This window comes from Snodgrassella sp. W6238H11 (assembly GCF_016100525.1).
In the GTDB taxonomy this organism is placed as follows: domain Bacteria; phylum Pseudomonadota; class Gammaproteobacteria; order Burkholderiales; family Neisseriaceae; genus Snodgrassella; species Snodgrassella alvi.
Genome location: NZ_JACFSH010000001.1, coordinates 692,057 through 749,727 on the forward strand (window position 1 = coordinate 692,057; position 57,671 = coordinate 749,727).

Here is a 57,671-nt window from a genome sequence, read left to right on the forward strand (position 1 = left end):
CCCATTGTGGCCAATATTTCCCGTCTCGCTCATGCCTATATGGACAGTGCAACACTTATGCAACTGGCACAAGCTGCAGGTGCTCATATTGTCATACATTAACTGGACAATAAGTCCAAAACCAATAATTTTATAAAAACATATATTATTTATAAATTTAGACAAATTTAATCATTTATAACGTTAAATTTGTCTAAAACAAGTATAATATTGCGCAAAATATAAAAGTTTTAGTATAAAATAAATTAATATAATCATATAACTAACATTCTTTTCAAAATTAGCGCTTGCTTAACATCTATACCTGTTTTATCGTAAACACTCATTTAGCTAACCCAAACCTGCTATTCCGACTACCGGATGCAGAGCCAACAGATCATCACAATAAGTATATTCGCGTACCCTAAACCGCCGTTTACACTTATTAATCTTACCGGATGAAGATGCATTGGCAATGTATCAGTCGGACTACTAGAACATAAGAGGTTGATATGCAACTTTCAGGTGCACAAATACTCGTGCAGAGTCTCAAAGCCGAGAATGTAGAATATGTTTTCGGATATCCCGGCGGAGCAGTTCTCGAAATCTACGACGCCATCTTTCAATTAAAAAAATTCCGCCACATACTTGTCCGTCATGAGCAGGCTGCAGTTCATGCTGCTGATGCATACTCACGCGCCAGCAACGGAGAAAAAATCGGAGTCGCCCTGGTAACATCAGGTCCGGGTGCTACCAATGCCATAACCGGCATAGCCACCGCCAATTCCGATTCTGTCCCGCTCGTGGTCATATCCGGTCAGGTTGGCTCACCTGCTATCGGTACTGATGCCTTTCAGGAAGTCGATACTGTCGGCATTAGCCGCCCGTGTGTAAAACATAATTTTCTGGTTACCCACGTAAGTGAGCTGGCAGAAACAGTTAAAAAAGCCTTTCAGATTGCGCGTACCGGCCGACCCGGTGTGGTAGTGATTGATGTGCCTAAAGATGTGACCCAGGCAATGGCGAAATTCAGCTACCCGCAGGAAGACATCAATATCCGCTCCTACCAGCCCGTTACGCAGGGACATACAGGTCAGATAAAAAAAGCTGCACAAGTGATGGCTGCAGCTAAACGACCAATTGTACTGTACGGCGGAGGCGTAATCCTGGGTAATGCCAGCAACATCCTTACCGATTTTATTCAGTCTACCGGTACACCCTGTGTCTCTACCCTGATGGGATTAGGCGCATTTCCTGCCACCAACCGTCAATTTCTTGGCATGGTAGGTATGCATGGCAGCTACGAAGCTAATATTGCTTTACAAAATGCCGATGTAGTACTTGCTGTCGGTGCCCGTTTTGATGATCGTGTTATTTCTGTACCCGATAAATTCACTGACGATGGCAAAAAAATCATCCATATTGATATCGACCCGTCCAGCATTGCCAAACGCGTAAAAGTAGACGTACCCATTGTTGGTGATGTTAAAAACGTTCTGGCTGATTTACTAGCCCTGTGGCAGAAGCAGAATCTGAACTTTAACAGTAATGCACTGGACAGATGGTGGAAAAACATCGAAAACTGGCGCAGCCGTGACAGCATCTGGTTTGAAAGTTCAGATGAAATTATCAAACCTCAGCAAGTAATCCAGACACTGGCAAAACTAACCGACAACAATGCCCTCATCACATCGGATGTTGGCCAGCACCAGATGTTTACAGCACAGTACTATCCATTCGTACGCCCGCGCCAGTGGCTAAACTCCGGCGGGCTGGGCACAATGGGCGTCGGATTACCTTATGCTATGGGTGCCAAACTGGCTAAACCGGAAGAAGACGTATTCTGTATTACCGGTGAAGGTTCTATACAAATGAATATCCAGGAACTTTCCACCTGTTATCAGTATCGCCTGCCGATTAAAGTGATCAATCTTAATAACGGCTTCCTTGGCATGGTTCGTCAGTGGCAGGAACTCTATTATGACAACCGCTATTCTGAAACCTATATGGAATCATTGCCTGACTTTGTCAAACTGGCTGAAGCTTATGGGCATGTTGGCATCAGAGTGAAAAAAGCAGCCGACATCGAAGGTGCACTGAAAGAAGCCATTGCACTCAAAGACAGACTGGTATTCATGGATTTCATTACCGACCGTACTCAGAATGTCTATCCCATGGTAGGCAATGGTAAAGGTTTGGATGAAATGGTTTTACCGCCACATATGAGAGAAGAATAGCCGGAGCACATCATGAGACACATTTTATCTATTCTGATGGAAAATCAGGCCGGAGCCATGAGCCGTATTGTTGGTCTGTTTTCAGCCCGTGCTTACAATATCGATTCCCTGTCCGTATCTCCAACAGAAGACAAAACCCTGTCACGAATGACAATTGTCACCAGCGGCGATAACAAAGTAATGGAACAGATAACCAAGCAGCTTAATAAACTGATAGAAGTTATCAAAGTTATCGATCTGAACGACAGCAACTACGTTGAACGTGAATTAATGCTGGTTAAGCTGCGCGCTACCGGCAAGGATCGCGATGAAATACTGCGTCTGACCGATATCTTCCGCGGACACATCATTGATGTAACCGACAAAACCTATACAGTGGAAATCACCGGCACCAGCAGCAAACTAGATGCCTTTCTGGATACCGTGGGCAAAACCCTTATTCTGGAAACCGTACGTACCGGTGCAGCAGGCATAGGTCGCGGCGAACGCATGTTACGTATTTAAGCCGGACATTTTTAAAGCATTATCCGACCTAAAAACATATTAAAACCCTGATTTTAAAATCAACACATTAAATTGAAGGAATAGCAATGCAAGTTTATTACGATAAAGACGCAGATCTCTCATTAATCAAAGGCAAAACCGTAGCCATCATCGGTTATGGCTCACAAGGTCATGCTCACGCTGCCAACCTGAAAGATTCAGGTGTAAACGTAATCGTCGGGCTGCGCAAAAGCGGTAATTCCTGGCATAAAGCAGTAAATGCCGGTCATGACGTACGGGAAGTTGCAGAAGCCACAAAAGCAGCCGACGTAGTGATGATTCTGACACCTGACGAATTTCAGCCGGCAGTTTATCAGAATGAAATCGCGCCTAATCTGAAAGACAATGCCACAGTAGCTTTTGCTCATGGTTTTAATATTCATTACAACCAGATTATTCCGGCCAAAAATCTTGACGTAGTGATGATTGCACCCAAAGGCCCTGGTCACACAGTACGCAGTGAATTCCTGAAAGGCGGTGGTGTGCCCAGCCTGATTGCAGTACATCAGGATGCAACCGGTCGTGCCCGCGACATCGCTTTATCCTATGCTGCCGCCAATGGCGGTACCAAAGGCGGCGTGATTCAGACAACCTTCAAAGAAGAAACTGAAACCGACCTTTTCGGCGAACAGGCCGTATTGTGCGGCGGGCTGGTTGAATTAATCAAAACCGGTTTTGAAACACTGGTAGAAGCAGGCTATGCTCCGGAAATGGCTTATTTTGAATGTTTGCACGAAATGAAACTGATCGTAGATTTAATCTACGAAGGCGGTATTGCAAACATGAACTACTCCATTTCCAATAATGCCGAATACGGCGAATACTTCACCGGCCCTCAAGTCGTAAATGAACATTCACGTCAGGCTATGCGCGAGGCATTAAAACGCATTCAGAATGGTGACTATGCCAAATCATTTATCGTAGAAGGTGCAACCAACTATCCATCAATGACTGCCCGCCGTCGTCAGAATGCTGATCATCCTATCGAAATCATTGGCAACCAGTTACGCAGCATGATGCCATGGATTGCCAAAAACAAACTGGTTGATCAGGATAAAAACTAATATAGCTGCTTAAGTCTGTTTGTAACAAAGCAAAAAGCTTGTGTATGCATTTTCATATACAAGCTTTTTTTAAACCCCGAATTCAAGAAAGAATATGACTACTCCACCCGCTCCGCAGTCTGAATCTGCAAACAAAATTACTCAGAACTCCCCTACCAAAGTAGCGATTGCCAGCCTCGTAGGTACAGCCGTAGAGTTTTACGACTTCTACATATACGGGCTTGCTGCTGCACTCGTATTAAGCGACCTGTTTTTTCCAACCAAGGATCGGGCAATTGCCATCATGTCCTCATTTCTTACTTTTGGAATAGCCTTTGTTGCCCGCCCTATTGGTGCCGGATTATTCGGACATTTTGGCGATAAAGTTGGCCGTAAAACCACCCTGATAGCATCATTACTGATAATGGGTATCAGTACAACCCTGATCGGTGTTCTGCCGACATATCAGCAGGCAGGTATTATTGCACCGGTTTGTTTATGCGTCCTGCGCTTTTGTCAGGGTCTTGGCTTAGGTGGTGAATGGGGCGGAGCCGCTTTACTGGCTACCGAAAATGCGCCCAGAGGTAAACGTGCTCTTTTTGCTATGTTTCCGCAAATTGGGCCTCCTATCGGATTCATTACTGCCAGCCTGATTTTCATTGTTTTATCCAAAAATCTTGATAATGCACAAATGATGTCGTGGGGCTGGCGTATCCCATTTTTACTGAGCATTGTTCTGGTTGGTCTGGGTATGTATGTTCGCATGTCCATTATTGAAAGTAATGCTTTTCGTACCATGGTTGCCAGACAGAGTGCTGTAAAAATCCCTCTGACTGACACTGTACGCAAACATTACAATCAGCTTATTTTAGGCTCTTTGGCCGCCACGTCGTGCTTTACTCTATTCTTTTTAACAACCGTATTTTCTTTGCAATATGCTACTACAAAGCATGAGTGGCAAAGTACAGCATTATTTAATAAAATTGAGTATTTATCCATTCTCATGGGTGCTATTGTATTTATGGCTGTCGGTTCCCCGATATCTGCATGGCTTTCAGACAGAATCGGCCGTCGCCCGGTATTTCTGATAGGTGGGATAGCCACAATCATAATCGGTTTCTTTTTTGGCGACTTAATCAATTCTTCCAGTGCCATTACAGCTGCCATTTTCTTATCCTCTGCTCTGTTTATAATGGGTATCTTGTGGACACCTTTAGCAGCATTCTTACCAGAAATATTCCCTACCAACGTAAGATATACCGGTGCAGCTATCTCCTTCAGCTTTGGCGGTATTCTGGGCGGATCACTTACCCCGTTTGCTGCAGCATGGATAGTTAAAACATATGGCTTACAGGGTACAGTATATATAGGCTGGTTTCTGATTGCCGCCTGTTTACTCAGCATGATTGCAGTACTATTGCTACCAGAAACACATAAACAGGAAATTGAAAATTAAAACAGATAAAAAACCGATTTAACCAATCGGTTTTTTATCTTAGCGATTAATTCACATTAGTGTTAGCTTAATCTGTTTCCATAATAAATCTTTCTGCTAAAATACACATAAAAATACTATGTAGCAGATATCTAAAATGAGCATTATCAACAATAAAAAAGCATTTCACGATTACTTTATCGAAGAACAGATAGAAGCCGGAATTGTTCTTGAAGGCTGGGAAGTAAAGGCTATTCGTGCCGGACGAGTACAAATCAAAGAAAGCTATATCCAATGGAAAAAAGGTGCTTTTTATCTGGTTGGCAGTCACATTACTGCTTTACCCACCGCATCCAATCATGTAAAACCCGATCCCGTACGGCAGCGAAAACTATTACTGAAACAATCAGAAATCAACAAACTGATAGGCAAAGTAGAACGCAGTGGTTATACCCTTGTGCCTGTTAACATGCATTACAGCCATGGTTATGTAAAAATCGATATGGGATTGGCCAAAGGTAAAAAGCAGCATGACAAGCGCCAAAGCAGCAAAGAAAAAGACTGGAATCGTGAGAAACAACGCCTGCTTAAACAGACACGCTAAATCCTGGCAAATATTAATAATAAAACGGGAAATTAAATTCATTAATTTCCCGTATAAATAAAAAATTAAACTAATTAAAGCATTTCTTTTTATCTGGTAAAATAATACAGCTAATAAACTCCAGAAAATCATATTTCATAGAAACCAAATTAAATTAATCATAATCTATTATTAAATCAGTATTTTATATATCATCCTTTAATATCCATTCTCAATATAATAAATAGTTAAATTTAACTAGACATAAAAAAGTTAAATTATGTTAAACTTGTATTACTGTATCAATACAGGCAAGCATTATTAACAATACAGGGTGTGTAATGATGAAGAAAATCGGTCTGCTATCAATAATTTTATTGCTAAACGGCTGTATGACATTAAACGGAGATTACCGTCTCGTTGCATTGGATGAAAATGGTAACGACCTGGCACCTAAAGTACAAATGCTGGCTCAAGGAACAGGAATTTATCGCTCAAAAATTGTACTATGTAAGGCATTTCCTAAAGCCACAGTCCGGATTTACGACATCAGGACAAATGAAGAACTAAAAGGAAAAAGTCCGCGAAAATGCCGGTAAACATGAATTATTAAATAAATATTTTATTTACCATCAGACTCCATACTTAATTTAAGAAAACTGTTTATTCAAATTTTATGAATGGCCGACCACAAGATTTTAAAATCATGCATGAATGGTATTGTTGTTCAAGAGCCTATGCATTTATTTATTTATATTTTGGATCTGTAGGTGCTTATATTTGTTTTTTGTACCTAATGAATATATTATTTAAATGTCCAAACTTTAGCATAATAACAGTTTTACTTGCAGCAATTAGTACACTTTTTTTATGGAAACTCTTTAAAACTAAAAGAAATAATATTAAACAGGTTTACTTCACATCAAAAGACATTTATATAGAAGATAAAAAAATTGATATATCTTATCTTGAATCTGTTACATTGATTGAACAACCATACCCTGGTTTAAATAAAGCTCTATTTACGTTCTGCATAAAATTTACCAAAAACCCAGTAATTAAAGATGATGTATATTTTTACATGGCATTTGGTAATAGACTATTTGAATGGAATGAAGATTATGACTATCAAAACCGCTTTATTACTATTCTGGAAACTATAGCAAAAGAACGAAGAGAGCTACTAAAAAATTCTGGTAAAGCATCTTATATATCTGAATGACAAGTTATTCATGCTGGTAGAATCTGAATAAGGAAAATAATATCTACCAACATATTTTTATTTAAAAATCAAATCACATAATCACTTTACTCATTGTATCTAATCACATAAAAACCGCTCTTGTGCACTTTAAATCACATTGAATTTTATAATTTCACCAGACAAAAAAGTTAAATTATGTTAAAATAGTATTGCATACATCAATATATGCAAACACCATTACTAACATTCCATACCTAATTTAAAAAACTGTATATTCAAATTTTATGAATGACCGATCCCAATATTTAAAAATCATGAAAGAATGGCATTGTTGTTCAAGATATCATGCATTTATTCATTTGTATTTTGGAGCTACGGGTGCTTATATTTGCCTTATGTACCTATTAAATATAATATTAAAAGATCAACAGTTAAATATATTATTTGAAGATCAGATTTTAAACACATTAATAGCTTTACTTGCAGCAATAAGTACTTTTTTTTTCTGGAAACTGTTTAAAGCTAAAAGAAAAAAAATTAAACAGGTTTATTTCACACCAAAAGCAATATATATAGAAAACAAAAAAATAGATATATCTTATCTTAAATCAATTACATTTATTAAACTTAAATACCCTACTTATAATAGAGGGTCTACATTTAAGTTCTGCATAAGATTTACTGAAAACCGGGTAATTAAAGAAGATATATATTTTTACATGGAATTCGGTAAGCCATTTCGATGGAAGTATCAGGATTATAATTTTGAAGACTGTTTCATCACTATTCTGGAAGATTTAGCAAAAGAAAGAAGAGAGCTACTAAAAGATTCCGGTAAAGCAATCTAATTTTACTGAAAAATAAGTTATTCATGCTGGTAGAACCTGAATAAGAAAAATAATATCCACCAACATATTTTTAACTTAAAAATCAAGTCATATTAATTTACTTATTGCATCAAACCACATAAAAACCGCTCCTATACACTTTAAATCACATTGAATTTAATAATTTAACCAGATACAAAAGTTAAATTGTGTTAAAATTATATAGCTCTATCAATAAAAGCAAGCACTACTAACATTCCATACCTAATTTAAGAAAACTGAGTACTTAAATTTTATGAATGACCGATCCAGATATTTACAACTCATGCAAGAATGGCATTGTTGTTCAAATAATTATGCATATATTTATTTGTTTTTTACAGCTTTAAGTGCTTATGTTTGTTTTATATATCTATCAAATATATCATTTAAAGATCAAGATTTTTTTATCATATCAATAGCTTTATTTACAGCAGTAGTGACTTTTATTTTCTTGAAACTCTATAAAACTCAAAGAAAAAATATTAAACAAATTAATTTCTCATTAAAAGCAATTTATATAGAAGAAAAAAAAATAGACATCTGTTATCTTAAATCAATTACATTTATTAATCATGTCTACTCTCCATATAAATGGTCTACATGTAAATTCTGCATAAAATTTACTGAAAATCCAATAATTAAAGAAGATATATATTTTTACATGGCATTTGGTAAATCATTTCAACGAAGATATCAGTATTATAACTTTGAAGACCGTTTTATCACTATACTGGAAACTTTAGCAAAAGAAAGAAGAGAGTTACTAAAAGATTCCGGTAAAGCGATCTAGTATTTCTGAATAACAAATTATTCATGCTGGTAGAATCTGAATAAGAAAAATAATATCTACCAACATATTTTACTTAAAAATCAAACCACTTTACCTATTGCATCAAACTTTATAAAAATCTATCCTGTAAATTTTAAATCATGCAGAATCCCTGAAAGAGATTTTATGAATGACCAAGCACAAAATTTAAAAGTCATGCAAGAATGGAGAAGTGAATCTAAAAAATTTACCTCTAATAAACTTTTTGCACATATTAATTATTTCGTTTACTTTATTTATTTTTGTGCTTATTTGATTCCTTTCGTCTTTGGGCTATACTTTTGGTTTTGGTCAACAATACTTCTATGTATAGTAATCCCTGCAGTTATAAAATTCAAAAAAACTAATGAATTAATTAAAAAGGTTCTTTTCACACCAGATACAATCTATGTAGAAAATGAAAAAATAGATATATCTTATCTGGAATCCATTGCATTTGTTCAGCATATAATCAAAGCTAATCCATTAATCTCCAGCGAAAATTATCCTGACAATATAAAAGCCTTTGAATTTGTTATGACATTTAATAAAAACTCAAACATAAAAGAAGATATACACTTTTATATACAATTTAGTGACGGAATTGTAGAAAATATCGCTGATTACGATTATCAAAACAACTTTATCAATATTCTAAAATTTTTTGCAAAAGAAAAAAGAGAATCATTAAAATGTGTGAGTACAGCAATATAACCATTAATATTCTGAGCAGATAACCTAGAATACAATCATATATCAATTTATTAAATATCTTTATCCAAACCTGATGTCTGTTTTTCAGAAACTGTTTTTTCCAGAACAAAGCACTTGCAGAAATAAAACAGGAAAAGTGTTAAAATAACTGGCTTCATACATAAAACCTGTCAAGAGCCTAGCATGAATCAGGATAAAATATTAATTCTCGATTTTGGTTCACAAGTAACCCAGCTTATCGCCCGGCGCGTACGTGAAGCTCATGTTTATTGTGAATTACATTCATTTGACATGCCTGTTGAAGATATCAGGGCATTCGCCCCTAAAGGCATTATCCTGTCCGGTGGTCCCAATTCAGTTTATGAATCAGACTATCAGGCTAACCCGGAAATACTCAATCTCGGTATACCCATTCTTGGCATTTGTTATGGCATGCAATGGCTGGCACATACCATGGGCGGCGAAGTCAGCGGTGGCGATCAGCGCGAATTCGGTTATGCTCAGGTACATACAGAAGACAGCCAGTTTACCAATGGCATTTTTGATAACCAGCCTAACACACTGGATGTGTGGATGAGCCATGGCGATAAAGTAAGCAAACTGCCAGAAGGATTTAAAAGTATCGGTCATACACCAAGCTGTCCGTATGCCATCATTGAAAACTCGCACAAGCACTTTTACGGAGTTCAGTTTCATCCTGAAGTTACCCATACCAAACAGGGGCGTGAACTAATCAACCGCTTTGTACTTGATATCTGTCAGGCCAAACCCAGCTGGACTATGCCTAACTATATCGAAGAAGCCATTATCAAAATTCGCGAACAGGTTGGTTCCGATGAAGTTATTCTAGGCCTTTCCGGTGGAGTAGACTCATCAGTAGCTGCAGCACTGATTCATCGCGCCATTGGCGACCAGCTCACCTGCGTTTTTGTAGATCATGGGCTGTTACGCTATCAGGAAGCGCAAATGGTCATGGATATGTTCGGCAAAAACCTTGGCGTCAATGTAATTCACGTTGATGCCTCTGCCGATTTTCTCGCCAAACTTGCCGGTGAAACCGATCCTGAACGTAAACGTAAAATCATCGGAGCCGAATTTGTCGAAGTCTTTCAGCAAGAAGCCGGCAAACGCCAAAATGCAAAATGGCTGGCACAAGGTACCATCTACCCTGATGTAATCGAAAGCGCCGGTGCTAAAACCAAAAAAGCACATGCTATTAAAAGCCACCATAATGTAGGCGGCCTGCCTGAAACACTTAATCTGCAATTGCTGGAACCACTGCGCGATTTGTTCAAAGATGAAGTACGCGAACTGGGTGTTGCGCTGGGATTACCACGTGATATGGTTTACCGTCACCCCTTCCCCGGTCCGGGTCTGGGTGTGCGAATTCTGGGTGAGGTAAAACGCGAATACGCCGATTTACTGCGCCGTGCTGACCATATATTCATTGAAGAGTTGCGTAATACCTGCGACGAAGACGGTGTATCCTGGTATGATAAAACCAGCCAGGCTTTTGCTGTATTCCTGCCAGTAAAATCCGTAGGTGTAATGGGAGACGGCCGCACCTATGAATACGTAGTAGCCCTGCGAGCAGTAATTACCAGCGATTTCATGACAGCACACTGGGCCCACCTCCCCTACGACCTGCTCGGCCGTGTTTCCAATCGCATCATCAATGAAGTACGCGGCATTAACCGTGTCGTTTATGATGTCAGCGGTAAACCGCCAGCCACTATTGAGTGGGAATAGAAATTTAGTTTTTATTAACTCCTAATATTCTTTCTTAAAACCAGTTATATCGATTAGATTAGCTGGTTTTTCTATTTATTAAAGCTTGGTAATATCCACTACTATTTTTTATCGTAAATTAAACGGTAAAAAACTTAATATGTTCAGAAAATGCCAATATTGTTATTTCTGTGCCTTTGTTGAAGTGAAAAATTTGGATAATACCTTCTTCTTACCGATTCTTCTTTTATCAGTAGTTATATCTATAAGCAGTTCAAGATAGGTCAACGAGCTGTTGCATGGTTAGAGAGTGATATTGATGCTTGGATTGATAGGCATTTGGCTAAGAAGGAGAAAAATAAATAGCGATCTATCAGATATAACTTAAAAATAGCGCTGCAGGTTGTAGCACTATTTTATACGTATAAATAATCTTTCAATTTAAAAATGTTCGTTTGATACAAAGTTCTAATGTAAAATTCGCATCATTAGATACAACGATAAGGACTGTTATGATCCGTTGCCATCTTGCTCGACTCATGGGCGAACACAAAATGTGGATAGCCGATGCGGTTAGGGAAACGGCTTTAGTTGCAACACCATAACTTTACTTTACAGGGAGATTGTCCAGAAGGTTGACCTGAATACATTGGACAGGCTTTGCTTGTTTTTTGACTGTGGCATAAACGATTTGCTACAAAAGGTTCCAACATCGCAGAATCGTACAGAGAAAAATTAATGACACTGATTAACCTAAAAGATCTCGAGGCCCATCTCTGGCATGCAGCCCACATCATCACTGGGCCTATCGATGCATCAGATTATAAAACTTATATTTTCCCAATTTTGTTTTTCAAACGTATTTGCGACGTGTATGACGAAGAGTTTGTCGATGCGATGGAGAGCGTTGGGGATGAAGAACTTGCCAAAGGCAAGATGTTCCACCGTATTCAAATACCTGAAAACTGTCATTGGCGTGACGTTTTTGCCAAGCCTAAAGATGTAGGCCAAGCCTTAAAAGACTCATTTCGCGGCATAGAACTAGCAAATCCCAAATTGCATGGCATTTTTGGCGATGCCAGTTGGACCAATAAAGAACGTCTTTCTGATGAGTTGCTGGCTACGTTACTTAATCACTTCAATAAGGTGAACCTTGGCGTTTTTAGTGTCCGTGACGATGATATGGGACGCGCATACGAGTATCTGATCAAACGCTTTGCTGATAAAGCTAACAAGAAAGCCGGTGAGTTCTATACTCCACGTACTATTGTTCGCTTGATGGTTAACATTCTCGATCCTAAAGCTGGTGAGAGCGTTTACGATCCTGCTTGCGGTACCGGCGGTATGCTGCTCGAAACCATTCACCATGTAAAAGAAAACGGTGGCGACCCACGCCTGCTAAAAATCAAAGGTCAGGAAAAAAACCTAACCACCGAGGCTATTGCGCGTATGAACCTTTTTCTACACGGGCAGGAAGATTTCGATATTGTGCGGGGAGACACTCTGCGTGAGCCTAAGTTTTTGCAAAATGATCGTTTAGAAACTTTTGATTGTGTTATCGCCAATCCACCCTTTAGTTTAAAAGAATGGGGTTATGACCTGTGGTCAAATGACCCCTATGGGCGTAAGCAGTATGGTCTGGCACCTAAAACTAATGGTGACTTTGCTTGGGTGCAGCATATGTTTGCCTCACTCAACGATACAGGCCGTATGGCAGTTGTCTTACCTCATGGCGTACTGTTTCGTGGAGGTGCTGAGGGCGCAATTCGTACCAAATTATTGCAAGAAAACCGCATTGAAGCCATTATTGGCGTTGCTCCAAACCTTTTCTATGGCACGGGGATTCCTGCGTGTATTCTGGTGTTACGTAAATCACGGCCGGCGTCACACAAAAATCATGTACTCATCATTAATGCTGAAGAAATCTATACCAAAGGCCGGGCTCAGAATACCTTGTCCAACGCTCAGTCCGATGAGATCTACCACATCTACCAGAGCCAGAAGCAACAAGGGCCGGCAGCACAAGAAATCGAAGGCATTGCACGTTGGGTACCCTTAAACGAGATAGAAGAAAATGACTTCAATCTTAATATCGCTCGTTATGTGCAAAAGCCACTCGAAGAAGAAACCATTACAGTAGAAGAGGCACTCAAAGATTTCCAACAAAAACTGGCTGCCCTGGAAAAAGCGGAAGAGGAGCTAGAAGCCCTGTTAATCAAAGAAGGGTTTGAGATATGAGTATAATGCATAAGAAAAAACTGGAAGATTTGCTTTGGGGAGCGGCTGAGTTCTTGCGGGGCCAAATCGATGCCTCAGACTATAAGCAATATGTCTTCCCGCTAATGTTTTATAAACGTCTATCGGACGTATATTTGGAAGAATATAACGAAGCGATGGAGGTTCATGAGGTAGACGTTGAATACGCTGCCATGCCCATGTTTCACCGCTTTGATATTCCTGTAGAAGCGAGCTGGGAGAAGATACGCAACACCAGCAAAAACATTGGTGAAGCTATTCAGAACGCGCTTCGCTTAATCGAAGCCAATAATCCGCGCTTGCATGGCGTGTTCGGTGATGCCCAGTGGACCAACAAAGAACGCCTGCCCGATCATCTGCTGGGCGATCTGATTGAGCATTTTAGTAAAATTCCACTAGGTATTAAATCTGTCGCTCAGGATGACCTTGGTGAAGCTTACGAATACCTGATTAAGAAATTTGCTGACGATTCCGGCCATACCGCAGCAGAATTCTATACCAACCGTACTGTAGTCCATTTGATGACACGCATCATGGGCTTAAAGCCCGGAGAAACAGCTTACGATCCTACCTGTGGTACCGGTGGTATGCTTCTTAACGCGGTGATGGATTTACGTTCTCAGGGCAAAGAGTGGCGTTCGGTACATCTTTACGGGCAGGAAGTCAATCTGCTCACCTCGGCCATCGCTCGTATGAATATGTTTCTGCACGATATTGAAGAGTTTGATGTGCTGCGCGGCGATACTTTAGCCGATCCCAAGTTTATTGAAAACGATCGGCTCAAGCAGTTTGATGTGATTTTTGCCAATCCGCCGTACTCCATTAAAAAATGGAACCGCGACAAGTTTGCTGCCGATCCCTACGGCCGTAATCTCTATGGTGTGCCACCGCAAGGCTGTGCCGACTATGCGTTTTATACTCATATCATCAAAAGTCTCAAATCTGATACTGGCCGTGCCGCCATGCTCTGGCCACATGGAGTGCTGTTTCGAGACTCTGAGCAAGCTATTCGTAAACAGGTAATTGAATCAGACATCATTGAAGCAGTGATTGGTTTGGGGCCAAACCTGTTTTATAACTCGCCGATGGAATCTTGTGTCGTTGTGCTTAACCGTAATAAGTCTGTCGACCACAAAAATAGGATATTGTTTATCAACGGTGTTAAGCATGTCACCCGTGAACGCGCCCATAGCCGATTATCCGATGATGATTTAGCAGTATTGTGTGAGGCTTATTTTACACCTGAAAAGCAGAGTGATATCACTGCGTTGGTGGATATCGAAACTATCAAAGAGAATCTCTATAACTTGTCGATTCCGCTATATGTGCAAGCACAGGGTAACGGCGAAGTAGACGATATTGAACATGCCATTGAGGCGTGGAAAGTTAGTCGCGTGCAATTAAAGAAGCAGACCCAAAAATTATTCAAGAGCCTTGCGGAACTTGGTTATAGCGTTGAAGACAAGGTGGAACAGTAAATGACGAAACAACAATTACCAGAAGGTTGGCAGATGGTGAAATTTGGCGATATTGCTAAACATATCTCTAAACGAGTTGAGCCAAGCGAAACCGATCTTAAAATCTATGTTGGGTTGGAACACTTAGATCCAGACAGCTTAAAGATTAAACGTCATGGTGTACCAAGCGATGTCGAAGGACAAAAGCTATTGGTTAAAAAAGGTCAGATCATTTTTTGTAAGAGGCGTGCCTACCAACGTAAAGTGGCCGTGGCTGATTGGGATTGTATTTGTTCTACAGATGCCATGATTTTGGAAGCTAATCCTGATAACGTTATTCCTGAGTTTTTGCCGTTTTTTATGCAGTCTGATGAATTTGTAAATCGTGTAATTGCACATTCAGAAGGATCATTATCTCCAAGAATAAAATGGAAAATATTAGCTGAGCAGGAATTTGAAATCCCTTGCTTAGAGCAACAAAATAAAATCGTGATAGCTTCTCGTAAAGCATCAATTGTTGTTGAGAGCATTGAACAGGCACTGCTTAGTTTGGAAAAGCTAAAAAACCAATCTTTAAATAATTACTGTATTTCATATGCTCCTAAGAAGTTGAAAGATTTTGGTGTTTCTCTGATAGATGGTGATAGGGGAAAAGCTTATCCAAAAACTAAAGATTTCAAAGATGATGGTTACTGCTTATTTCTGAATGCTAAAAATGTTACTCAAGTAGGCTTCATTTTTAAGGAAAAGCAGTTTATTGGTAAAGAACAGGATAAAATGCTTCGAAAAGGAAAATTAATTGAAGGAGATATAGTAATTACCACGAGAGGTACTGTTGGAAATGTTGGATTATACTGTTCGTGTCAATTTAAGCACGTTAGGATAAATTCTGGTATGGCTATCCTAAGGTGTAATGATTCTGAATTAAATAATACTTTTCTATATGACTTTTTAAGAACTAAACTAGCAAGGAGCTTGATAGTTTCTAAGGCCTTTGGCAGTGCACAACCACAACTTACTTTGAAGATATTAGAGAATATTGAAGTACCCTATCTTCCCTCGCATAAACAGATTGAGTTTAGTAATCTTTATAAGAAGTTTGATGATATTAAACAAACATTACTAGCTAAAAAAAGGAATGTTTTCTCATTTTTAAAATCAATTGGAAATGTCTAAATGTTTAACGAACAAACCGTCACGGAAAATGGAATTATCGACCGCTTAAAAGGATTAAGCGGCGTAAAGTGGATTTACTGCCATGGCGAGAATCTGCCTAAGCAAGCTCAGGATATCTTTGTCGATGAGTGGCTAAAAGACGCGTTGTGTTCGTTAAATCCCGATATCGCCAAGCAGCCGGATTATGCTGATGAAGTAATTTATAAATTGCGCGGTGTGGTGTTAGAAGCCCGCCATACTGGTTTAGTAAAGGCCAACGAAAACTTCCATGAATGGCTATTGGCTGAGAAAACTTTGCCTTTTGGCGAGAACGGCGACCATATCACCATTAATCTGATTGATTTTGATAACATAGAGAACAATCACTTTGTAGTGTCGCAACAGGTGCATTATATCGCGGCCACCGAAGTCTATTTTGATATTGTGCTGTATGTGAACGGCATACCGCTAGTAGTGGGCGAAGTCAAAACTGCGACGCGGCCAAGTGTGACCTGGCAAGATGGTGCCGCCGATTTTATAGGTGGCAAAAAGCATTACCGGAAAAATGTAGAATTATTTTTTGTTCCTAATTTGCTGTGTTTTGCTAGTGAAGGAAAAACCTTTGCATATGGTGCAATTAATGCCCGCGTTAAAGATTGGGGGCCTTGGCATAGTACTGAGCTTCGTGATGAGATTCTGCCGGGATTGGCATCGGTACTTAACAGCTGCGAGGGTCTGTTAAATCCGCAGACTTTATTACAATTACTGGAATCCTTCGCGCTATTTTCAACTGTTAAAACCGGTAAAAATACCCCTCCTAAGCGTATTAAGCTTCTGCCGCGTTATCCGCAATTTGAAGCAGCGAAACAGATTGTTGAGCGAGTTCGCAAAGGCTACCCGAAAAAGGGCCTGATTTGGCATTTTCAGGGCTCGGGTAAGTCATTGCTGATGCTCTATGCAGCTAAAATGTTGCGTGCTGACAATGCGTTAAAAAACCCAACCGTATTGGTCGTGGTGGACCGGCGAGACTTGGATAGCCAGATCAACGAAACTTTTGGTGGTGCCGATGTTAAAAACCTAGTCAAAGTGCAAAGCTGCAAAAAGCTAGGTGAGTATATCGAACAAGATAGCCGAGGCATTTTAATTACTACTATCTTTAAGTTCAAAGATGTCGAGATTGACGATAGCAACCCTAATGGCTTGAACAGCCGAGATAACATTATTGTACTTGTAGACGAAGCACACCGCACCCAGGAAGGTGGTTTAGGCGAGAAAATGCGTTGGGCATTACCTAATGCCCACTTCTATGGTTTAACCGGCACACCCATATCAGGCATCGATCGCAATACTTTCAAATTGTTCGGCGCCGACGAAGATCCCGGTCGCTATATGAACCGTTACAGTTATAAGCAATCAATTCGTGATGGCTCCACCAATCCGGTTAAGTTTGAACCGCGCCTTGCTGAACTGCGGGTGGATCGTGATGCTATCAATGACGAGTTCGAGCAACTGGTTAAAGAAAACGACTTAGACGATGAAGAAAAAGCGGCATTATCTAAACGTGCTGGTAAGTTGGCTTTAATGTTGAAAGCCCCCAAGCGCATGGCGGCCATTAGCAGCGATATTGTCAAACACTTTACCAGCCACGTAAAGCCAAAAAAAATGAAAGGTATGGTAGTGGTATATGATCGCGAAGCTTGTGTGCAAATGTACTACTTGCTCGGTGAAAAGCTTGGCTTTAATGCAGTTGAAGTGGTTATGAACGTTGATCAATCCCCTATAAAAGCCAAAGCGGGCGATAAAAAAGACAAGGTCAACAACGATTGGCGTAAGTGGCACGATGAGTTAAAGCTACCCATCAAACAAGAGGATTTCGAGCGCTGGCAGAATATTGATGCGGAAAGCCAAGTACAAAAAGAACTGATCGAATGCTACAAAGATCCAAAACATCCTTTACAGCTCATCATCGTTACTGCCAAATTGTTAACTGGTTTCGATGCCCCTATCTGTTATTGCATGTATTTGGATAAACCTTTACGCGATCACACTCTTTTACAGGCCATGTGTCGGACTAACCGATTGTACGAAACCGATGATACTCGCAAAGATATGGGGTTAATTATCGACTACCTCGGCGTATTTGAAAATCTGCGTACCGCATTGGCTTATAAGCCGGAAGAAATTGATGGTGTCGTAGAGGGTATCGAGGCCTTTAAAAAATTATTACCGGCACAACTGGATAAATGTTTGTCCTTCTTCCCCAATGTGGACCGCACCTTAGAGGGTTTCGATGGCATTATGGCCGCGCAAGAGTGCTTACCGACTAACAAAAAACGCGATGAATTCGCCGCTTGTTTTGGGGTGTTATCTAAGTTATGGTCGGCTATTAGCCCCGATCCTTTTTTAAGCCCGTATCGTCAAAACTATAAGTGGTTAGTGCAAATTTACGAGTCAGTGCGTCCAGTAGGCCAGACGGGGGCGCTTGTTTGGGCTGCTTTAGGCCCCGAAACTATCAAGATGATCCATGAGCATACTGATATTAATCGAATTCGCGATGATATCGACGAGTTAATCATGGATGAACACGCCATTTTTACCCTGACAGAAAAAGAGCAAGAGCAACGTGCTAAAAGATTGGAAATTGATCTTATGGGCCGCTTGCGGGGCAGTCATGAGCCTAAATTTGTGGAGTTAGGCGAGCGACTGGAAAAACTTCGCCAGGACTATGAGGCCGGTGTTATTAAAGCCATTGAGTGGTTAAAGGGCTTGTTGGATGCTGCGAAGGACACAGTGCAAGCAGAGCGCGAAACTGGTGAACACCCAGTGACAGAAGCAGATAACAAGCAAGCTTTAACCAAGCTTTTTCTGGAAACCCGTCCAGAGTCTACGCCTAAGTTAATCGGAGATGTGGTTGAACAAATCGACAAAATCGTCAAAGCCACCCGCTTTGATGGCTGGCAGAACTCCAATAGCGGCCCGCGTGAAATCCAAAAGGCGTTATTGCTGACTCTGGCCCAATTTGGATTGGGTAAAGATAAGGAACTATTCCAAAAGGCTTACGGGTATATAGAGGAGCATTATTGAGTTTTACTTAATTGACTGGCCGTGTTGTATCGATACTTGGGCAGGTCAAGAGTGACTACTACCATGGATAATTATACCTATAGCGTTAGCAATGCCCATTTATGGCGTAGAGCCGACTTTCTGATCTGATTACATCTTGAATAACAAAGATGTTAGATCAAGTATGAGACAATACACATAGTTATTGTGTATTGTTAATCATTTTTTCAACTGCTTTAGGTGTAATTTCCATAATCTTAGCAATTGTTTTTAAATCGACACCCTTATCAAGCAGTGCATTGGCAAGGGCCTTTGCTTGTATTTGAGCCAGTTTCTCAGCTTCCTTAGCTAATTTAGCTTTTTCTTGGGCAGATTTTGTTTTATCTCTCTCCAAAGCTAGTTTTTCTCTAGCAATCTTCTTCTCTTCTTTCCTAATCTGCTCAACCACCTGATAAGTCGGGATATAGGTAAGACTTTTCTCTAAATCATCCATAATGCCCATGCTTCTGAAACTTTCATAGGCTTCTGTGCTGATGATAAGATGATCAACGAGTGCAATATTAAGTATACGGCCTACCTGGATAAGACGATCAGTGATATCTAAATCTGCATTGGAAGGAGCTAAGCGTCCAGTCGGATGATTGTGAATAGCAATAACACGTGACGCATTTTTCATAACGGCTACACGATATACATTCATAGGCTCTATATTAACGGCCTTTACTGAACCTAAAGCAATTAATTCGATATAGAGGATATACCCTGCTTCGTTCATACCGATAATCCAGAAATGCTCTTTTTCTTTGTCTATCTTATTTTCACGAAGAAGTACGCGTTGCATGATGCTGAATACATCATCTGAACCTTCTATATAACGCTTATCGTTTTTGCCAAGTTTAATATCCATACATCGATTATAGTTAAGAGCATTAACCTAAAATATAACATAGTTTACTCATTATTATAAGTAAACAGCATTTGCTAAACCAATGATATATTGTTTGTATTTTTGCATATTAATTGATTAATTTAATGAGTTGTGAAGAAATAAATCTGTTGTCTGGATAGGCTGCTCAACCAAGCCGAGTTTGATTTTCTTGCACTAAATTACTCAGAAAATCAACTACTACTCTTATCCTTCCGGAGTTAGTAAGGTCGGAGTGGATGACTAGCCAAATGGGTTGATTACAATCAATATTGTTGCGAACACAAATCAGATTTTTGGTTAAAGCAATAAAATTCGGTAAGACACCCATTCCGATACCTGCTTCAACTGCACTGATATGTGCAGACATGCTGCTGACTGTCAGACAACAGGTTTTGCTACGGCTGTTTTTTTCTATCCACTTTGCTGCCGGCAAGTTCTGGTGTGTTTCCGGCCAGCCAATGAAATCAGCGTTTTTTAACATTGTTTCTTCTTTGTTTAGCGGTTTGCGCTGCAAATAGCTTTCAGAAGCATACAAACCAAAACCAAGCTCGCCTAAACGGCGGATGGTTACTTTACCCTGCTCCGGGCGAACCAGACGCAAGGCCATATCAGCGTCTCTTCTTTGCAGATTGATAGTTGATACTCCGGTAACCAGTTCTAGAGTTAAATCAGGGTGTGCTGAATAGAGCTTGGGTAAAGCCGGAATAATAAGATGATCAGCCAGCCCCTGAGCCGTAGCCAAACGCACGTGCCCGCTGACACCGGCATTGACACCGGTAGCCATGGCATCAAACGCGTGCCCGGCCTGTTCCAGTATTTCTGCCTGCGAAACCAGTATTCTGCCTTCATCTGTTAGCTTATACCCTTGCTGATCGCGGATAAATAACCGATATCCCAGTACCTCTTCCATACGTTCAAGACGACGGTAAGTTGTAGCAATGCCAAGTTTTAATGTCTTTGCAGCACCACTCAATGTGCCTTCACGTACGATTGCCAGAAATACTTTAGTATCATCCCAGCATAGTTTTTTGTTCATATTTGATTTCCGATTCTGGAAAACCAGTTACCAGATTTAGCCATATATCTGTCTATTTTCGCAGAGTATACTGAATTAACGCTGATTTCACCAAGCTGAAAACTATGTTTAAAAGCAGATTTATAACAACTCAATACCATCTGTTTTCAGCCGGCTGTGAACAATTGCCGACCTTTTTAGGTTTGTATATCAGGCCGAACTCTATCTGTTTGAAAAATTGATTGCAAAAGAGGAAATGATTTAGTGAATAATTTAGAAAATAAGACACAATGGCGTAACTGGATGGCTGTTTGCATGCTTGCAATAGCGTCATTTATTGTGGTGAGTACCGAGCTGGCACCGATTGGTATGTTATCCGCTATAGCCTCATCTATGGGACAAAACAGCGGTACTACCGGTTTGGTTGTTACTCTGTATGCATGGCTAGGAGCTGTTTCTGCTCTTGTTTCAGTTACCACATTCAGCCATCTGCCTCGTAAACCAGTAGTAATTGTATTAATGTTGCTGATGGCTGCATCGAATGGTATTGCGGCTATGAGTGAGCATTTTTCTGTACTTTTAATCGCTCGTCTGGCCGGTGCAGCTGCTCATGGTGCATTCTGGGCGATGGCGGGCACTATGGGGGCGCAACTGGTATCAGACAAATATACCGGCAGAGCCACAGCAATTATTTTCAGCGGTGTTTCGATAGCCAGTATACTCGGTGTTCCCTTTATTAACTGGATTAGCAGCACTATTGGCTGGCGTTTATCATTTTTGTTACTGGGCGTATTAGCCATAATAACCGCAATTATTCTGGCTTTTACCCTGCCGGCTGTATCCGGTACTTCCCGAATGGGGCGAAAACAATTTTCAGCAATTCTTCAGATTAAGCAGTTACGCCAAGTTTATCTGATTGCTACTGCTGCCATCATCGCCCATTTTGCCGCTTTTACCTATATTGAAGTATTTATGGCCGAAGAAATGGCTATTTCTGCCAACTGGATTGCTGTTTGTCTGTTTGTATTCGGCATAGCCGGTGTAGCTGGTAATCTGTTATGTGGTCTGTTTATAGACAGATATCTGAAAAGTATACTTGGTGCAGGCTTAGTGCTGATTTGTGGCAGTCTGATTCTGCTGAGCGCAGTCTTGTCACATAATCCAATCATGCTGATGGTATTGGTGTTTGCGTGGGGTTTGGGTGTAGCCATATTATTTGTTGGTATTCAGGCATGGGTAATCCGGCTGGCAGGAAACGATAACGCTTTACCCGCCTCTGCTATTTATGCAGCTATTTTTAATGGAGCCGTAGGCATTGGGGCGATTATCGGAGCGGGAATTATTGATTTCGGCAATATAAAAATGCTTTATTTAATTGCCTCTTTGATCACTTTATTCAGTTTGTTGCAGTTACTAATCAGCAAAACGATGCATAAGCCGGTGCAGTAAAACCAATATATTTCACTTATACATTTTTATATCTAATACCACCAATTCAGAAGAATTTAAGCTGTAGCCAATTTGTCTGATTTAAAAGAAATATAAACTCAAATCAAAGGCCGCTGAAATAAGCGGCCTTATGCACATATTTCAGAATTAATCCTGAAATTTTTTCTTGATTGAATCTACTGCACCATCTATGGCATTAGCCACATCATGCACAGCTTCTTTCACGCCGCCAACGGCCTTATCAACCATTCCTTCAGACTGGGTTTTAGTATCCCCCACTACTTTACCCACATTCTGTTTTACTTCGCCTTTGGCTTTATCTACAAATCCGTTATCGCTCATAACCATCTCCATTCTGTATGTCTACTGCATGCAACAGTATTCAATTAAACACAAGTAAATTCTTATCCTTCAATAATTTATCTTAGAGAGACAATTAACGGTAAGCAATGGAAAATGCCAATATTTGCAGCTAATTACATATAAAAATAATTAATTGGTAAATCATACAGTTAATTAACTCAATATCAATTTATTTACAATTTTCTTTATCTAAAAATAAAAATTTATCTAATTAAATATAGCTGGAGATAATTATGAATTTTATGATATTAAGTTTAATTTTTGTTATTATTAGTTAAATTGTAAATTAATAAATTTGTTCCTTTTTCGACAAGGTTAAGAATTTCAATATATTTAATTACTACCAGACTATGTTACGAACAGCATACAGATTAATTGCTTAGCTATAAATAAACAGGAATAGTAATGGAAGAAAAAGATATTGATGAAAAAATCAAAATATTAGAAAAAATTACCCGTAATAATAGTAGTAAAAAAAATTATGTTAAGACTCAGTTAATTTTAGGTTCTTTATATTTATCAAAAAAAGATTTTGTTAAGTCTGAACAATGTTATCTTAATATTTCTGAACAAGATGCACCAGAAATTTATGTTCATGCAAAATTTCAGCTAGGTAAACTTTATAGTAAAAATATAAAAAATTATATTAAAGCAAAAGAAAGCTTTCTAGCTGCATCCGAAATGGCTACTTACTCTAATAGTTTTCCGCACCATTATATTTGTGCCCAGATTATTTTGGAATTAATACAAAACAAATCCAGTCTTTTATCTAATCAGAAAGAAATTGAAAAGCTTAATGAAACATTATTAGATAAAATCAAACATATATATTTTTTAACTATTGGTATAAAATATAATTTATTGGTTTTAAATCAATTTCAATATATTGAACAAGAACGTCGTGTCGCTCATTATACAAAGCCGGCTGTATTATTTAATTTACTTAAAGGAGAAAATCCCAGTAAATTCCGGCTTAATATTGTAGATTTTATGAATGACCCCAGTGAAAATCAGGTATTAACCAGCTGGCTGAATATCAGCAATCATCCAGATAATGAAATCAAAAGCTTTTTAGCCAGTTTTTCCTTTAATCATAATTGTCTAAATCAATTTCGATTATACGGTAATGAAGATAATATTATCGGTTCCGGTGTCAGTATTGCTTTTAATAAAGATTTTTTTGGTCTGGATACTGAACGCAGTATCAATAACGAAATAATCTCATCACATAGCATTAAATCAATTAACCCATTCGAAAATAAACAAATTAAATTTGAAAGTAATAATAATCTTCATCCTTTGCCTTTATACCGTTGCCTGTATTTTGATCCGGAAACAGGGTATATGGCGTTAGCCAAACGCAATAAACAATCCTTTTATCTGGAATACAAAAATGAAAAAACACCAGAAGCCATTGATAGTGAGTGGGATGAATATATTAACTCATTAAATGAACCTAAAAAAATTCGTCGTATTCGTAACCATTTAGAAAAAATAAAAGGATTGATTGCAGAACTTTTGGATAATCCCGAGTTAAAAAAAATCTCCAATCTGGATGAACTGCTCAGTCTGGCGGTTTTACCCATTTCCTGCCTGATAAAGCATGCTGCTTTTGAAGATGAAGATGAGTGCCGGATGATTTATATTACTCATATCGCAGATGATAATATTGTTGAACCACAAGATTATCAGTCTACTAACAGTTTGTATATCGAATATACGCATGTAGAAGAATATATTGATAATATTTATCTGGGTCCGCAATGCAAGATACAGCATAAAATATGGTTGCAAAATCATTTTAAAAAGAAACGGCGTGAAAGAGAAATCAAGCTGATTAAATCTGAAATGCCGCTGCGCTGATTCAGCGTTAAAACAGCAGGATTAATTAAAATATCAGCTTTACTGCTATTGCTAAACTGGCAGTTTGGTTATCCCATGTATAATCTGCCTGTATCAGAAATTTAACCGACTAAATACCGACCGGAAATATCCGTTCGGTATTTCTTTGGCGGTGTTAAAAGAGTGCCGGATTATGCAGGAACATAAACAGTTAATTGCCGCAGAATATTCAGCCGGGAGTGATGCACACCAGCTCCGGCAAAATGCTAAACCGAAAAGAACTTTATCCGTAGCGCCGATGCTGGACTGGACAGACAGGCATTACCGCTATATGGCCAGACTGATTAGCAGAAATGCGTGGCTGTATACGGAAATGATTAATGCTAATGCAATCATCCATGGCAACAGTGACAGATTACTGGCCTATCATCCGCAGGAGCATCCTGTTGCTTTACAGCTGGGCGGCAGTGAACCAGCGGTTCTGGCACAGGCTGCTAAAATTGCTGCCGGTTATGAATATGATGAAATTAATCTTAACTGCGGCTGCCCCAGCCCGCGGGTACAGCAAGGCGCTTTTGGTGCCTGTCTGATGCGTGAAGTTGAACTGGTAGCACGATGCTTAAATGCTATGCAGGAAGCGGTGAATATTCCGGTTACGATTAAGCATCGCATCGGTCTGGATAAGGAAACGGCTTATCAGCCTCTGGCTGATTTTGTCGGTACGCTACGTGAAAAAACCGCCTGTCGTATTTTTGTTGTTCATGCACGCAATGCATGGCTGGAAGGGTTATCGCCGAAAGATAACCGTGATATTCCGCCTTTACGTTATGATTATGTTTATCGTCTGAAACAGGAATTTCCTGATCTGGAAATTATTCTTAATGGCGGGGTTACTGATAATGCACAAATTCACCGGCATTTGCAGCATGTTGACGGGGTAATGGTCGGACGTGAGGCTTATCATAATCCGATGCTGATGCGCAGCTGGGATGCTGAATTTTACTCCAGTCACCAGCCGGCTGTTGAATATGAAGATCTAGTTAATCAGTTACTTGACTACGCTCGCCGGCAGCTGGCTAATCCGGATATTTCATTGCGCCATATGGCTCGGCACTATCTGGGGCTGATGCATGGTTTACCCGGTGCGCGCCAGTGGCGGAGGATGCTGTCTGATGCTTCGTTATTAAAAAATAACGATGTCAGCCTGATTGTGGAAGCATGGCAGGCGGTAAAAGATGGTGCCGCAAGCCAGTCTGAGTTGATTTAAGTTACAATTAGGTCGTTTTTATTTGGATAAATCCGCATGCAACAGTATCTTGACTTAATGCAACACGTTTTAGACCGGGGCACAGATAAAGCAGACCGTACCGGTACGGGTACGCGCTCGGTTTTTGGCTATCAGATGCGTTTTAATCTGGCTGATGGCTTTCCTGTGCTGACTACTAAAAAGCTGCATTTACGTTCAATTATTTATGAGTTACTCTGGTTTCTGCGCGGCGATACTAATATCGGCTATTTGCATGAACATAATGTTTCTATCTGGGATGAATGGGCAGATGCTGATGGTAATCTGGGTCCGGTATACGGCTATCAGTGGCGCAGCTGGCCGGCACCGGATGGCCGCCATATCGACCAGATCAGTAATCTGCTGCAACAGATTAAGCACAATCCCGACAGCCGCCGCCTGATTGTTTCTGCATGGAATCCGGCACTGGTAGATGAGATGGCTTTACCGCCCTGCCATGCTCTGTTTCAGTTTTATGTGGTTGAAGGCAAGCTTTCCTGTCAGCTTTATCAGCGCAGTGCTGATATTTTTCTGGGTGTGCCTTTTAATATTGCCAGCTATGCTCTGCTTACGATGATGATTGCTCAGGTATGTGATTTAGAGCCGGGGGAATTTATTCATACGCTGGGTGATGCTCATTTATATAGTAATCATTTTGAACAGGCTAAACTGCAGTTAAGCCGCACACCGAAAAAACTGCCGCAAATGCATCTGAATCCTGATGTAAAAGATCTGTTTTCTTTTCAGTTTGAAGATTTTACGCTTACTGATTATCATCCGGATGCCCACATTAAAGCACCTGTAGCTATATGAATACTCTGAATAAAATTACGCTGATTGCCGCTCTTTCGGATAATAACTGTATTGGCGAAAATAATCGTATTCCTTGGCATGTGCCCGAAGATTTTGAATTTTTTAAAAGTTACACTATGGGCAAGCCGGTTGTTATGGGACGTAAAACGTGGGAGTCGCTGCCCAGAAAACCGCTTCCAGGCCGCGCCAATTATGTTATCAGCCGGCAGGATGCACAGACATTCAGCGGAGCAATTTTGTGTCACAGTGTTGAAGATGCGCTCAGACAATTAGCCGGTTGCCCTGAAATTATTATTATGGGCGGGGCACAAATTTATACTCAGGCGATACCTCTGGCTACCGATTTGCGGTTAACCAGAATTCATGTTGATGTTGCCGGAGATACTTTTTTTCCGGCAATTGACACGGATATCTGGCAGCAAACTGAAAGCAGCAGTCATGTAAGCAGTAAAAATAATATTGCTTATGATTTACAGCATTATGTACGCCGGTCTGGTGTTGAGTAAGTTTTATTGCGCAAGCCAGTTTGTATTCAGTCCGATTGCTCTGAAATCAGAGACTGCAATGCAGACTGGCTGATTGATAATGCTGTAAATTTTCTCAGTCATATTTTCTAAGATTTACGTTTTTGCTAAATTGTCGGGAAAATGTTGGTTTTCTGCGTTTATGCAGGAGCTATATTTGTCTGCTATTTACTGCATATAATTAGCATAGATAATCTTTGACAGTTCCCTGCCAATCCCCCACAATAAGTCTGCACATTGTTAATCAAATTAAACATCAGAAGGATGCAGTCATGAGTAAAGTAACTCTGCAAGGTACCGCTGTTGAAGTCAGTGGTCAGTTTCCAAAAACAGGCAGTACAGCACCAGCTTTTACGCTGACTGATGCCGGTTTAAATGAATTATCGCTTACCGATTTTGCCGGTAAACGTAAAGTACTGAATATTTTCCCTAGTGTAGATACGGGTGTTTGTGCTGCATCTGTACGCCATTTTAATGCAGCTGCGGCCAATCTTTCTAATACTGTTGTATTGTGTATTTCTGCCGATTTGCCATTTGCGCAGGCTCGCTTTTGTGGTGCAGAGGGGCTGGATCAGGTAAAAACTCTGTCAACATTCCGTCATCCTGAATTTAAGGAAAACTACGGGGTTAAACTGAGCAACGGTGCTTTAGCTGGCTTATGTGCCCGTGCGGTTATTGTGCTGGATGAAAATAATCAGGTTTTATACAGTCAGTTAGTGGCTGAAATTACGACAGAGCCGGATTATGAGCAGGCATTAGCCGCTCTTTAAAATGGCTTTTTCATACAAGCGTTCAGATATCTGAACGCTTTTTTTCTTTCGGGCTATGTCGTTGCGCTGGCAGCTTTGCTAAAATCTACTGATAAAGATATTTAACTAGAATAACAGGAAATCACATCAATGAACCCACAAAAACTGACTACCGATATACAACGCCCGAAATTAACTCCTCCCAACGGGGAAAATAAAGTATTGCTTCATTCTTGCTGTGCACCCTGCTCTGGTGAGGTTATGGAGGCAATGCTGGCCTCTGGTATTGATTATACGATTTACTTCTATAATCCTAATATTCACCCGAAAAAAGAATATGAAATCCGTAAGGATGAAAACAAGGCATTTGCGGAAAAATTCAATATTCCTTTTATTGATGCTGATTATGATATGGACAACTGGTTTGAACGCGCTAAAGGGATGGAGTTTGAACCGGAACGCGGCATTCGCTGTACTATGTGTTTTGATATGCGCTTTGAACGCACAGCATTGTACGCATATGAAAACGGTTTTTCGGTTATTACTAGCTCATTAGGGATTTCCCGCTGGAAAAATATGCAGCAAATAAACGATTGCGGCAAACGTGCGGCAGAAAAATATCCTAATCTTGTTTACTGGGATTATAACTGGCGTAAAGGCGGCGGTAGTCAGCGTATGATTGAGATTAGTAAGCGTGAGCAGTTTTATCAGCAGGAATACTGTGGCTGTGCTTATTCTTTACGTGACAGCAATGCCTGGCGGCGTGAGCATGGCAGAGAAAGCATTAAAATTGGTACGAAATTTTATGGTACTGAAGAAAAGGCTTAAGTATTTTTGCTAATCATTGGTTGTATTTTGAGTCACTTCATCAGTATTACTCTCTAAAAGCGGATTCAGACTTGAATCCGTTTTTATATGGGAAAGTGGAAAGTGTTCAGGTTAAATTTTTCAGGAATGGCTTTATTTTCATTCAAGCTGATATTGAAATTTTTTGGTTGAACATTATGTAAAACTCGATAAATTTGTACTCAGTTTATACCAACCATACGTAATATAGCTGCACAAGGAAACTAATGCAGTAACGAGAAGGATAAACATGAATCAATGGATTTTTCTTTCCATCGCTATACTGGCTGAGATATTTGCAACCAGTATGCTTAAGCTGAGTAATGGTTTTACCCGGCTGATGCCCAGTATTTGCTCTGTTCTGGGCTATATTATTTCGTTTTATTCGCTTGCACAAACTCTGAAAACTATGCCTGTAGGCATTGCTTATGCAGTGTGGTCCGGTGTGGGCATTGTTTGTGTGTCAGTCATAGCCTGGATCAAATTCGGACAAAAGCTGGATATGCCGGCAATTATTGGCATCGGTCTGATACTGGCGGGTGTTATTGTGATTAATCTGTTTTCCAAATCGATGACTCATTAGCAAAAAAACCGTGGAAATCCACGGTTTTTTTGCTAATGAAGTATGACTGTATTATTCTGCTGATGCAGATTTCGGTTCATGCTGCAAGCTTACTGCACGAGCAGGCACAATTGTGGAAATCGCATGTTTGTATACCATTTGTGTTACTGAAGTATTACGCAAAAGTACAACATACTGGTCAAATGATTCCACCTGACCCTGTAGTTTAATACCGTTTACCAGATAAATTGAAACTGGCACATACTCTTTTCGCAGTGCATTCAAGAAAGGATCTTGTAACATTTGTCCTTTGGCGCTCATTTGGCTACTCCTGTTTTTTTGATTATGTTATCGCTTAGCTGCACCTGCGTACAGCGATTTAGAAAGCAGTGTCAATGCTATCACATTAATGGGCATTTGTTTTCTTTGAACTGACTTTATTTTTACGCTTTACCTGCTTTTTCGATTGTTTTATCTGTTCACGCTTGGCAATTCGGTTACTTAGTTTGACACGACGCAATGGCTGCGCTGGTTTGCTGTCATTTTCCTGATATGGATTCTCGTTTACATTATATTGAATACGTAAAGGTGTCCCCTGTAAATGAAATGCTTTGCGAAATGTTTGTGTCAGATATCGGGTATAAGCATCACTGATATGCTGTAACGCATTACCATGTATGACTATAACTGGCGGATTCATGCCGCCCTGATGGGCATAACGCATTTTGGGGCGAATTAAGCCGGCGCGCGGAGGCTGCTGTCGTTCCAGCGCACTTTGTAATACGCGGGTAATTTTCGGAGTAGGCAGTTTAATCATTGCAGCATCATAGGCGGCCTGAATTGAGCTGAAGAGCCCGTCAATTCCTTTTTCTTTCAATGCCGAAATATAATGAAATTTGGCAAAATCAAGAAAATACAGTTTACGTGCTATATCACGTTTAACCTGTTGCTTGCGCTCTTCGGTTATTCCGTCCCATTTATTTACTGCAACAACTAAAGCACGCCCAGCTTCCAATGCAAAGCCGGCAATAGTTGCATCCTGATCGGCTATATCTTGTTGTGCATCAAGTACCAGTACAGCTACGTTAGCCGCTTCGATAGCCTGCATTGCTTTAATAACGGAAAACTTCTCGATGGCGTCATCTACTTTGCCACGACGACGTACTCCGGCAGTATCAATAATGGTAAAAGGGTTGCCGTTGCGTTCGAAATCAATGTGAATTGAGTCACGTGTGGTACCGGCCATGTCAAAAGCAATAACCCGCTCCTCACCCAGAATTGCGTTAACCAAAGTTGATTTGCCGACATTCGGCCGACCAATAACTGCAAAAACCGGATGATGACTGTTTACCGGTTCCTCTTCTTCGGGAAAGTCTTCCAGTACGGTTTCTATCAGCCCGTACACGCCGTCACCATGCGCCCCTGATATAACGATAGGCTCTCCCAGACTTAATTCATAAAACTCTGCTGCCAGAATCGGTCTGTTAGCGCCCTCACCTTTATTCACTGCCAGATATACAGGCCTGGAACTCTGGCGCAAATGGTTGGCGATAATCTTATCCTGTGGCGTCAGACCGGTACGTCCGTCTACCAGAAAGATAACTGCATCCGCCTCATCTACGGCTTGCAGAGTATGGCGAGCCATTTCATATAAGATACCGCTATCTACTACTGGCTCAAAACCACCGGTATCAACAACCAGATAAGGTTTACTTCCCACTCTGCCATGCCCGTAATGCCGGTCGCGGGTTAGGCCGGGTAAATCGGCAACCAGTGCATCACGTGTACGAGTCAGGCGGTTAAATAATGTTGATTTGCCTACATTCGGGCGACCAACCAGAACAATCGTTGGTTTCATATTCATTCTTTCAGATAATTTCTATTGCTTTAAAACAGCAATAGCCTGCCAGCGGCAAGCTTTTCAGTACAACTGATAAACCTGAAATTCCTGCCAGTTTTTCCGGCCGGAATTTCAGGTTTTATTAAGCATTGATTAACTCAAACTGCTTATTTTCATTTGGATGACTTCGCGTTGTACTGAATCTTTTGATAATAAATTCAAAGCTTGCTGGTAGGCAGCAACGGCTTCAGTATTTTTCTTTTGCGCCTGTAAAACATCACCTTTGGTTTCAAGCAGAACCGGCTTTAATTCATTGGTTACTTTTACATCCAGCGCCTGTAATGCTTCATTGTATTTACCTTGCTGTAAATATACGGTAGCCAGCCGCTGCGCAACGATTGTTTGCAATAAGTCATCATGCTGTCTGGCTTTAACCCATTGCAAATGGCGGATGGCTTCATCATATTTACCATCATCAAATGCTGAACCGGCCATCATCAGTGTAGCCTGAGTTGCATTCATGGTATCAGGATATTTTTCCTGTAATTGTACAAGTGCTTTTTTACTTTCAGTTAAATTATTGGCACTAGCCTGAGAAATAAATGTATCAAATACTTCTGCTGCTTTTTCATTATTACTGCGTAAATGACTTTGATACAACACATAACCCAGATATGCCAATGACAATATAACCAGTATAGCAAAAATCCAGCGTCCCCAGCGTTGCCAGAAATATTTGAAATTTGCAACTTCCTGTTCATCCTGAATATGTACAACCATTATGCTTTCTTCCATTGTTGGATTAACTGTAAAGCTGCTTCGGCAGCAACAGTCTGTTGTTCATGAGTACTCAAATTCTTAAGCGTTAGTGTATTGTTAAATTGCTCTTCCTGAGCAACGATTACTGCTATTGCAGCACCACTGGCATCAGCTTTTTTCAACTGGGCTTTCAGACTCTGATCACCACAGTGTAAATAAACATTCAAACCTGCTGCACGTAATAATGCGGCATGCTGCAAGGCAATCAGACTGCTTCCTTCTCCCTGATGCATGATATATACATCAGGCGCATTGTTAATATGCAGTTTGCCAAATTCCTGTACAAGCAGTAATAGACGTTCAATACCCAATGCAAAGCCAATAGCCGGCGCTGGTTTACCGCCAAGCTCCTCAATCAGCCCGTTGTAACGACCGCCACCACATACAGTTGCCTGTGCGCCAAGTTTAGTTGTCGTCCATTCAAATACGGTCAGATTATAGTAGTCCAGACCACGAACCAGACGCGGATTTTCTACATATGTGATACCCAGCCCGTCCAGCATATTTTTTAAAGTATTATAGTGTGCAAGTGATTCTGCGCCCAGATAATCTATAAGACGTGGCGCAGCATTCGCCATTGCCTGTAAATCGGGATTTTTGGTATCCAGCACACGTAACGGATTAGTATGCATACGACGCCGGCTATCCTCATCCAGAATGGCTTCATGCTGTTGTAAATAAGCAATTAGTGCAGTACGGTGAGCAGTACGTTCCTGCTGATTACCCAGAGTATTTAATTCAAGTGTAAGGTATTCCCGAATACCCAGCCGTTCCCAGAGATTCGCAGTCATGGCAATCAGCTCGGCATCTGCATCAGGGCCGTTAAATCCTAATGCCTCAACACCAACCTGATGGAACTGACGATACCGCCCTTTTTGTGGGCGCTCCCGTCGGAACATCGGTCCCATATACCATAATTTTTGCGGACTATTATAAAGTAAGTTGTGCTCAACAACTGCACGCAGACAAGAGGCTGTACCTTCCGGCCGCAGGCTCAGGCTCAGCTTGTCGTTGGAATCGGCAAATGTATACATTTCTTTGCCCACAACATCGGTTTCTTCACCTATTGAACGTACAAACAAACCAGTTTGCTCAACAACTGGTGTACGAATCTGGTTGTAACCAAAACTGCGTGTCCATGCGACCACTACATCTTCAAACGCCTGCCAGAGTGCAGATGTCAGTTTAAAATCTTTCTGCTCTACTGGCAGTAAATCATTCATGCCCTTAACGGCCTGGATTTTCTGACCCATATTAATTAATTTGTATATCCCTATTAAACTATATTAGCTGCTGACAGCTATAACAGTATATTTATCTTATAAAGCCGTAATCGGAATCACTTTCGCTGTTTCCCGCTTTTTACCCTGCTCACCATAATTGGTCTGAATATATTCTTCTACTAAGGCCAGAAACTCTTCAGCCATATGTTCGCCTTTTAAGGTAGTTTTGCGCTCGCCATCCACATATACAGGAGCAACAGGTGTTTCACCCGTACCGGGCAAAGATATGCCAATGTCGGCGAGTTTACTTTCACCAGGCCCGTTAACAACACAACCCATAACCGCTACATTGAGATTTTCAACGCCCGGATATTGCAGCCGCCATACAGGCATTTTTTCACGCAAATACTGCTGAATATCCCGCGCCAGTTCCTGAAACACGGTACTGGTTGTACGTCCGCATCCGGGACATGCTGTTACCAGCGGCGTAAAAGAACGCAATCCCATGGTTTGCAGGATTTCCTGAGCAACCACTACTTCCTGTGTCCGTGCACTTCCCGGCTCAGGAGTAAGCGATACTCTAATGGTATCACCTATACCCTGTTGCAATAAAATAGCCAAAGCCGCAGTAGACGCTACGATACCTTTACTCCCCATTCCTGCTTCGGTTAAACCAAGATGCAGCGGATACATACAACGGGAAGCAAGGTTATGATAAACCTCTATTAAATCCTGTACATTAGATACTTTACAAGACAATATAATCCGGTCAGCCGGTAAACCAAGACTTTCTGCCTTTTGCGCAGATTCCAGTGCAGAAACAATCAATGCTTCTTTCATAACTGATTCTGCAGGCTGAGGAGTTGCTAAAGCCAGATTATTGTCCATCATGCGCTTAGCAAGAGCCTGATCCAGCGAGCCCCAGTTTACTCCGATGCGAACAGCTTTATTGTGCTCTGCTGCTGTATGAATCATGAAAGCAAATTTTTCATCGCCCTTCACACCTTTACCCACATTACCCGGGTTAATCCGGTATTTTGAAAGTGCTGTTGCACAATCCGGATAATCTTTAAGCAGGCGATCGCCATTAAAATGAAAATCACCAACTAAGGGGACATTACAGCCCATGTCATTCAGACGCTGGCGAATTTCAGATACTCTGGCCGCCGCCTGAGGTGAGTTAACTGTAATTCGAACCAGTTCGGAACCGGCCTCTGCCAGTGCTTTTACCTGAATGGCTGTTTGTTCCGCATCAGCAGTATCAGTGTTAGTCATAGACTGTACTCTGACGGGTGCTTCAGATCCGATAACTACATGATCAATTTTTACCTGATGGGTTTTCCTTCGTACTCCAGCCAAGGTCATTTCAATTTCCACCTACCGTCATTGCTGCGGTTCTTTTCTTGTTTTGTTCAATAGCGATATCTTTGCCGGCAAACCGGATACTGGCACCAGGGGTATAACCAAGTATTACTTTGTACGGAGCAGCCCCGCTAAACTGATGTGTACTACCGGCATCTACAACCTGACTGATGAGCACCTTGCCATTTTTATCACTTACCTGCAACCAGCTTCTGTTTTCAAGTTTTATTACCAGTGTATCTGAAGCTGATACAGCAGGCTGAGAAACCTGTGTATCTGTAGTATTGCTTGTACCAGCAGACTGACTGGCTGCAGTAACTTCGGTAACAGGCTGGGAACCGGTGTGTTCATTGTCCGTCATCGGTACAACACGAATATTGCTGGCAGCGATATCACTAATAGAAGCTGTTTGCACAGATACTTCCTGACCGGCTGTAGCAGTTTGTCTGGCATTTTCAGAAGTAGATTTAGTCTGCCATGCATATACCACTGCACTAATTAAAATTACTACCAATACAACAATCAGCCAGCGTGGAAAATGACGACGCTGCGGCTTACCTTTAAAATCAAGATCCGCAGAAACGACTTTATTACTGTCTGAAGTTGACAAATGACTGGCAGCAGGAAAAATCTGCTGAAAATATTGCTTCAGTTCTTTTTCATCTACTTCGAGCAAACGAGCATATGAGCTTAAAAAGCCTTTGATGAATACAGCTTCTGGCAAACCTTTATAGCTACCGCTTTCCATTGCCTCAATTTGCCGTGCCGGCAGTTTTAAACGTTCGGCAACTTCACCTACAGACAGTCCTTTCTGTTTTCGTGCCTGTGAAAGTAATGTTCCCAGAGTAACTGCTGCATTTGGGCCGGACTCGGGATTTTTGGTTTGCTCATTCATTAGAATTTTCCTGTAGAAACCTGCTCTAACTCAGCAGAATAAGGGAAATTATTACGCAGTTGTGCTTCATATTCGTAAGCGGCCTGCATATTACCCAAAGATCTAGCAATTCTCCACCCCAATAATAAATCATCAGCAGATAAGTTATTTATCTGACTCTGATACTGCTTAAACAGATAATTGGCATCCGAAGCATTACCTGCCAGCAAATTATTACGTGCCATTTCTTTCTTTGCAGCAATAAAATTCGGATTAGCTGCCAAAGATCGTTCAAAATAGCTGTTGGCCAGCTGATACTGCCCCATTCGACTACTGCAAATACCTTTATTGAACTGGGCAATTTCCGGTGTAGGATAAGTCGGATCAGCCAAAGCCTTATCAAAATAAGCTAATGATGCATTCGGCTTTTTCAAAACATCACACACAAACCAGCCATAGTTATTATTTACTTCCGCACTATCTGAAGCTAATGACAAAGCACGCTGAAAACTCTCTTCTGCTTTTGCCGGTTCTTTTAAATACTGCCATATCTGAGCTCGTATCAACCATGCATCAAGTGAACTACTATTATTTTTTATCGCTTCATCAATCGCTTCAACAGCCTGACGGTAATTTTGATTTTTCAAATACTCTACCGCCAGCTGAGTTTTAATCTGTGCAACCTCTCTGGCTCGCTGTGCCGCTGTCGGTTTTTTGTTCATAGTCTCAGTAGCACAGGCTGATAATACCAGTGCACATAATAGAGCTAACCCCAATTTTTTCATCGAATCATCCCTGTACAAGTTGCCACTTTTGTTGTCGCTGCGTTTTGTCTTTTACTTTTCCCGCAAGCTGACCACATGCTGCATCAATATCATCACCACGGGTTTTTCTGACTGTTACTACAAAACCTGCTTCCTGCAAAATTTCACGAAATACACGGATACGTTCATTTGTTGAACGATCAAACCCCGAATTGGTAAACGGATTAAACGGTATCAGATTAAATTTACACGGCACATCTTTAACCAGAGCGATTAATTCACGCGCATGTTCGGGAGCATCATTAATGCCTTTCAGCATAATATACTCAAAGGTAATAAAATCACGCGGTGCTTTTACCAAGTAACGCTGACATGCAGCCATTAACTGGTTAAGCGGATATTTCTTATTCAATGGAATGAGTTTATCACGCACCTGATCGTTGGAAGCATGCAGTGAAATAGCTAATGCTACAGGCATAACTTCTTTCAGGCGATCCATCTGGGGTACCATACCAGAGGTCGACACAGTTACACGACGACGTGATAAACCATAGCCATGGTCATCCAGCATGATACTTAATGCTGTCACCACATTATCAAAATTGGCTAATGGCTCGCCCATTCCCATCATAACCACATTGGAAATTACTCTTTCATCCTTAGGTGTAACACCAAGGGCTTTGTTAGCCCACCATAACTGCCCGATAATCTCTGCAGTGGTGAGATTGCGGTTAAAACCCTGTCTGCCGGTAGAGCAAAACATGCATTCCAATGCACAGCCTATTTGCGAAGAAATACATAACGTACCCCGGGTATCTTCAGGAATAAAAACCGTTTCCACACCATTACCAGTACCAACATCAAGCAACCATTTGCATGTACCATCAGCTGACTTTTGCTCAATCAGTAAATCCGGTACTTTCACTTCAGCATTATCCAGTAATTTATGACGCAAAGATTTAGCCAGATCAGTCATGTCTGTAAAATCGGCTATCCCGCCTAAGTGCATCCAGCGCATCACTTGTCTGGCACGAAAAGGCTTCTCTCCCATCTGAGCAAAATGGGCAGTTAAACCGGGTAAGTCAAAATTTAGCAAATTGGTTTTCATCAGGGTAATACATTAAGTAAGCAATAAATAGTAATAACTGGTTTTCAGTCATTCTATTATGCTGATAATACAACTTTATTCAACAATCTATACAATTCTTTAATTTTTACCAGACAGATAATGCCATATTTTTTTCAGTGGTGTTTCTGTTTTCTTTTTCTGAACAATAACATTAAATAAACGACGATAGTGGTTTGGAGGACAAGTCAAAACTTCAGTAGCATGCCATCCGTCGGAAGTATTTTTAAATAAAAAACTGCTGTTATCGCGGATATCAAAACCTTCCATCGTTTCAAAATCACTGATATCAGGATTCGTTTTATCTGTTTTTTTACCGCCAAGAGCTAAAATAGAACCGCCCCACTCAATTTCCCAGTCGGCTGAAGTATTGAAATAAAAAATGTGTGTACCGATTTTATCAAGACTATCACAGTGAGGTGAAACTTCAGAACCAGTTTCACCTACATGCCATGCGTAACGAATAGTATATTCATTAAGATTCAAATAACGATTTAAAAATTCTAGATAAGGCTCCGATGTTTGTACCTCACGTACAAATTCCTGCCATACATTTGGCAACTGCTCAATTTTGGTTACGCCAAGTCCGGACTGATCATTTTTATGATAGATAGACTTTTCAAATGCAAGATAGTATCGATTATGAGGCCGCTGCCCGCTTTTCCCGCGCGGTCTGTTCACATGTTTTTCAAATAGATCCAGACTAGGAAAATTGTTATACAATTCATTAAATGCTTCGGGTAATAATATTTCTTTAAACAAATGATTTGGAAATGGTTTGGTTTCATTAAATTTCTGAATCGGAAGCGATTTCAAAACAGATAAATTAAAAAAATCAGACATTTTATTTCTCCTACTTGTATTTATACAAATTAGTCCACCTGTACAGGTGGACTAAGTTCAGTAAATTTATTTACAGTATTAACGAGCGCATAGCTCATCGGCTGCAAAAAAATATGCAATTTCAATAGCTGCATTTTCAAGGCTATCTGAGCCATGAACAGCATTGGCATCAATTGAATCAGCGAAATCAGCACGAATTGTGCCTGCAGCGGCTTCTTTAGGGTTAGTTGCACCCATTAATTCTCGATTCTTGGCGACTGCATTTTCACCTTCCAGCACCTGAATCATCACTGGTCCGCTAATCATAAAACTTACCAGATCTGCAAAAAACGGACGTTCCTTATGAACAGCATAAAAACCTTCAGCCTCAGCTTGAGACAAATGTTTCATTTTAGCAGCAATAATTTTCAGCCCGTTATTTTCAAAACGGCTGTAAATCTGTCCGATAACGTTTTTAGCAACTGCATCAGGTTTAACAATAGATAATGTGCGCTCGATAGTCATATTTGTTTCCATAAATATTGAATATACTAATTTTTTGCCGCAAAATTGCTTCAAAAAACATATCTTGTCATTTTAACAAAATTCAGTCTTATTTAATATCTTTTCCTATACTTGCATTTTCACTATCAAGTGTTAAATGAGGCAAAGTTAAATATTCTTCTGAACGCATTTCTGTAAGACGGCTGGCTGTACGAGTAAACTCGTTGGCGAAATCGCCGTCTGTATAGATATCGTCTATAGCGACCTCGCAACTGGCACATAGCTTAATACGATAATCATATAAAACATCAATTAACCAGGTAAGCCGCCGTGCTTCAGCCATCTGACCAGATCCCATTTTGGGTATGTCTGACAAAATTAATACGCGAAATTTTTTTGCCAGTTCCAGATAATCATTTTGTGAGCGCGGACCACAGCATAATGTATTGAAGTCGAACCAGATTGTTGTATCAGAAATTGCTTTGTACGGTAATTTACGCCCAAGTATTTCAATTTCTCCGCCAGTAATTTCCTGTTCACCATTAATTTTGTGAAATAACTCTGTTAATTTTTGTTCACTACTTGCATCTGCTGGTATATAGAATATATCTGCGGGTTTTAATGTACGCATTCGATAATCTTCACCGCCATCTACATTTAAAATAGTCAGCTCTTTTTCAATTAGTGCAATAGTAGGCAAAAAGCTGGAACGATTCTGACCTTGCGGATAGAGCTCAGACGGAGCGTAATTGGACGTAGCCACCATAACCACACCCTGCTCAAATAAGCCCTCAAGTAATCTTCCCAGAATCATGGCATCAGCAATATCACTGACATGAAATTCATCAAAACACAACACTCTTACTTCACGAGCAATATCCTGTGCGACTGCACTTAATGGATTAGTCTGACTATGATGATCTTTTAATCGTCCCTGTACTTCTGCCATAAAAGCATGGAAATGTACCCTGCGTTTGCGCCGATATGGTAAACATCCAAAAAAAACATCCATTAAAAAACTTTTGCCACGCCCGACTCCGCCATACATATACAAACCTTTCGGTGCACGCGGCGAACGCAGACTGCGCCCGAGAAAGCGGTTTCGTTTACGTTTGAACATCATCAACTCTGTCCAGAGTCTGTCCAGTTGTTTAATTGCACGTAACTGAGCTGCATCATGTATAAATCCGGGTTGCTGTTCTGCAGCCTGATACCAAGTAAGAGGACTTTGATTATTAAATTCGGGAGCAACAAAGACTGATGTGGTCATATAATTGATTTCTTCTAGATGTCAGAATTGTATTTAGCAAAAGTTAAAAGACGTAACCTTAGCACACCTACTTAACATCCGACCACCATAAAATAAAAATACGCCGCAGAAACTGCGGCGTTAACGTCTATCTAAAATAAAACAGAATTATTTATCTTTAGATACGAGAGCTTTGTCAACACGTTCACGTAATTCCTTACCAGGTTTGAAGTGCGGTACATATTTTTCCGGTACTGACACCTTTTCACCTGTTTTAGGATTACGTCCAACACGAGCTGGACGGTGATTTAAATCAAAGCTACCAAATCCACGAATTTCAATTCGCTGACCTTTAGCTAAAGCTCGAGTCATCGTATCAACAAGAATCTTAATACTTTGCTCAACGTCCTTAGCATTTAATACAGTACTATCATTATTAGCAGTATATAATTCCGCCAGGCGAATCATTAATTCCGACTTCGTCATAACCGCTTATTCGCTTTCACCAGATAATTTAGCTTTTAACAAATCACCCAGGCTGGTAGTACCGGCTGAAGCATTGTTGTTAGTAGACAACGAACGCATAGCAGCACTGCTTTCCTGAGCATCCTTAGCTTTAATAGACAGATTGATATTGCGATTTTTACGATCTACCGTAGTAATCACAGCTTCAACATCATCGCCTTCTTTCAGGACATTGCGAATATCCTCAACACGATCATTTGAAACTTCTGATGCGCGCAGATAGCCTTCAACATCATCAGCCAATGCGATAACAGCACCTTTAGCATCCAGTGATTTCACTTTACCGGTTACGATGCTGCCTTTGTCATTTACGCTGACATAGTTGCTGAACGGATCGCCAGCCAGCTGTTTTACACCCAGAGAAATACGTTCTTTTTCAACATCAATGGCCAGAACTACAGCTTCAACTTCTTCACCCTTCTTGAACTGACGTACAGCTTCTTCGCCACCGTCTGTCCATGACAGATCAGAAAGATGAACCAGACCATCGATACCGCCAGGCAAGCCGACAAATACACCAAAGTCAGTAATGGATTTCACAACGCCTTTGATTTTATCGCCTTTTTCATGGTTGGATTCGAATTCCTGCCATGGGTTAGCCTGACATTGTTTCATACCCAGAGAGATGCGGCGACGATCTTCATCAATTTCAAGAATCATCACTTCTACTTCATCACCCATCTGAACTACTTTGCTTGGATGAACATTCTTATTAGTCCAGTCCATTTCAGAAACGTGTACCAGACCTTCGATGCCCTGCTCGATTTCCACAAATGCACCATAATCAGTCAGATTGGTAACTTTACCAAACAGACGGGTACCCTGCGGATAACGACGGGCCAGACCATTCCACGGATCTTCACCCAGCTGTTTCAAGCCCAGAGAAACGCGGCTGCGTTCCTGATCAAATTTCAATACTTTAGCTTCAACTTCCTGACCAACTTCCAGCACTTCGCTTGGATGTTTAACACGGCGCCATGCCAGATCAGTAATATGCAGCAGACCGTCGATACCACCCAGATCAACGAAAGCACCGTAATCGGTAATGTTTTTCACAATACCTTTTACTACTGAACCTTCTTTCAGGTTTTCCAGCAAGGCTTTGCGTTCTTCACCAAGAGTTTCTTCCAGAACAGCACGGCGTGAAACCACAACATTGTTACGGCGTTTATCCAGTTTAATTACCTTGAATTCAATTTCCTTGCCTTCAAAGTGAGAAGTATCTTTAACCGGACGTACATCAACCAGTGAACCAGGCAGGAATGCGCGGATACTGTTAATCATCACAGTCAGTCCGCCTTTAACCTTACCATTAATCACGCCAGACAGAATTTCACCATTTTCCATGGCTTCTTCCAGCTTGATCCAGTCAGCAGCACGTTTGGCTTTTTCACGTGACAGCTTGGTTTCACCAAAACCGTTTTCCACAGATTCAATAGTTACGGTGACAAAATCGCCAACCTTAACTTCAATCTCGCCCGCTGCATTTTTGAACTCGCTCACATCAATCAGAGATTCTGACTTCAGACCGGCATTCACAGTGACGAAATTATTGTCTATGGCAACAACTTCTGCGGTGATGACTTCGCCGGGATTCATCTCTTGCAAGGTGAAACTTTCTTCCAGCAACTGGGCAAAATTTTCCATAGTCATATATTTATGTTCTCAAACAGGTATCGTCAGGGGATACAAAAGTTAGTTAATCAAAACCGGCACACCCTGACTGTGCCAGTCAAACCATATAATTACTGCTGACATCCATTACAAGCCTGTCAGCATAAAAACATGTAAAACAATTATTTAGTACAAAATTCAAACATTTTCAAATATTAAAATGCTAAGAATGCTAGTACAAAAAGCTTAATTATAACCTAATTTTAGATTTTTCGATACCAATCAAGTACTTTTTTCACACTTTCTTCAATATTAAGAGAAGAAGTGTCTAAAATTTTTGCATCACTCACTGGCTTAAGCGGTGCCACAGTACGCTGACGATCCGCCTGATCACGTTTTTCAATATCAGTAAGAATTTGCACAAAATCCGGACCATCAACAGCCAACCCTAACTGCAAAGCCCGCCGCTGCGCCCGTACTTGCGCACTGGCTGTAAGAAATATTTTGAGTTCGGCTTGCGGAAAAACAACAGAAGCCATATCTCTTCCGTCAGCAACCAGTCCTCTTGGAGTTAAAAAATCTCGCTGACGTTGTAACAATGCAGTCCGTACTTCAGGCAGTGCCGCAATAGCTGATGCACCCATGCCAATACTTTCTGTCCGTATAGCTGATGTTACATCCTCACCATTCAGAATGATCGAATCATTCTTGAAAACTACCGGAAGTTCTTGTGCGAGAGCAGCCACATCATGTTCATTATGCCAGTTTATATTCCGTTGCTGCGCATATAATGCAGTTAATCGATAAAGCGCCCCGGAATCCAGATAATCTCTGGACAAAATAGTCGCTACCCGTGCTGCTACCGTTCCTTTTCCAGATGCACTGGGACCATCAATTGCAATTACCTTTAATCGCGGTTCTGATTGTATTGCAACCATATTAGTACCTTTTAACAAGCTCTTTTCAGCCTTATAGATTGTCCTGAATTATATTTATATATCAGAAAATTCGTTCTAAACACAAACTGATATCATTTATATCAAAAACTAATGAGCCATCAGACTGGTTAGCAAACTCTGATGGCTCAATTTTTATCTGTATCAATAAAATATTACACCTTAACCTGCTTTAAAGATCTTTTCTTCTGCATAATTGTTCGCCATTGCAATACTGCAGAGACAGTAAATAATGCAAGCATAAACGGACATTCATACAATTCTTCAAGCATATCATCATAAACCGGATTTAACAAAATAAACTGTGCAATCCAGCGACCACGCTCAATTGCATCAGCCAGCAGAAAGCCGGCTGAAGCCAAAAGGAAATTCCATACAGGAAACGGCTGATGATAATAATATTGGATTCCTGCACGCAGCCGCGGCCACAGCAACATTAAAATCAGACCTAAAATCAGTACAGCAGCAATTCCATGATACACAGCATGAGAATATCCGGAAAAAGTTTGCCTGCCCCAGTTCTGATCACGACCCAGCAATACCAGCCACCATAATGATGCCCAGAGCCAGAATGCTTTTTCTTTTCCTTTTAAACCACTGCATAAAGTTGAAAGTAAAGTAAATAAAAAACAAAATAGCAGAAAAATGGTTTGTGTATTTTCTACATAGGATACCCAGTCAGGATTGATATGTAATTGCTGAACAAAAGGAACAGCCAGTATCATTAATAACCAAACTGTACTGGGTATAGACCAGCGCCAATCAAAATTCATATTTATACTTACTAAATTAATATATTAATATATTTGCTATTATAACCAATATTACTGCTGCTCAGCTAAATTATACTCCTTCATGGTTCCCGATTTTATGTATATTTATCCTGTTTGCGATTGATATGCATATCCCACAGTACAATTAACTGATAAACTTTCAATCAAATACTTCAAATTTACCAATTTATACATGAAGACCTTGCATTTAAAAGCCTGTACCTGTCATCCTGCCAGTATTAATCTGCCCGGCTCCAAAAGTATCAGCAACCGCACCTTACTCCTTGCTGCATTGGCGGATAATGTCAGTGAAATTTATGATTTACTTGATTCAGATGACACCCGCTATATGCTGGAAGCACTGAAAACACTTGGCGTTAGAGTTGAACATCTTCCCGTAAACAGTACTAACTCTGGTTTAAATATCAGAATATATGGTTGTCAGGGTAAATTCCCTAAACAGAAAGCTGATTTATTTCTTGGTAATGCAGGTACTGCATTCAGACCATTAACAGCAGTACTGGCGATAACAGGCGGTGAATATTATTTACATGGTGTAAATCGTATGCATGAACGTCCTATCGGCGATTTGGTTAATGCATTGCGAATGACAGGCGCCGAGATTGAGTATAAAGGACAAAACGGCTTTCCGCCATTACAAATTCATGAAATCCGGCAACAGAATACTGATCATATTAGTGTTAAAGGTAATGTTTCCAGCCAGTTTTTAACTGCATTACTCATTGCTCTACCATTAACAGGTAAAAAGTATACTATCGAAGTTACAGGTGAATTAATTTCTAAACCTTATATCGCAATTACTCTGAATCTGCTCAAACAGTTTGGAGTAGACGTTGAACATGATCATTATCAGACATTCAGACTGAATGCAGGACAACGTTACCATGCTCCGGCTCAAATTTATGTGGAAGGAGATGCATCCAGTGCTTCCTACTTTCTTGCTGCCGGTCTGATTTCAGGAAAACCTATTCGTGTCAATGGTATAGACAATCAAAGTATTCAAGGTGATGTAGCATTTGTGCAAGAGCTTGAAAAAATCGGAGCAACTGTACACTGGGGTAAACAATTTATTGAAATATCCCGTGCACCACATCAGAACATCCTACCTTTTGATATTGATGCTAATAATATCCCTGACGCAGCTATGACACTGGCTATCGTCGCTCTCGCCAGCAAAAGTACCTGTCATATTCGCAATATTGCCAGCTGGCGTGTTAAAGAAACTGATCGAATCAATGCCATGGCTTGTGAATTACGTAAATTAGGTGCCACAGTATTAGAGACTGAAGACAGCATCAGCATTACACCACCGGCAAAATTACATTCAGATATTCATATTAGCACTTATGATGACCACAGAATGGCCATGTGTTTTTCACTTATCAGTTTACTGGGAACACCTGTTTATATTGATGATCCGCAGTGTGTCAATAAAACCTTTCCTGAATATTTTCAGGTTTTTGCCAGCATGTGCACACCTGTTTAAAATCATAACTTTACTTAGTCTGTTTTCTATTTACTCAGGTTTCAGTTCAATATTGATATAATTTATTTTTTTATTTACTCATGTTACAAACAGACCAACTATCAGGCGCACAGCCACAACGCGTCATCAGCCCGCAGACAGCTTCAGCACAGGAAGAGCTACTCGAACGAGCTCTGCGTCCGCGTGCGTTATCAGATTATATAGGTCAGCACAAATCCAAAGAGCAGCTTTCAATATTCATTCAGGCAGCAAAAATACGGCACGAAGCTCTGGATCATACTTTATTGTTTGGTCCTCCGGGACTTGGTAAAACCACTCTGGCACATATTATTGCTCATGAACTTGGCGTCAATTTACGTCAGACATCGGGACCTGTACTCGAACGCGCAGGCGATCTGGCCGCACTGCTTACCAATCTGGAACCGCATGATGTACTTTTCATTGATGAAATTCACCGGCTGAATCCTGTAGTAGAAGAGATATTGTATCCGGCACTTGAAGATTATCAGCTGGATATCATGATTGGTGAAGGACCCGCTGCGCGTTCAGTTAAAATCGATCTTCCGCCATTTACTCTGGTCGGAGCAACTACACGCGCCGGCATGTTAACAAACCCATTGCGAGATCGTTTCGGTATAGTTTCACGTCTGGAATTTTATAATAATGCAGATTTAACTACGATTGTGAGCCGATCGGCTCAGCTTCTGCAACTCAAAATTGATAATACCGGAGCGGCAGAAATAGCCAGACGCAGTCGCGGCACACCGCGTATCGCTAATCGTCTGCTCAGACGCGTACGAGATTATGCAGAAGTAAAACATCAGGGTGAAATAAATGCTGTTACAGCAGATGCGGCTTTAAAAATGCTGGATATTGACCAGTCCGGACTGGATGTTATGGACTGTAAATATCTGGAAGCAATTTTATACAAATTTTCAGGCGGACCTGTCGGCTTGGATAATATTGCCGCAGCAATTGGTGAATCAACTGATACCATCGAAGATGTTATCGAGCCTTATTTAATTCAGCAAGGATTCTTACAGCGCACGCCGCGAGGACGCATGGCCACTGAATTAAGTTATAGTCATTTTGGTTTACCCACACCCGGCAATAAAGCTTAATTATTGCACCAATATTCCGGTTTTATCTTCAAATACCAATAAAATATAAACATACCTCGATCCAAATACAGGAACAAACAAGGAAAAAAACACATGAATACCAAACAGATAGATGCCGGCATATTCAAAGCATATGATATCCGCGGCATCGTAGATGTTTCACTGAATAAAGATACTGCCGAACTGATTGGCCGTGCTATTGCCACAATAGCCCTCAGCAAAGGAGTTGATCAGATTGCAATAGGACGTGACGGCCGTTTATCCGGCCCGATTCTGGCAACAAGTCTGATTCAGGGCATCACTGCCTGCGGTATCAATGTACTCGATATAGGTATGGTTGCCACACCAATGCTGTATTTTGCAGCTGTTGAACATTGCCAAGGTAGCGGCATCATGATTACAGGCAGTCACAATCCGCCTAACTATAATGGTTTTAAAATGATGCTGGCGGGTACTACTCTGGCTGGAGATGATATTCAGGCTTTACGTAAAATTATCGAATCCGACGAGCTTGCCGCTCAATCTGAACATACTGGTAATGTTGTTTCCTTACCTATTGCATCAGAATATATTAATTATATAACTAATCATGTTCAGCTCCGGCGACCAATGAAAATTGTTATTGATGCCGGAAACGGTGTGGCTGGAGCCTATGCCGGCGATTTATATCGCGCTCTGGGCTGTGAAGTACAGGAATTATTTTGCGAAGTAGATGGCAATTTTCCCAATCATCATCCTGACCCGGCTAAACCCGCCAATTTACAGGATTTAATTCAGGTATTGCAAAAAAACGATGCCGAAATCGGACTAGCTTTTGATGGAGATGGTGACCGTCTTGGTGTTGTAACAAAAGATGGACGGATTATCTATCCTGACCGTCAGCTAATGCTTTTTGCTGCTGATGTTCTCGCACGCAATCCGCAAGCAAAAATTATCTATGATGTAAAATCCACCAGATTATTAAAACCCTGGATTGAACAGCATGGTGGCGAAGCTATCATGAGCAAAACTGGTCACAGTTTTATCAAAGCAGCAATCAAAGAACACAATGCATTATTAGCCGGTGAAATGAGTGGTCACGTATTCTTCAAAGAACGCTGGCTAGGCTTTGACGATGGATTATATGCCGGCGCACGTATGCTGGAAATTTTATCCAGACATAAGAATCCTTCTGCTGTTTTGAATGATTTACCTGAAGGAGTTTCTACACCAGAACTGAATATTGCTGTTCCAGCCGGACAAACCGGACATGAAATTATTTCCAGTCTGGCACAAAATGCACATTTTGAAAATGAGATTGAGCGCATCACTATAGACGGACTGCGTGTGGAATTTAAAGATGGATTCGGCCTGATGAGAGCTTCCAATACAACACCAGTGCTGGTATTACGCTTTGAAGCTGATAATCAGCAGGCTTTAGATGATATTATTGCTCAGTTCAAAGCAGTTATTGCTCAAAATCCGGACTTAAACTGGGACTGAATTTTCTTCAGTCCAATAATTTTCTGACTTAGAATATATAAAAGTAAACGGCTACATAAAGTAGCCGTTTTAAATTTAAAGCCGATTATTATATCCGCTCAAACATTATTTTTTAGCCTGACTGCCGGTTTCACGAACAAACATTGTCATGATAAATGCAAGAATCAAACCACCTACAAAAACATAGTCAGCAGTTTGGAAAACTTTCAAATTCAGCTGACCTTCTGCTTTTGTCAGATGATCAATCAGAATATTAAACATATTGGTCATAATTGCACTAATCACAAATACGAAAAAGTTAATCACACCAGTAGCTGTACCTTTAACTTCATCAGGATTCACTTCTTTAATCATCGTATAAGGAATCATTGCCGCACCGGAAGCAATACCGAATAATAAACCCATCACAAAAGGCGGCATAACATCAGGCAAGTAAACAATAAAACCACCAGTAATGCCCATAGCAATAAGGCTACCCATCACAACTGGCTTACGGCGACCAATTACATCAGATAAATAACCTAAAATCGGACAACCAATTACCCAGCCTAGCGGAACCATTGCCAAACGTAAGGCTATATCATCTTTAGCAATCAGTCCGTCCTGTAAAAACTGATTTCCCCATGCAATATTACCAACATTGGTAGGCAGGAACATCATGGCACCGATGAAAGCACAAATGTAAGACTGTGGATTTTTCAATACCACAATATAAGGATGGCTTAAACCACTCCAGTCAATTTTACCTTCACGAGTACGTGGTGTAGATAACACTGAGCCAAAGAAAACTACAACCAGTATACCAGCAGCCACTATCCAGAACATCTGCCATGTCAGCACCTGATTTTTAATAATCGGCGATACAACAGCTTGTCCCATAAATCCGCCAAGCATACCGAAACACTGAGTCATACCGACAGCAGTTGCCAGCCATTTTTTCGGAAAACCGCGTGTGGCCAGAAATACCGCGCTGGTAAAAGCAAGCCCGGAGCCTGCACCTTGCAGGAATCGACCGAATTGAGCAGTAATAACTGTTCCGGAACAGAATAGTACGCAACCAATAGCAACTAAAATAATACCCAACGAGGCAGTAAAACGCGGCCCGATACGATCCAGCATCACACCTGATACCAGCGCAAAGAAAGCATATGAATAAAAATACAGACCGATAATGCCAGCCATTTCAACTTTAGAAATATGCAAAGTGTCTATAATTTCAGCCTGCATAATACTTGGGGCCGAGCGCAATGCATATTGTACAAAATAAAAAATGGCACAAATAAACCAGGCAATTATAAACGTTTTATTTAATGCACTGGATTGATCAGCATTTGGTGGAGAAACTGACATATTGGATTTATGATTCATAGCGTACTCGCTTTCGTTTAATTCCGAATGAAATATCACAAAATCATTCTAACAAAACCCGTGTTACGTACACAATAAAGTTCCCAAATACTTAAAATAAGAAAAAATATAATTAAATTACATTAATTTAAACAAAAAAATAAAACATTAATCAAACTTAAGCATTATTAGAACAATATTATGCTTTCAAAATGTCAAATTAATAAAATATTCTGTTCAATTTTACAAATATAACTATATTTCACTAATTATCGGATTTTTGATTTACACCATATTTACACAGGACACAAAAAACATCATAGCATGAACAAAAGTATTAAATGAAGTTTTATAAACACAATTTTAATTAAGCTCAAGATTAATACATAAACAAATATTTTATGAATTATAAATATTGATAGCGATAGTATTATATGTTTTGGTGATGGATTAATTATTATTTAAATTCAATAAATAATAAAATTATAAGACATTAAATATATTTTTATATTAATCTAGTAAAAAACTTTATTATAAGAATATTTATTCAGTTTATACAAATAAACTTGCAGTTAATGGATTAGAGAAAATTTTGAAAAACCTGCCAGCTACAAAATAATAGATAAATACAAATAATAAAAAATTTTGCTTTTGAAAAACTGAATCATATTAAGCTATTTATCTGGCTTATATATGATTCAGTCTTTCAAAAGCACGAAATAATTCTTAATTTAGTTAGAAATTATTAAATAGATGCATTGATAAATGCTTCCAGTTGTCCTTTATTCAAAGCTCCAACTTTTGTAGCAACACTGGCACCATCTTTAAATATCATTAATGTGGGTATACCACGAACATTAAATTTAGCAGGAGTATCCTGATTCTCATCTACATTAAGTTTCACAATTTTCAGCTTACCTTGATAAGCCGAAGCCAATTCGTCCAGAATAGGCGCAATCATTTTGCACGGCCCACACCAGGGAGCCCAGAAATCCAGTAGTACCGGCACATTCGCCTGCAAAACTTCTTTATCGAAATTGCCATCACCTACATGAACAATTAAATCGCTACTCATTATGGTTTCCTTTTATTATCGGGTTTCTATATAAAATATAGCTAATCAGCTATCAATGCAATAGTAAAATAAAACTAACTGATTACATGATAATCAGATACCATGTACACAAAACACTAATAACTGTTTAAATTAATCTGAAAATTATTTTCAATACATCAAATATTTATCTTACTTAATGCATTAGCCAAATCAGCTTTTAAATCAGAGGCATGCTCCAAACCGACAGATAAGCGAATCAGGCCGGGCTGAATTCCGGCTTCCAGCTTGGCTTCCGGAGGCATACGGCCATGTGTAGTTGTCCATGGATGAGTGACAGTTGATTTAACATCGCCCAGATTTCCGGTTTTACTAAACAGAGTTAACATGTCAATTACCTGCCAGGCAGCTTTTTCACCACCTTTAACCTCAAAAGCTACAACAATTCCGCCACCTTGCTGTTGCTTTTGCACCAGTGATTTCTGCGGGTGATTAGACAGACCAGTATATTGTACTGTTATTACCTGTGGTTGCGTCGAAAGAAACTGAGCTACTTCCAGCGCATTAGCACACTGCTTTTCCATGCGGATATACAAAGTCTCCAAACCACTTAGGAGTATCCATGCATTAAAAGGTGACAACACTTCACCGGTAGTACGGACATGTAAAAAAATTTCGTTTACCAATGCAGCACTGCCGCAGATAACTCCTCCCATTACACGCCCATGACCATCAATCGCTTTAGTAGCAGACTCTACTGATAAATCTGCCCCCAGTCGCAGCGGCTGTTGCAAAGCCGGCGATAAAAAACTGTTATCAACAACCAGTATAGCCTGATTATCATGTGCAATTTCTGCAAGTTTAGTGATATCAGCCAGTTCATTCAGCGGATTAGACGGCGTTTCAACAAAAAGCATTCTGGTATTAGGACGGATAGCGGACCGCCATTCAGTAATATCAGTCTGACTTACCAGTGTCACTTCAATCCCAAAACGTGGCAAAATATTATTCAGTAATCCAATCGTGGTTCCAAACAAACTTTTACTGGCTACCAAATGATCGCCAGCTTTTAACAGAGCAAGAAAAGTAGCATTGATTGCAGCCATTCCTGTAGACGTTGCCAGACCAGCCTCTCCCTGTTCGAGCTGAGCCACCCTTGCCTGAAACGCCGCAACAGTAGGATTATTAGTACGTGTATAAGTATAACCCTGTGTAGAACCGGCAAATAAAGATGCGCCAGTTTCTGCATTTTCAAACATAAAACTACTGGTCAGAAACAGTGCAGAATTGTGTTCATTATAGGGAGTTTGTTCCTTAGCACCCCGGATGGCGATAGTTTCAGGATGCAATTGTAAAGTAGACATGATTGTTTAATTTATCTATAAATATTGAGTAAAGAATTGTGCCGCTTTTTTTATAATTGTGCAAATAACCGGCTTTTATAAATAAAGAATACTATATTCTTTATTTTAAGCCTCATACATCAAGCAAATAGCAACACCTCAGTATATGTTTATCATACATTTTGATAAATTATATATATTGGGAAAAATAATTGAAAGCAAGGATAAAAAATGTATTTTATCATTTCACCAGCAAAAAAATTAAATGAATCAGTAGAGATTCCTACCAAAAAGTATACGCAACCTAAACTTTTGGATCAGGCACAACAACTAATGCCATTACTACAACAACTGGCTCCCCACGAAATTGCTACTCTTATGAGTATCTCCGATAAACTCGCTTTACAAAATGCCGAACGCTACCATAACTGGCAGCCCCCTTTTACACCTGAAAACGCCAAACAGGCTGTATATCTTTTTAATGGTGATGTTTATGATGGCTTGGATGCGCTGCATTTAACTGAATCTGCGTTAGATTATTTGCAACAACATATGTCTATTCTGTCAGGTTTATATGGTGTTCTTAAACCTTTAGATTTAATTCAGCCCTACCGTTTAGAAATGAGTATTAAACTTAAAAATGCTCGCGGCAAAGATTTATATACTTTCTGGGGAGACATCATTACCAACACCATTGAACAGAATATACAGTCAGAAGAATATAAAGTACTTATTAATCTCGCGTCACAAGAATATTTCAAAGCAATAAATACTAAAAAAATATCTGTACCTGTTATTGCACCTGTTTTTAAAGATCAAAAAAACGGTAAATATAAAATTATCAGCTTTTATGCCAAGCGTGCGCGAGGTTTGTTTATGCGCTTTGCAGCAGAAAATCAGCTAACAGATCCGGAACAGTTAAAAGAATTCGATTATGATGGCTATTATTATGATAAAGCTTCATCCAGTGAATCAGAGTGGGTATTCCTGCGAGAAGAAAACAGCCATCACTAAATTTAATCAAAAATAAAATGAACGATTTAACCAGAAATTTGCTGTTTGCTTATACAAAACACTTGGCAAATCCGTATTAATCGTCTATTATGCGCATCTTCAAAGACGGAAGCGTGGCAGAGCGGTTTAATGCAACGGTCTTGAAAACCGTCGAGGGTTGATAGCCCTCCGTGAGTTCGAATCTCACCGCTTCCGCCAGATATTCAATAAAATCAAGCGGTTAAGTTGCATTCTTGGTTTTGCCCCACAAAAAAGCCCACAATAGATTGCCTGTTGTGGGCTTTTTCATTCTTGTCGATGGACGTGCCACATCCTCGCTTTTATTGCTATCAGTAAGGGTACTGACTGGACAGTCCCGAGTAGTTTGCCGCGATCCAACTGATAACTTTAGAGCGCCCCTGAATGTTGGATGGCAATTTTTCGTGGATCATCCACTCGCAAATTTGGCGGGTACGAACCGAAAGATCGACGTTGTTTGCCCCTTTGAGCGAGTTCAGCAGGTCAAGCACCTCATAGCCTTCCTTTCGGCTAAAGCGGTCAGCGTCTTCTACCTTTTTCTTCGGATCGTCGCCCGGTACAGCCGTCCAACTGTAATCGGTGTAGTTCAGGTTATTTTTTTGGATCGCAGGCATCTAGAACTCCTTCTGGTTGTCAAGTTTTTTCTAACTTGGGGCCAAATACCCACTCTTCAAGAGTGGTAATGAAAAAAGCCCGGTGCAATGGCCGGGCGAAGTCCCTTTGGCACTGGGAATTCAGATGCGAACGCGCGTCGAAGCTTTCGCCGCAAGCGTCGGGTTGTAGAAGCTGGTGCGAACGCTGCCGATGATCTTGTCGAACTTCAACGCAAGTTCCCGATGCGCGATGCTGTCTGTCATGCGCTTGTTGACGTCTGAAACCCAACTTTTCATCGTATCGTAACGAAACTTCGAATGGGTTTTGGCATTGAAGCAAACAAGGAAGCCGCGCGAATGAAAGATGACACCGGCAACGTCATTGCTTTCGAGCATCGCCGCACGCACCTTCGCCGGACGGCCTGCTTGCTTCACCTGTTCGCGGCTATATTCCCAATTTCGCTTTCATGGCTGGCGCGCGATGACATGTTTTCGTGCTTACGCAGTCGACAATAAACATGCTGATTTCGCGGTAGGATAAGGATAGTTGCGCCTTCACTTCTCAACCTACCTTGCCAAGTATTGGTCCTAGCGCTCTCTTCCCTGCGACGAGGTTGTCATCTTCGCAGTATTCCATCGCTTTTGCATAATCCAAGATGGTTTCGATGCACCCGTGAAGGTAGTTCTCTCTTTAATCTTCGTCTGCCATATAGATTTAAGCACGGTGATAACATCGGACTTCATAATATTTTTACGATAGGTTCGACAGTAATCGGTTAAGCGTAGGTTTGAAGCTTCGATTTCCATTGCATGCGTACTTGGGTTCGCGCGAATCGTTCACAATCACGACTAGGGCGCATTCGCGGAACGTCTTTACCTTCGATTAATGAATGCGCAAGGCTTCGCAGTCTTGTTTCTCTGTTCGATGGGTCGATATACTGCTTCAAACTTATTTACAAAGTTAGCAGGTCTTGTCGCGAGCTTCGATCAACGAAACTTCAGGTTAACTGCCTAGTCGTTCTCCCTACCGATGCACTATAGACTTGCCATTGTCTTTCTATCATGTCCGTCAGCTACGCGCACCACTTATACCCAGAATCTCCCAACGATGCGCAGAGGCAGTCTTTCTGCACCGTTTACGGCATGCCGTCCTATGCTAATCAACTTTAACAGACTAAATAATTATAAAACGGATATATTACTACGATAATTTTATTCAAATTTCATTTATCTAGCTTAAAGTCGAAGATAAAAAATAAAATACTGCATTGAATTACACATTAAAAAGGAAAGTAGATTGTAAAAAAGCTAAGATAAAGACTGATAAGCCTTAAGCAAAACCTTTAACCTGCTGATCACAGTTATTTCTAAAATATTAGAATATTTTATAAGAATAAGTTTAAATAAATTGCATAATAAAATAAATAATTTTTACCGCTCATTTCACTATGCTCGGTTGGCAATATTTTTGCCAATTATCATAAAGAATTTTTGATATTAATGCATTATTGGGATAAATAGCAGAAAACAGCATTGGTTATCTAGGCTAGAGAATATTAGAAGAAATGACTACTCTATACGAAAGATTATTTACTTATAAAAAGCAAAATCCTTATTATAGTTTTTAAAAGATAAAGTAAATCATTGTGATATGTAAAATAAAAGTTTCACATCCATATCGTGAAACTTTTATTTTACAATTTTAAACTACATATCATAGACATATATTTTTATACTCTGCTATGTGAAACTAATTAACTATTCCCGAAATCATGATGTTTGATTCGCTGATAATTATACCAGTTTGTTTGATTTGCCATCAAATTAGGTTGATTTTCTTGTAGTTCAGTATATTTGGAATTACCATCTTTCAGCTCGGGATTATCTTCAGCACTACTGGATCCTGAAGATAAACTTGTCTGAACATGTTGCTGAAACTCCATTTTCCGGGCTTTTTTATCCAGCATTGATATATGAATTTCTGTATCATAAATGCTTTTCAGTTCGAGCAATTTTTGATAAGTAGCAATCAACTCTTTATTATCAGGAGTTCGCATGATTTGCCCTTCAAGAAATTCACGGCATTTATTAAACTCTTCAGTTCTCATGGCTCATATATTAAAAAAATCTCAATATCTAAATTTTACACCATTTACAGAAATTAGCATTGAGAAATTGAATTAATATTTAAGTTATTCAGATATTATTAATCTAAATATCTGATATTACATTCGTTAAAAAATTTATCTTTATTCTCACAAATACGGGAATAGAGAAATTTAAAATTCTGAATCAAAATTTCAAGTACTTTTTTCTCAAAATATTAGAGATATAAGCAAAGCAATTGCACAAAAATTAATCACGCTTAAATTGGATTGATTCACCTTGTTTTTTTATAGTTATCCACAGATATACTCACAAAATTTGTGAAATTCTGAAGTACTTTGAAATGATAGTAAAGGCTGAATAATAAAAATAATCAATCATATATATATGTTTTTAAAACATTTTTAATTTATTAAGTAAATTGAAAAAGTAAAACAACATAATTGAAATTAAAGTTCAGTAGTTCCAGACGTTTTGAATTAAAAATATCCTGTTAAACACTCACAATTTCTACTCATATAGATTTTGTTTCAATAATATTGATAATGCACCATAAAATTATACAAAGTAGGAAATTTAGACTTGAATTCTTCAATAAACATAAATAAAAAATATAAGTATATTTAGGTTGATTTTTTTAGAAATCAATAAATTAAATTTAATCAAAATATTTATTCATACTGGTACTTGACATTAATTTTCTGATACCAATATATCTGTTAATGAAAATATAACTAAAGGAAATTTTGATGAGATTCGATAAGCTTACTGCAAAGTTTCAACAGGCATTACAAGATGCACAAAGTCTTGCTTTAGGACAGGATGCTGGTTATCTGGAAGCCGTATTTATATTGAAGGCTTTACTGAATGATAATGATAGTGGCTGTGCTGCTTTACTTACTCAGGCTGGTGCAAATGTTGCACAGGTTAAACAGCAGGTTGACTCTACTATTAATGGTTTACCCAGAGTATCCGGTCAGGGGGGTGAAATCCTACCCAGTACTGAATTGCAGCACATTCTCAATCTGATGGATAAAGCTGCTATTAAACGTAATGATGCTTATATTGCCAGCGAGTTGTTTTTGCTTGGTGCTGTTCAGGAAAACGGACAATGCGGACGTATTCTTAAACAGGCTGGTGTTACAGAAGATAAATTGAATTCGGCGATAGATGCCGTTCGCGGAGGCGCAAGTGTGGATAATCCTAACGCAGAAGATCAACGTGAAGCATTGAAAAAATATACAACCGACCTGACTGAAAAAGCACGTTCGGGTAAGCTGGATCCCGTAATCGGGCGAGATGATGAAATCCGGCGCACTATTCTGGTGCTTGAACGGCGTACTAAAAACAACCCTGTACTTATCGGTGAACCGGGTGTAGGTAAGACTGCTATTGTTGAAGGTTTAGCTCAACGAATTGTGAATAATGAAGTTCCGGATTCTTTGCGCAATAAGCGTTTGCTTTTGCTGGATCTGGCTAGTTTGATTGCCGGTGCAAAATTCCGGGGTGAATTTGAAGAACGTCTGAAAGCAGTACTTAATGATCTGGCTAAAGACGAAGGCAATACCATTATTTTTATTGATGAAATACATACACTGGTAGGAGCTGGTAAAGCCGATGGTGCTATGGATGCAGGTAATATGCTCAAGCCGGCTCTTGCGCGGGGTGAATTGCATTGCATCGGTGCGACAACATTGGATGAGTATCGTCAATATATTGAAAAAGACCCTGCTCTGGAACGCCGTTTCCAGAAAGTACTGGTAAAAGAACCGACAGTTGAAGATACCATTGCCATTTTACGTGGCTTACAGGAACGCTACGAAATCTATCATGGCGTAGAAATCACTGATCCGGCAATTGTAGCTGCTGCTGAATTATCTAATCGTTATATTACCGACCGTTTCTTACCAGATAAAGCCATTGACCTGATTGATGAGGCTGCATCATTAATTAAAGTTGAAAGCCAGTCTATGCCTGAAAGCATGGACAAGCTTAAACGCCGTGAAATACAGCTGGAAATTGAACGCGCATCTCTGGTGAAAGAAGATGATGAAGCCAGCAAAAAGCGTCTGGCACTGCTGGATGAAGAGCTGGATAATGTTAAACGTGAGTTTGCTGATCTGGATGAAATCTGGAAAGCGGAACGAGCTAAAGCTCAAGGCAGCGTTACAATTAAAGAGCAGAT

55 protein-coding genes and 1 tRNA gene (2 of these 56 running past the window's edge) are annotated in these 57,671 nt (G+C 40.1%); 32 read left to right on the forward strand and 24 right to left on the reverse strand.

Going from position 1 to position 57,671, the window contains the following annotated elements; all coding sequences use genetic code 11:
- From H3V00_RS03085 to H3V00_RS03170, 18 genes are all read left to right on the forward strand, one after another.
- On the forward strand, positions 1–102 hold the end of the coding sequence (locus H3V00_RS03085; RefSeq protein ID WP_084547321.1) for a chorismate mutase. It extends 756 nt beyond the left edge of the window; the window shows 102 of its 858 coding nt (coding positions 757–858); its start codon lies off the left edge, out of view; its stop codon occupies positions 100–102.
- Positions 103–491: 389 nt separating this feature from the next.
- Positions 492–2,216 carry a biosynthetic-type acetolactate synthase large subunit gene (gene ilvB, locus H3V00_RS03090; RefSeq protein ID WP_198206441.1) on the forward strand — a complete coding sequence of 575 codons (1,725 nt, stop codon included), beginning with the start codon at positions 492–494 and terminating at the stop codon, positions 2,214–2,216.
- A 12-nt stretch (positions 2,217–2,228) separates the two neighbouring features.
- The gene (ilvN, locus tag H3V00_RS03095) at positions 2,229–2,720 is read left to right on the forward strand and encodes an acetolactate synthase small subunit (protein ID WP_025331818.1); all 492 of its coding nucleotides are present in this window, start codon (positions 2,229–2,231) and stop codon (positions 2,718–2,720) included.
- Between the two features lie 86 nt (positions 2,721–2,806).
- Complete coding sequence (ilvC, locus tag H3V00_RS03100) at positions 2,807–3,823, forward strand: ketol-acid reductoisomerase (RefSeq protein ID WP_025330776.1); 1,017 nt, start codon at positions 2,807–2,809, stop codon at positions 3,821–3,823.
- Between the two features lie 94 nt (positions 3,824–3,917).
- A complete protein-coding gene (locus tag H3V00_RS03105) occupies positions 3,918–5,258 on the forward strand; it encodes an MFS transporter (RefSeq protein WP_198206439.1) in 1,341 nt (446 codons plus the stop codon).
- A gap of 136 nt (positions 5,259–5,394) precedes the next feature.
- Complete coding sequence (gene smpB / locus H3V00_RS03110; RefSeq protein WP_025330778.1) at positions 5,395–5,841, forward strand: SsrA-binding protein SmpB; 447 nt, start codon at positions 5,395–5,397, stop codon at positions 5,839–5,841.
- 320 nt (positions 5,842–6,161) lie between these two features.
- Positions 6,162–6,419, forward strand: coding sequence for a hypothetical protein (locus H3V00_RS03115; RefSeq protein ID WP_084586369.1), 258 nt, complete (start codon positions 6,162–6,164; stop codon positions 6,417–6,419).
- A gap of 107 nt (positions 6,420–6,526) precedes the next feature.
- Complete coding sequence (locus tag H3V00_RS03120) at positions 6,527–7,042, forward strand: hypothetical protein (RefSeq protein ID WP_198206437.1); 516 nt, start codon at positions 6,527–6,529, stop codon at positions 7,040–7,042.
- 296 nt (positions 7,043–7,338) lie between these two features.
- Positions 7,339–7,872, forward strand: a complete 534-nt coding sequence (locus H3V00_RS03125; protein WP_084584741.1) for a hypothetical protein — start codon at positions 7,339–7,341, stop codon at positions 7,870–7,872.
- A 304-nt stretch (positions 7,873–8,176) separates the two neighbouring features.
- On the forward strand, positions 8,177–8,683 hold the full coding sequence (locus H3V00_RS03130) for a hypothetical protein (RefSeq protein ID WP_198206436.1): 507 nt from the start codon (positions 8,177–8,179) through the stop codon (positions 8,681–8,683).
- A gap of 165 nt (positions 8,684–8,848) precedes the next feature.
- A complete protein-coding gene (locus tag H3V00_RS03135) occupies positions 8,849–9,415 on the forward strand; it encodes a hypothetical protein (protein ID WP_198190067.1) in 567 nt (188 codons plus the stop codon).
- 183 nt (positions 9,416–9,598) lie between these two features.
- Entirely contained in the window at positions 9,599–11,164 is a 1,566-nt protein-coding gene (guaA, locus tag H3V00_RS03140) for a glutamine-hydrolyzing GMP synthase (protein WP_198206435.1), read from the forward strand.
- Positions 11,165–11,404: 240 nt separating this feature from the next.
- Positions 11,405–11,509: a helix-turn-helix transcriptional regulator gene (locus H3V00_RS11630; protein WP_370530644.1), complete on the forward strand. Its 105-nt coding sequence runs from the start codon at positions 11,405–11,407 to the stop codon at positions 11,507–11,509.
- A 274-nt stretch (positions 11,510–11,783) separates the two neighbouring features.
- Positions 11,784–11,882: a hypothetical protein gene (locus tag H3V00_RS11635; RefSeq protein WP_370530645.1), complete on the forward strand. Its 99-nt coding sequence runs from the start codon at positions 11,784–11,786 to the stop codon at positions 11,880–11,882.
- A complete protein-coding gene (locus H3V00_RS03155; protein WP_110414252.1) occupies positions 11,882–13,381 on the forward strand; it encodes a class I SAM-dependent DNA methyltransferase in 1,500 nt (499 codons plus the stop codon). The genes H3V00_RS11635 and H3V00_RS03155 overlap by 1 nt, the downstream gene beginning before the upstream one ends.
- Entirely contained in the window at positions 13,378–14,877 is a 1,500-nt protein-coding gene (locus H3V00_RS03160) for a class I SAM-dependent DNA methyltransferase (RefSeq protein ID WP_232335888.1), read from the forward strand. Before H3V00_RS03155 ends, H3V00_RS03160 begins: the two co-directional genes overlap by 4 nt.
- The gene (locus tag H3V00_RS03165; RefSeq protein ID WP_198206434.1) at positions 14,878–16,032 is read left to right on the forward strand and encodes a restriction endonuclease subunit S; all 1,155 of its coding nucleotides are present in this window, start codon (positions 14,878–14,880) and stop codon (positions 16,030–16,032) included.
- Entirely contained in the window at positions 16,033–19,095 is a 3,063-nt protein-coding gene (locus H3V00_RS03170) for a type I restriction endonuclease subunit R (RefSeq protein WP_198206433.1), read from the forward strand.
- Positions 19,096–19,276: 181 nt separating this feature from the next.
- Here H3V00_RS03170 and H3V00_RS03175 read toward each other — a convergent pair whose 3' ends face one another.
- Together H3V00_RS03175 and H3V00_RS03180 are read right to left on the reverse strand one after the other, a co-directional pair.
- Complete coding sequence (locus H3V00_RS03175) at positions 19,277–19,981, reverse strand: JAB domain-containing protein (protein WP_198206432.1); 705 nt, start codon at positions 19,979–19,981, stop codon at positions 19,277–19,279.
- Positions 19,982–20,147: 166 nt separating this feature from the next.
- Positions 20,148–21,038, reverse strand: a complete 891-nt coding sequence (locus H3V00_RS03180; protein WP_198206430.1) for a LysR family transcriptional regulator — start codon at positions 21,036–21,038, stop codon at positions 20,148–20,150.
- Positions 21,039–21,281: 243 nt separating this feature from the next.
- On the opposite strand from H3V00_RS03180, the gene H3V00_RS03185 reads away from it, so the two are divergent.
- Positions 21,282–22,466, forward strand: a complete 1,185-nt coding sequence (locus H3V00_RS03185; protein ID WP_198206428.1) for an MFS transporter — start codon at positions 21,282–21,284, stop codon at positions 22,464–22,466.
- A 147-nt stretch (positions 22,467–22,613) separates the two neighbouring features.
- Here H3V00_RS03185 and H3V00_RS03190 read toward each other — a convergent pair whose 3' ends face one another.
- On the reverse strand, positions 22,614–22,808 hold the full coding sequence (locus H3V00_RS03190) for a CsbD family protein (protein WP_025330793.1): 195 nt from the start codon (positions 22,806–22,808) through the stop codon (positions 22,614–22,616).
- Between the two features lie 426 nt (positions 22,809–23,234).
- Between H3V00_RS03190 and H3V00_RS03195 the strand changes: the two genes are divergently transcribed.
- The 7 genes from H3V00_RS03195 (at position 23,235) to H3V00_RS03225 (ending at position 29,471) form a co-directional block, all read left to right on the forward strand.
- Positions 23,235–24,692 carry a lipopolysaccharide assembly protein LapB gene (locus H3V00_RS03195; protein ID WP_198206426.1) on the forward strand — a complete coding sequence of 486 codons (1,458 nt, stop codon included), beginning with the start codon at positions 23,235–23,237 and terminating at the stop codon, positions 24,690–24,692.
- Positions 24,693–24,864: 172 nt separating this feature from the next.
- Complete coding sequence (gene dusA, locus H3V00_RS03200) at positions 24,865–25,938, forward strand: tRNA dihydrouridine(20/20a) synthase DusA (protein WP_198206423.1); 1,074 nt, start codon at positions 24,865–24,867, stop codon at positions 25,936–25,938.
- Positions 25,939–25,974: 36 nt separating this feature from the next.
- A complete protein-coding gene (locus H3V00_RS03205; protein WP_198206421.1) occupies positions 25,975–26,769 on the forward strand; it encodes a thymidylate synthase in 795 nt (264 codons plus the stop codon).
- A gap of 5 nt (positions 26,770–26,774) precedes the next feature.
- Positions 26,775–27,275: a dihydrofolate reductase gene (locus H3V00_RS03210; protein WP_198206739.1), complete on the forward strand. Its 501-nt coding sequence runs from the start codon at positions 26,775–26,777 to the stop codon at positions 27,273–27,275.
- A 290-nt stretch (positions 27,276–27,565) separates the two neighbouring features.
- Complete coding sequence (gene tpx, locus H3V00_RS03215) at positions 27,566–28,063, forward strand: thiol peroxidase (protein ID WP_198206420.1); 498 nt, start codon at positions 27,566–27,568, stop codon at positions 28,061–28,063.
- A gap of 129 nt (positions 28,064–28,192) precedes the next feature.
- Positions 28,193–28,870 (forward strand): epoxyqueuosine reductase QueH, encoded by a 678-nt coding sequence (locus H3V00_RS03220; RefSeq protein WP_025330799.1) that lies wholly within the window; start codon positions 28,193–28,195, stop codon positions 28,868–28,870.
- 268 nt (positions 28,871–29,138) lie between these two features.
- The gene (locus tag H3V00_RS03225; RefSeq protein ID WP_037476230.1) at positions 29,139–29,471 is read left to right on the forward strand and encodes an SMR family transporter; all 333 of its coding nucleotides are present in this window, start codon (positions 29,139–29,141) and stop codon (positions 29,469–29,471) included.
- Between the two features lie 51 nt (positions 29,472–29,522).
- Here the strand turns inward: H3V00_RS03225 and hfq are convergent, their stop codons facing one another.
- The 15 genes from hfq to H3V00_RS03300 all read right to left on the reverse strand — a co-directional run bounded on the left by hfq (position 29,523) and on the right by H3V00_RS03300 (position 43,901).
- Positions 29,523–29,771, reverse strand: coding sequence for an RNA chaperone Hfq (gene hfq / locus H3V00_RS03230; protein WP_037395054.1), 249 nt, complete (start codon positions 29,769–29,771; stop codon positions 29,523–29,525).
- 85 nt (positions 29,772–29,856) lie between these two features.
- Positions 29,857–31,308 (reverse strand): ribosome biogenesis GTPase Der, encoded by a 1,452-nt coding sequence (gene der / locus H3V00_RS03235; protein WP_198206419.1) that lies wholly within the window; start codon positions 31,306–31,308, stop codon positions 29,857–29,859.
- 135 nt (positions 31,309–31,443) lie between these two features.
- Complete coding sequence (locus H3V00_RS03240; RefSeq protein WP_041879496.1) at positions 31,444–32,070, reverse strand: tetratricopeptide repeat protein; 627 nt, start codon at positions 32,068–32,070, stop codon at positions 31,444–31,446.
- Positions 32,070–33,362, reverse strand: coding sequence for a histidine--tRNA ligase (hisS, locus tag H3V00_RS03245; RefSeq protein ID WP_198206418.1), 1,293 nt, complete (start codon positions 33,360–33,362; stop codon positions 32,070–32,072). The genes H3V00_RS03240 and hisS overlap by 1 nt, the downstream gene beginning before the upstream one ends.
- A gap of 66 nt (positions 33,363–33,428) precedes the next feature.
- Positions 33,429–34,697, reverse strand: a complete 1,269-nt coding sequence (gene ispG, locus H3V00_RS03250) for a flavodoxin-dependent (E)-4-hydroxy-3-methylbut-2-enyl-diphosphate synthase (protein ID WP_198206417.1) — start codon at positions 34,695–34,697, stop codon at positions 33,429–33,431.
- A 1-nt stretch (position 34,698) separates the two neighbouring features.
- On the reverse strand, positions 34,699–35,589 hold the full coding sequence (locus H3V00_RS03255; protein ID WP_198206416.1) for a RodZ domain-containing protein: 891 nt from the start codon (positions 35,587–35,589) through the stop codon (positions 34,699–34,701).
- Positions 35,589–36,353, reverse strand: coding sequence for a type IV pilus biogenesis/stability protein PilW (gene pilW / locus H3V00_RS03260; RefSeq protein WP_037395066.1), 765 nt, complete (start codon positions 36,351–36,353; stop codon positions 35,589–35,591). Before pilW ends, H3V00_RS03255 begins: the two co-directional genes overlap by 1 nt.
- 4 nt (positions 36,354–36,357) lie before the next feature.
- Entirely contained in the window at positions 36,358–37,440 is a 1,083-nt protein-coding gene (gene rlmN / locus H3V00_RS03265) for a 23S rRNA (adenine(2503)-C(2))-methyltransferase RlmN (RefSeq protein ID WP_198206415.1), read from the reverse strand.
- 99 nt (positions 37,441–37,539) lie between these two features.
- Entirely contained in the window at positions 37,540–38,301 is a 762-nt protein-coding gene (locus H3V00_RS03270; protein ID WP_198206414.1) for a hypothetical protein, read from the reverse strand.
- A gap of 78 nt (positions 38,302–38,379) precedes the next feature.
- A complete protein-coding gene (gene ndk / locus H3V00_RS03275; RefSeq protein ID WP_037395070.1) occupies positions 38,380–38,805 on the reverse strand; it encodes a nucleoside-diphosphate kinase in 426 nt (141 codons plus the stop codon).
- Between the two features lie 88 nt (positions 38,806–38,893).
- The gene (gene zapE, locus H3V00_RS03280; RefSeq protein WP_037395072.1) at positions 38,894–40,054 is read right to left on the reverse strand and encodes a cell division protein ZapE; all 1,161 of its coding nucleotides are present in this window, start codon (positions 40,052–40,054) and stop codon (positions 38,894–38,896) included.
- Positions 40,055–40,201: 147 nt separating this feature from the next.
- Positions 40,202–40,519, reverse strand: coding sequence for an integration host factor subunit beta (locus tag H3V00_RS03285; RefSeq protein ID WP_037395076.1), 318 nt, complete (start codon positions 40,517–40,519; stop codon positions 40,202–40,204).
- Between the two features lie 6 nt (positions 40,520–40,525).
- Entirely contained in the window at positions 40,526–42,211 is a 1,686-nt protein-coding gene (gene rpsA / locus H3V00_RS03290; protein ID WP_037395078.1) for a 30S ribosomal protein S1, read from the reverse strand.
- Positions 42,212–42,435: 224 nt separating this feature from the next.
- Positions 42,436–43,110, reverse strand: coding sequence for a (d)CMP kinase (gene cmk / locus H3V00_RS03295; RefSeq protein ID WP_198206412.1), 675 nt, complete (start codon positions 43,108–43,110; stop codon positions 42,436–42,438).
- 173 nt (positions 43,111–43,283) lie between these two features.
- The gene (locus tag H3V00_RS03300) at positions 43,284–43,901 is read right to left on the reverse strand and encodes a hypothetical protein (protein WP_198206410.1); all 618 of its coding nucleotides are present in this window, start codon (positions 43,899–43,901) and stop codon (positions 43,284–43,286) included.
- A 193-nt stretch (positions 43,902–44,094) separates the two neighbouring features.
- Between H3V00_RS03300 and aroA the strand changes: the two genes are divergently transcribed.
- The 3 genes from aroA (at position 44,095) to H3V00_RS03315 (ending at position 48,011) form a co-directional block, all read left to right on the forward strand.
- Complete coding sequence (gene aroA, locus H3V00_RS03305; RefSeq protein ID WP_037395084.1) at positions 44,095–45,408, forward strand: 3-phosphoshikimate 1-carboxyvinyltransferase; 1,314 nt, start codon at positions 44,095–44,097, stop codon at positions 45,406–45,408.
- Positions 45,409–45,488: 80 nt separating this feature from the next.
- Positions 45,489–46,529, forward strand: coding sequence for a Holliday junction branch migration DNA helicase RuvB (gene ruvB, locus H3V00_RS03310; protein WP_025330817.1), 1,041 nt, complete (start codon positions 45,489–45,491; stop codon positions 46,527–46,529).
- A gap of 93 nt (positions 46,530–46,622) precedes the next feature.
- Entirely contained in the window at positions 46,623–48,011 is a 1,389-nt protein-coding gene (locus tag H3V00_RS03315) for a phosphomannomutase/phosphoglucomutase (protein WP_198206408.1), read from the forward strand.
- A 105-nt stretch (positions 48,012–48,116) separates the two neighbouring features.
- On the opposite strand, the gene H3V00_RS03320 is transcribed toward H3V00_RS03315, so the two are convergent.
- The 3 genes from H3V00_RS03320 to H3V00_RS03330 all read right to left on the reverse strand — a co-directional run bounded on the left by H3V00_RS03320 (position 48,117) and on the right by H3V00_RS03330 (position 51,776).
- Positions 48,117–49,379: an MFS transporter gene (locus H3V00_RS03320; protein WP_025330819.1), complete on the reverse strand. Its 1,263-nt coding sequence runs from the start codon at positions 49,377–49,379 to the stop codon at positions 48,117–48,119.
- Positions 49,380–50,103: 724 nt separating this feature from the next.
- On the reverse strand, positions 50,104–50,433 hold the full coding sequence (gene trxA, locus H3V00_RS03325) for a thioredoxin TrxA (protein WP_037395093.1): 330 nt from the start codon (positions 50,431–50,433) through the stop codon (positions 50,104–50,106).
- Between the two features lie 158 nt (positions 50,434–50,591).
- Positions 50,592–51,776, reverse strand: a complete 1,185-nt coding sequence (locus tag H3V00_RS03330) for an O-succinylhomoserine sulfhydrylase (RefSeq protein ID WP_198206406.1) — start codon at positions 51,774–51,776, stop codon at positions 50,592–50,594.
- A 210-nt stretch (positions 51,777–51,986) separates the two neighbouring features.
- On the opposite strand from H3V00_RS03330, the gene yaaA reads away from it, so the two are divergent.
- The gene (yaaA, locus tag H3V00_RS03335) at positions 51,987–52,769 is read left to right on the forward strand and encodes a peroxide stress protein YaaA (protein WP_084565175.1); all 783 of its coding nucleotides are present in this window, start codon (positions 51,987–51,989) and stop codon (positions 52,767–52,769) included.
- 107 nt (positions 52,770–52,876) lie between these two features.
- Positions 52,877–52,967 (forward strand) — tRNA-Ser (locus H3V00_RS03340).
- Between the two features lie 131 nt (positions 52,968–53,098).
- Here H3V00_RS03340 and H3V00_RS03345 read toward each other — a convergent pair.
- The 3 genes from H3V00_RS03345 to H3V00_RS03355 all read right to left on the reverse strand — a co-directional run bounded on the left by H3V00_RS03345 (position 53,099) and on the right by H3V00_RS03355 (position 55,437).
- Positions 53,099–53,401: a hypothetical protein gene (locus H3V00_RS03345; RefSeq protein WP_025330823.1), complete on the reverse strand. Its 303-nt coding sequence runs from the start codon at positions 53,399–53,401 to the stop codon at positions 53,099–53,101.
- A 120-nt stretch (positions 53,402–53,521) separates the two neighbouring features.
- A complete protein-coding gene (locus H3V00_RS03350; RefSeq protein WP_084585071.1) occupies positions 53,522–53,815 on the reverse strand; it encodes a hypothetical protein in 294 nt (97 codons plus the stop codon).
- A gap of 1,319 nt (positions 53,816–55,134) precedes the next feature.
- Positions 55,135–55,437 (reverse strand): hypothetical protein, encoded by a 303-nt coding sequence (locus H3V00_RS03355; RefSeq protein WP_198186111.1) that lies wholly within the window; start codon positions 55,435–55,437, stop codon positions 55,135–55,137.
- A gap of 798 nt (positions 55,438–56,235) precedes the next feature.
- On the opposite strand from H3V00_RS03355, the gene clpB reads away from it, so the two are divergent.
- On the forward strand, positions 56,236–57,671 hold the 5' portion of the coding sequence (gene clpB, locus H3V00_RS03360; protein WP_037395109.1) for an ATP-dependent chaperone ClpB. The gene runs 1,138 nt beyond the window's last position; the window shows 1,436 of its 2,574 coding nt (coding positions 1–1,436); the start codon lies at positions 56,236–56,238; its stop codon lies beyond the right edge, outside the window.

Excerpts from the sequence above, each read along its gene's own strand:
- H3V00_RS03120 (WP_198206437.1), top strand. The coding sequence starts at position 6,527 with ATGCATGAATGGTATTGTTGTTCAAGAGCCTATGCATTTATTTATTTA.
- H3V00_RS03115 (WP_084586369.1), top strand. The coding sequence starts at position 6,162 with ATGATGAAGAAAATCGGTCTGCTATCAATAATTTTATTGCTAAACGGC.
- trxA (WP_037395093.1), bottom strand. The coding sequence starts at position 50,433 with ATGAGTAGCGATTTAATTGTTCATGTAGGTGATGGCAATTTCGATAAA.
- H3V00_RS03345 (WP_025330823.1), bottom strand. The coding sequence starts at position 53,401 with ATGCCTGCGATCCAAAAAAATAACCTGAACTACACCGATTACAGTTGG.
- smpB (WP_025330778.1), top strand. The coding sequence starts at position 5,395 with ATGAGCATTATCAACAATAAAAAAGCATTTCACGATTACTTTATCGAA.
- H3V00_RS03315 (WP_198206408.1), top strand. The coding sequence starts at position 46,623 with ATGAATACCAAACAGATAGATGCCGGCATATTCAAAGCATATGATATC.
- H3V00_RS03105 (WP_198206439.1), top strand. The coding sequence starts at position 3,918 with ATGACTACTCCACCCGCTCCGCAGTCTGAATCTGCAAACAAAATTACT.
- pilW (WP_037395066.1), bottom strand. The coding sequence starts at position 36,353 with ATGAAAAAATTGGGGTTAGCTCTATTATGTGCACTGGTATTATCAGCC.
- hisS (WP_198206418.1), bottom strand. The coding sequence starts at position 33,362 with ATGGGTCAGAAAATCCAGGCCGTTAAGGGCATGAATGATTTACTGCCA.
- H3V00_RS03170 (WP_198206433.1), top strand. The coding sequence starts at position 16,033 with ATGTTTAACGAACAAACCGTCACGGAAAATGGAATTATCGACCGCTTA.
- H3V00_RS03190 (WP_025330793.1), bottom strand. The coding sequence starts at position 22,808 with ATGAGCGATAACGGATTTGTAGATAAAGCCAAAGGCGAAGTAAAACAG.
- H3V00_RS03220 (WP_025330799.1), top strand. The coding sequence starts at position 28,193 with ATGAACCCACAAAAACTGACTACCGATATACAACGCCCGAAATTAACT.
- H3V00_RS03320 (WP_025330819.1), bottom strand. The coding sequence starts at position 49,379 with ATGAATCATAAATCCAATATGTCAGTTTCTCCACCAAATGCTGATCAA.
- ilvB (WP_198206441.1), top strand. The coding sequence starts at position 492 with ATGCAACTTTCAGGTGCACAAATACTCGTGCAGAGTCTCAAAGCCGAG.
- guaA (WP_198206435.1), top strand. The coding sequence starts at position 9,599 with ATGAATCAGGATAAAATATTAATTCTCGATTTTGGTTCACAAGTAACC.
- H3V00_RS03205 (WP_198206421.1), top strand. The coding sequence starts at position 25,975 with ATGCAACAGTATCTTGACTTAATGCAACACGTTTTAGACCGGGGCACA.
- rlmN (WP_198206415.1), bottom strand. The coding sequence starts at position 37,440 with ATGAAAACCAATTTGCTAAATTTTGACTTACCCGGTTTAACTGCCCAT.
- zapE (WP_037395072.1), bottom strand. The coding sequence starts at position 40,054 with ATGACCACATCAGTCTTTGTTGCTCCCGAATTTAATAATCAAAGTCCT.
- H3V00_RS03240 (WP_041879496.1), bottom strand. The coding sequence starts at position 32,070 with ATGGTTGTACATATTCAGGATGAACAGGAAGTTGCAAATTTCAAATAT.
- H3V00_RS03285 (WP_037395076.1), bottom strand. The coding sequence starts at position 40,519 with ATGACGAAGTCGGAATTAATGATTCGCCTGGCGGAATTATATACTGCT.
- H3V00_RS03125 (WP_084584741.1), top strand. The coding sequence starts at position 7,339 with ATGAAAGAATGGCATTGTTGTTCAAGATATCATGCATTTATTCATTTG.
- dusA (WP_198206423.1), top strand. The coding sequence starts at position 24,865 with ATGCAGGAACATAAACAGTTAATTGCCGCAGAATATTCAGCCGGGAGT.
- yaaA (WP_084565175.1), top strand. The coding sequence starts at position 51,987 with ATGTATTTTATCATTTCACCAGCAAAAAAATTAAATGAATCAGTAGAG.
- ilvC (WP_025330776.1), top strand. The coding sequence starts at position 2,807 with ATGCAAGTTTATTACGATAAAGACGCAGATCTCTCATTAATCAAAGGC.
- H3V00_RS03330 (WP_198206406.1), bottom strand. The coding sequence starts at position 51,776 with ATGTCTACTTTACAATTGCATCCTGAAACTATCGCCATCCGGGGTGCT.
- H3V00_RS03175 (WP_198206432.1), bottom strand. The coding sequence starts at position 19,981 with ATGGATATTAAACTTGGCAAAAACGATAAGCGTTATATAGAAGGTTCA.
- H3V00_RS03130 (WP_198206436.1), top strand. The coding sequence starts at position 8,177 with ATGCAAGAATGGCATTGTTGTTCAAATAATTATGCATATATTTATTTG.
- aroA (WP_037395084.1), top strand. The coding sequence starts at position 44,095 with ATGAAGACCTTGCATTTAAAAGCCTGTACCTGTCATCCTGCCAGTATT.
- H3V00_RS03355 (WP_198186111.1), bottom strand. The coding sequence starts at position 55,437 with ATGCGAACTCCTGATAATAAAGAGTTGATTGCTACTTATCAAAAATTG.
- cmk (WP_198206412.1), bottom strand. The coding sequence starts at position 43,110 with ATGGTTGCAATACAATCAGAACCGCGATTAAAGGTAATTGCAATTGAT.
- H3V00_RS03225 (WP_037476230.1), top strand. The coding sequence starts at position 29,139 with ATGAATCAATGGATTTTTCTTTCCATCGCTATACTGGCTGAGATATTT.
- H3V00_RS03165 (WP_198206434.1), top strand. The coding sequence starts at position 14,878 with ATGACGAAACAACAATTACCAGAAGGTTGGCAGATGGTGAAATTTGGC.
- H3V00_RS03135 (WP_198190067.1), top strand. The coding sequence starts at position 8,849 with ATGAATGACCAAGCACAAAATTTAAAAGTCATGCAAGAATGGAGAAGT.
- H3V00_RS03270 (WP_198206414.1), bottom strand. The coding sequence starts at position 38,301 with ATGTCTGATTTTTTTAATTTATCTGTTTTGAAATCGCTTCCGATTCAG.
- ndk (WP_037395070.1), bottom strand. The coding sequence starts at position 38,805 with ATGACTATCGAGCGCACATTATCTATTGTTAAACCTGATGCAGTTGCT.
- H3V00_RS03255 (WP_198206416.1), bottom strand. The coding sequence starts at position 35,589 with ATGAATGAGCAAACCAAAAATCCCGAGTCCGGCCCAAATGCAGCAGTT.
- rpsA (WP_037395078.1), bottom strand. The coding sequence starts at position 42,211 with ATGACTATGGAAAATTTTGCCCAGTTGCTGGAAGAAAGTTTCACCTTG.
- ilvN (WP_025331818.1), top strand. The coding sequence starts at position 2,229 with ATGAGACACATTTTATCTATTCTGATGGAAAATCAGGCCGGAGCCATG.
- ispG (WP_198206417.1), bottom strand. The coding sequence starts at position 34,697 with ATGACCTTGGCTGGAGTACGAAGGAAAACCCATCAGGTAAAAATTGAT.
- hfq (WP_037395054.1), bottom strand. The coding sequence starts at position 29,771 with ATGAGCGCCAAAGGACAAATGTTACAAGATCCTTTCTTGAATGCACTG.
- H3V00_RS03195 (WP_198206426.1), top strand. The coding sequence starts at position 23,235 with ATGGAAGAAAAAGATATTGATGAAAAAATCAAAATATTAGAAAAAATT.
- der (WP_198206419.1), bottom strand. The coding sequence starts at position 31,308 with ATGAAACCAACGATTGTTCTGGTTGGTCGCCCGAATGTAGGCAAATCA.
- H3V00_RS03180 (WP_198206430.1), bottom strand. The coding sequence starts at position 21,038 with ATGAACAAAAAACTATGCTGGGATGATACTAAAGTATTTCTGGCAATC.
- H3V00_RS03160 (WP_232335888.1), top strand. The coding sequence starts at position 13,378 with ATGAGTATAATGCATAAGAAAAAACTGGAAGATTTGCTTTGGGGAGCG.
- ruvB (WP_025330817.1), top strand. The coding sequence starts at position 45,489 with ATGTTACAAACAGACCAACTATCAGGCGCACAGCCACAACGCGTCATC.
- tpx (WP_198206420.1), top strand. The coding sequence starts at position 27,566 with ATGAGTAAAGTAACTCTGCAAGGTACCGCTGTTGAAGTCAGTGGTCAG.
- H3V00_RS03300 (WP_198206410.1), bottom strand. The coding sequence starts at position 43,901 with ATGAATTTTGATTGGCGCTGGTCTATACCCAGTACAGTTTGGTTATTA.
- H3V00_RS03155 (WP_110414252.1), top strand. The coding sequence starts at position 11,882 with ATGACACTGATTAACCTAAAAGATCTCGAGGCCCATCTCTGGCATGCA.